The 50837-nt window shown below is 57.7% G+C and carries 52 protein-coding genes and 5 tRNA genes (1 of these 57 only partly in view); 32 read left to right on the plus strand and 25 right to left on the minus strand.

From position 1 onward, the window contains the following. Positions 1-678: the 5' portion of a knotted carbamoyltransferase YgeW gene (gene ygeW / locus ACB035_RS16455; protein WP_371167734.1), read on the minus strand. Its footprint begins 510 nt before the window's first position; only the first 678 of its 1188 coding nucleotides appear in the window; the start codon lies at positions 676-678; the stop codon falls past the left edge of the window. Between the two features lie 612 nt (positions 679-1290). On the opposite strand from ygeW, the gene ACB035_RS16460 reads away from it, so the two are divergent. Then, positions 1291-1884 (plus strand): hypothetical protein, encoded by a 594-nt coding sequence (locus tag ACB035_RS16460; protein WP_216978841.1) that lies wholly within the window; start codon positions 1291-1293, stop codon positions 1882-1884. A gap of 41 nt (positions 1885-1925) precedes the next feature. Here the strand turns inward: ACB035_RS16460 and ACB035_RS16465 are convergent, their stop codons facing one another. Beyond that, entirely contained in the window at positions 1926-2930 is a 1005-nt protein-coding gene (locus tag ACB035_RS16465) for a Wadjet anti-phage system protein JetD domain-containing protein (protein WP_371167735.1), read from the minus strand. A gap of 211 nt (positions 2931-3141) precedes the next feature. Between ACB035_RS16465 and ACB035_RS16470 the strand changes: the two genes are divergently transcribed. Both ACB035_RS16470 and ACB035_RS16475 read left to right on the plus strand, forming a co-directional pair. After that, complete coding sequence (locus ACB035_RS16470) at positions 3142-4383, plus strand: lipase family alpha/beta hydrolase (RefSeq protein ID WP_371167736.1); 1242 nt, start codon at positions 3142-3144, stop codon at positions 4381-4383. 484 nt (positions 4384-4867) lie between these two features. Continuing rightward, positions 4868-5071, plus strand: a complete 204-nt coding sequence (locus tag ACB035_RS16475; RefSeq protein ID WP_005352285.1) for a hypothetical protein — start codon at positions 4868-4870, stop codon at positions 5069-5071. Between the two features lie 77 nt (positions 5072-5148). Here the strand turns inward: ACB035_RS16475 and ACB035_RS16480 are convergent, their stop codons facing one another. The 9 genes from ACB035_RS16480 to cmoM form a co-directional block, all read right to left on the minus strand. Continuing rightward, positions 5149-5979: a hypothetical protein gene (locus ACB035_RS16480; protein ID WP_236341666.1), complete on the minus strand. Its 831-nt coding sequence runs from the start codon at positions 5977-5979 to the stop codon at positions 5149-5151. 49 nt (positions 5980-6028) lie between these two features. After that, positions 6029-6532: a peptide deformylase gene (def, locus tag ACB035_RS16485; protein ID WP_201938155.1), complete on the minus strand. Its 504-nt coding sequence runs from the start codon at positions 6530-6532 to the stop codon at positions 6029-6031. Positions 6533-6561: 29 nt separating this feature from the next. Beyond that, positions 6562-7014, minus strand: a complete 453-nt coding sequence (locus ACB035_RS16490) for a GNAT family N-acetyltransferase (protein ID WP_279462637.1) — start codon at positions 7012-7014, stop codon at positions 6562-6564. Between the two features lie 306 nt (positions 7015-7320). Then, positions 7321-7632: a putative quinol monooxygenase gene (locus tag ACB035_RS16495; RefSeq protein WP_129503961.1), complete on the minus strand. Its 312-nt coding sequence runs from the start codon at positions 7630-7632 to the stop codon at positions 7321-7323. Positions 7633-7771: 139 nt separating this feature from the next. Next, positions 7772-8158 carry a septal ring lytic transglycosylase RlpA family protein gene (locus ACB035_RS16500; protein ID WP_042055940.1) on the minus strand — a complete coding sequence of 129 codons (387 nt, stop codon included), beginning with the start codon at positions 8156-8158 and terminating at the stop codon, positions 7772-7774. Positions 8159-8407: 249 nt separating this feature from the next. Continuing rightward, entirely contained in the window at positions 8408-12835 is a 4428-nt protein-coding gene (gene mukB, locus ACB035_RS16505; protein WP_371167737.1) for a chromosome partition protein MukB, read from the minus strand. 3 nt (positions 12836-12838) lie between these two features. Then, entirely contained in the window at positions 12839-13558 is a 720-nt protein-coding gene (gene mukE, locus ACB035_RS16510) for a chromosome partition protein MukE (RefSeq protein ID WP_005345759.1), read from the minus strand. After that, entirely contained in the window at positions 13539-14873 is a 1335-nt protein-coding gene (gene mukF, locus ACB035_RS16515; RefSeq protein WP_005345760.1) for a chromosome partition protein MukF, read from the minus strand. The genes mukE and mukF overlap by 20 nt, the downstream gene beginning before the upstream one ends. A 100-nt stretch (positions 14874-14973) precedes the next feature. After that, positions 14974-15750: a tRNA uridine 5-oxyacetic acid(34) methyltransferase CmoM gene (cmoM, locus tag ACB035_RS16520; RefSeq protein ID WP_031227571.1), complete on the minus strand. Its 777-nt coding sequence runs from the start codon at positions 15748-15750 to the stop codon at positions 14974-14976. A gap of 101 nt (positions 15751-15851) precedes the next feature. Between cmoM and elyC the strand changes: the two genes are divergently transcribed. The 3 genes from elyC to pfkA all read left to right on the plus strand — a co-directional run bounded on the left by elyC (position 15852) and on the right by pfkA (position 18634). Then, positions 15852-16622, plus strand: a complete 771-nt coding sequence (gene elyC, locus ACB035_RS16525; RefSeq protein ID WP_236298039.1) for an envelope biogenesis factor ElyC — start codon at positions 15852-15854, stop codon at positions 16620-16622. A 135-nt stretch (positions 16623-16757) separates the two neighbouring features. Further along, positions 16758-17513, plus strand: coding sequence for a triose-phosphate isomerase (tpiA, locus tag ACB035_RS16530; RefSeq protein WP_040069280.1), 756 nt, complete (start codon positions 16758-16760; stop codon positions 17511-17513). A 149-nt stretch (positions 17514-17662) separates the two neighbouring features. Then, the gene (gene pfkA / locus ACB035_RS16535) at positions 17663-18634 is read left to right on the plus strand and encodes a 6-phosphofructokinase (RefSeq protein WP_005336840.1); all 972 of its coding nucleotides are present in this window, start codon (positions 17663-17665) and stop codon (positions 18632-18634) included. A 1607-nt stretch (positions 18635-20241) separates the two neighbouring features. On the opposite strand, the gene ACB035_RS16540 is transcribed toward pfkA, so the two are convergent. Further along, on the minus strand, positions 20242-21483 hold the full coding sequence (locus tag ACB035_RS16540; RefSeq protein WP_005352303.1) for a dicarboxylate/amino acid:cation symporter: 1242 nt from the start codon (positions 21481-21483) through the stop codon (positions 20242-20244). A 270-nt stretch (positions 21484-21753) separates the two neighbouring features. Between ACB035_RS16540 and ACB035_RS16545 the strand changes: the two genes are divergently transcribed. The 3 genes from ACB035_RS16545 to ACB035_RS16555 all read left to right on the plus strand — a co-directional run bounded on the left by ACB035_RS16545 (position 21754) and on the right by ACB035_RS16555 (position 25221). Further along, positions 21754-22038 (plus strand): pyrimidine/purine nucleoside phosphorylase, encoded by a 285-nt coding sequence (locus ACB035_RS16545; RefSeq protein ID WP_005360944.1) that lies wholly within the window; start codon positions 21754-21756, stop codon positions 22036-22038. A gap of 151 nt (positions 22039-22189) precedes the next feature. Beyond that, positions 22190-23575, plus strand: a complete 1386-nt coding sequence (locus ACB035_RS16550; protein ID WP_371167738.1) for an L-serine ammonia-lyase — start codon at positions 22190-22192, stop codon at positions 23573-23575. Between the two features lie 275 nt (positions 23576-23850). Further along, a complete protein-coding gene (locus tag ACB035_RS16555) occupies positions 23851-25221 on the plus strand; it encodes an L-serine ammonia-lyase (RefSeq protein WP_005336844.1) in 1371 nt (456 codons plus the stop codon). Positions 25222-26074: 853 nt separating this feature from the next. Here the strand turns inward: ACB035_RS16555 and ACB035_RS16560 are convergent. Beyond that, positions 26075-26353 (minus strand): YcgL domain-containing protein, encoded by a 279-nt coding sequence (locus ACB035_RS16560; RefSeq protein WP_236297749.1) that lies wholly within the window; start codon positions 26351-26353, stop codon positions 26075-26077. Between the two features lie 107 nt (positions 26354-26460). Here ACB035_RS16560 and minC point away from each other — a divergent pair, with 107 nt between their 5' ends. From minC to mtgA, 5 genes are all read left to right on the plus strand, one after another. Beyond that, positions 26461-27180, plus strand: coding sequence for a septum site-determining protein MinC (gene minC / locus ACB035_RS16565; RefSeq protein ID WP_013723728.1), 720 nt, complete (start codon positions 26461-26463; stop codon positions 27178-27180). A gap of 18 nt (positions 27181-27198) precedes the next feature. After that, positions 27199-28011 (plus strand): septum site-determining protein MinD, encoded by an 813-nt coding sequence (gene minD, locus ACB035_RS16570; protein WP_005336847.1) that lies wholly within the window; start codon positions 27199-27201, stop codon positions 28009-28011. Positions 28012-28013: 2 nt separating this feature from the next. Beyond that, the gene (gene minE / locus ACB035_RS16575) at positions 28014-28280 is read left to right on the plus strand and encodes a cell division topological specificity factor MinE (protein WP_005336848.1); all 267 of its coding nucleotides are present in this window, start codon (positions 28014-28016) and stop codon (positions 28278-28280) included. Between the two features lie 196 nt (positions 28281-28476). Continuing rightward, the gene (locus ACB035_RS16580) at positions 28477-28803 is read left to right on the plus strand and encodes an HI1450 family dsDNA-mimic protein (RefSeq protein WP_005352317.1); all 327 of its coding nucleotides are present in this window, start codon (positions 28477-28479) and stop codon (positions 28801-28803) included. Then, positions 28788-29579 (plus strand): monofunctional biosynthetic peptidoglycan transglycosylase, encoded by a 792-nt coding sequence (gene mtgA, locus ACB035_RS16585; protein WP_371167739.1) that lies wholly within the window; start codon positions 28788-28790, stop codon positions 29577-29579. The genes ACB035_RS16580 and mtgA overlap by 16 nt, the downstream gene beginning before the upstream one ends. A 3-nt stretch (positions 29580-29582) precedes the next feature. On the opposite strand, the gene ACB035_RS16590 is transcribed toward mtgA, so the two are convergent. Then, entirely contained in the window at positions 29583-29711 is a 129-nt protein-coding gene (locus ACB035_RS16590; RefSeq protein WP_371167740.1) for a hypothetical protein, read from the minus strand. 147 nt (positions 29712-29858) lie between these two features. On the opposite strand from ACB035_RS16590, the gene ACB035_RS16595 reads away from it, so the two are divergent. After that, complete coding sequence (locus ACB035_RS16595; protein WP_005336851.1) at positions 29859-30182, plus strand: HI1450 family dsDNA-mimic protein; 324 nt, start codon at positions 29859-29861, stop codon at positions 30180-30182. Positions 30183-30237: 55 nt separating this feature from the next. On the opposite strand, the gene ACB035_RS16600 is transcribed toward ACB035_RS16595, so the two are convergent. Then, on the minus strand, positions 30238-30549 hold the full coding sequence (locus ACB035_RS16600; RefSeq protein WP_371167741.1) for a DUF1289 domain-containing protein: 312 nt from the start codon (positions 30547-30549) through the stop codon (positions 30238-30240). A 1-nt stretch (position 30550) separates the two neighbouring features. Continuing rightward, positions 30551-31411, minus strand: coding sequence for a S1 RNA-binding domain-containing protein (locus tag ACB035_RS16605; protein ID WP_005336853.1), 861 nt, complete (start codon positions 31409-31411; stop codon positions 30551-30553). 231 nt (positions 31412-31642) lie between these two features. Between ACB035_RS16605 and ACB035_RS16610 the strand changes: the two genes are divergently transcribed. The 4 genes from ACB035_RS16610 to ACB035_RS16625 all read left to right on the plus strand — a co-directional run bounded on the left by ACB035_RS16610 (position 31643) and on the right by ACB035_RS16625 (position 34026). Further along, positions 31643-32857 carry a UPF0149 family protein gene (locus tag ACB035_RS16610; RefSeq protein WP_270904860.1) on the plus strand — a complete coding sequence of 405 codons (1215 nt, stop codon included), beginning with the start codon at positions 31643-31645 and terminating at the stop codon, positions 32855-32857. Between the two features lie 170 nt (positions 32858-33027). Beyond that, positions 33028-33492 (plus strand): MarR family winged helix-turn-helix transcriptional regulator, encoded by a 465-nt coding sequence (locus tag ACB035_RS16615; RefSeq protein ID WP_005336856.1) that lies wholly within the window; start codon positions 33028-33030, stop codon positions 33490-33492. 2 nt (positions 33493-33494) lie between these two features. Further along, positions 33495-33683: a DUF4250 domain-containing protein gene (locus tag ACB035_RS16620; RefSeq protein ID WP_019445848.1), complete on the plus strand. Its 189-nt coding sequence runs from the start codon at positions 33495-33497 to the stop codon at positions 33681-33683. Positions 33684-33846: 163 nt separating this feature from the next. Continuing rightward, a complete protein-coding gene (locus tag ACB035_RS16625) occupies positions 33847-34026 on the plus strand; it encodes a hypothetical protein (RefSeq protein ID WP_005336860.1) in 180 nt (59 codons plus the stop codon). A 168-nt stretch (positions 34027-34194) separates the two neighbouring features. On the opposite strand, the gene ACB035_RS16630 is transcribed toward ACB035_RS16625, so the two are convergent. After that, positions 34195-34782, minus strand: a complete 588-nt coding sequence (locus ACB035_RS16630) for an FMN-dependent NADH-azoreductase (RefSeq protein WP_005352326.1) — start codon at positions 34780-34782, stop codon at positions 34195-34197. A 274-nt stretch (positions 34783-35056) separates the two neighbouring features. Here ACB035_RS16630 and ACB035_RS16635 point away from each other — a divergent pair, with 274 nt between their 5' ends. The 4 genes from ACB035_RS16635 (at position 35057) to ACB035_RS16650 (ending at position 38426) form a co-directional block, all read left to right on the plus strand. Further along, positions 35057-35899, plus strand: a complete 843-nt coding sequence (locus tag ACB035_RS16635) for a DMT family transporter (protein ID WP_371167752.1) — start codon at positions 35057-35059, stop codon at positions 35897-35899. Positions 35900-35984: 85 nt separating this feature from the next. Continuing rightward, the gene (gene purT / locus ACB035_RS16640; RefSeq protein ID WP_371167742.1) at positions 35985-37163 is read left to right on the plus strand and encodes a formate-dependent phosphoribosylglycinamide formyltransferase; all 1179 of its coding nucleotides are present in this window, start codon (positions 35985-35987) and stop codon (positions 37161-37163) included. 126 nt (positions 37164-37289) lie between these two features. Then, positions 37290-37949, plus strand: a complete 660-nt coding sequence (hxpB, locus tag ACB035_RS16645) for a hexitol phosphatase HxpB (RefSeq protein ID WP_371167743.1) — start codon at positions 37290-37292, stop codon at positions 37947-37949. Positions 37950-38222: 273 nt separating this feature from the next. Continuing rightward, positions 38223-38426 carry a CPXCG motif-containing cysteine-rich protein gene (locus ACB035_RS16650; protein ID WP_005336871.1) on the plus strand — a complete coding sequence of 68 codons (204 nt, stop codon included), beginning with the start codon at positions 38223-38225 and terminating at the stop codon, positions 38424-38426. Positions 38427-38600: 174 nt separating this feature from the next. Here ACB035_RS16650 and ACB035_RS16655 read toward each other — a convergent pair whose 3' ends face one another. Beyond that, entirely contained in the window at positions 38601-39218 is a 618-nt protein-coding gene (locus ACB035_RS16655; protein WP_371167744.1) for a riboflavin synthase subunit alpha, read from the minus strand. Between the two features lie 132 nt (positions 39219-39350). Between ACB035_RS16655 and ACB035_RS16660 the strand changes: the two genes are divergently transcribed. From ACB035_RS16660 to ACB035_RS16690, 7 genes are all read left to right on the plus strand, one after another. Then, on the plus strand, positions 39351-39557 hold the full coding sequence (locus ACB035_RS16660) for a YaeP family protein (RefSeq protein ID WP_005345813.1): 207 nt from the start codon (positions 39351-39353) through the stop codon (positions 39555-39557). A gap of 148 nt (positions 39558-39705) precedes the next feature. After that, the gene (locus ACB035_RS16665) at positions 39706-41085 is read left to right on the plus strand and encodes an MATE family efflux transporter (RefSeq protein ID WP_371167745.1); all 1380 of its coding nucleotides are present in this window, start codon (positions 39706-39708) and stop codon (positions 41083-41085) included. Between the two features lie 159 nt (positions 41086-41244). Then, positions 41245-41321: transfer RNA gene (locus tag ACB035_RS16670), tRNA-Val, on the plus strand. Between the two features lie 13 nt (positions 41322-41334). After that, a tRNA-Val gene (locus ACB035_RS16675) sits at positions 41335-41411 on the plus strand. A gap of 18 nt (positions 41412-41429) precedes the next feature. Further along, a tRNA-Val gene (locus ACB035_RS16680) sits at positions 41430-41506 on the plus strand. 34 nt (positions 41507-41540) lie between these two features. Further along, positions 41541-41617 (plus strand) — tRNA-Val (locus tag ACB035_RS16685). 38 nt (positions 41618-41655) lie between these two features. Next, positions 41656-41732 (plus strand) — tRNA-Val (locus ACB035_RS16690). Positions 41733-41895: 163 nt separating this feature from the next. Here the strand turns inward: ACB035_RS16690 and ACB035_RS16695 are convergent. From ACB035_RS16695 to fadR, 7 genes are all read right to left on the minus strand, one after another. Further along, positions 41896-43731: a sigma 54-interacting transcriptional regulator gene (locus tag ACB035_RS16695; protein ID WP_371167746.1), complete on the minus strand. Its 1836-nt coding sequence runs from the start codon at positions 43729-43731 to the stop codon at positions 41896-41898. 226 nt (positions 43732-43957) lie between these two features. After that, positions 43958-44398 (minus strand): hypothetical protein, encoded by a 441-nt coding sequence (locus ACB035_RS16700; RefSeq protein WP_371167747.1) that lies wholly within the window; start codon positions 44396-44398, stop codon positions 43958-43960. Positions 44399-44657: 259 nt separating this feature from the next. Continuing rightward, a complete protein-coding gene (locus ACB035_RS16705) occupies positions 44658-45122 on the minus strand; it encodes a hypothetical protein (protein ID WP_371167748.1) in 465 nt (154 codons plus the stop codon). Positions 45123-45388: 266 nt separating this feature from the next. Next, a complete protein-coding gene (locus ACB035_RS16710; RefSeq protein WP_201946795.1) occupies positions 45389-46273 on the minus strand; it encodes an AEC family transporter in 885 nt (294 codons plus the stop codon). 12 nt (positions 46274-46285) lie between these two features. Next, a complete protein-coding gene (locus tag ACB035_RS16715; RefSeq protein WP_005336887.1) occupies positions 46286-46843 on the minus strand; it encodes a YaeQ family protein in 558 nt (185 codons plus the stop codon). A gap of 188 nt (positions 46844-47031) precedes the next feature. Next, on the minus strand, positions 47032-47172 hold the full coding sequence (locus ACB035_RS16720; RefSeq protein WP_005345965.1) for a TIGR02808 family protein: 141 nt from the start codon (positions 47170-47172) through the stop codon (positions 47032-47034). A 265-nt stretch (positions 47173-47437) separates the two neighbouring features. Continuing rightward, entirely contained in the window at positions 47438-48151 is a 714-nt protein-coding gene (fadR, locus tag ACB035_RS16725; protein ID WP_026034983.1) for a fatty acid metabolism transcriptional regulator FadR, read from the minus strand. A gap of 333 nt (positions 48152-48484) precedes the next feature. On the opposite strand from fadR, the gene nhaB reads away from it, so the two are divergent. Next, a complete protein-coding gene (nhaB, locus tag ACB035_RS16730) occupies positions 48485-50065 on the plus strand; it encodes a sodium/proton antiporter NhaB (RefSeq protein ID WP_371167749.1) in 1581 nt (526 codons plus the stop codon). A 98-nt stretch (positions 50066-50163) separates the two neighbouring features. Further along, the gene (gene dsbB / locus ACB035_RS16735; RefSeq protein ID WP_139429851.1) at positions 50164-50685 is read left to right on the plus strand and encodes a disulfide bond formation protein DsbB; all 522 of its coding nucleotides are present in this window, start codon (positions 50164-50166) and stop codon (positions 50683-50685) included. The last annotated feature ends 152 nt before the right edge of the window (positions 50686-50837 follow it).

A 50837-nucleotide genomic window follows, 5' to 3' on the forward strand; every position in this document is an offset into this window, starting at 1 on the left:
CGGATGGGCCAGGGTCACATCCATACCGAAGCGTGTCATCAGACCTATGATGCCCTGCGGCACGGAGAGCGGCTTGCCGTAGCTCGGGGAGTAGGCCCAGGTCATGGCAATCTTCTTGCCCTTGAGGCTCTCCAGGCTGCCAAAGTGCTCCTGCAACCAGGCGAGATCAGCCATGGACTGGGTCGGGTGATCAATGTCGCACTGCAGGTTGACCAGCGCCGGACGCTGGGGCAGCACCCCCTTCTCGAACCCTTCATCCAGTGCCGCGCCCACTTCACGCATATAGGCGTTACCGGCACCGAGGAACATGTCGTCACGGATGCCGATGGCATCGGCGCAGAAGGAAATCATGTTGGCCGTTTCACGGACGGTCTCGCCGTGGGCGATCTGGGATTTACCCTCATCCAGATCCTGCTGGGCCAGACCGAGCAGGTTCAGCGCAGAGGCGTAAGAGAAGCGGGTTCGGGTGGAGTTATCGCGGAAAACCGAGATACCGAGCCCGCTGTTAAACACTTTGGTGCAGATATTTTCGGCGCGCAGGGTCTTGAGGGATTCGGCCAGTTTCAATACCAGCTCCAGCTCCTGAGGCGTTTGCTCCCAGGTCAGCAGAAAATCTTTTTCATGCAGGTTGGATTTGAGTGCTCTGATCTCTTTGATTAATTCGTTAACTGCTTTCATCGTTCGCCCCAATCATTGGATGAGATATGGATAGCTCCCCTTTCACTCACGATGTCACCAGCATCCCGGTTGTGGGTGAGCGCGTCGGTTAGCGTCGATATGAGGCAATCAATAACCGTGCCAAACCAATAAAATGCAGGCAGATATTAATAAATGGCGAAAGTGTGTGATGCCACCCACAAAATCAGCGGCTATTTAAGCGGTTTATTCAATAAAAAGCTGAGCGGATCAGCCAAGCCATAAAATAGCCGAGTGATAATAATCAAAGGCGATATCTCGGCATCGGTGAGAATTATCATCAAAGGCCCGTTTCAGGGGCTGAAATGATATCAGCTGGGCTGTCGTTATCATTATGATAATGCCGTGCAGCGACTTGCTCTTTTGTTACCACATCTTCTGCAGAAATGTCACTGCCATCTCGCATCCCTTGCACTCTCCACCCGTATCGCCTCTCGCCTTATCTTCCGGCCACATTGCTGGGCGCGGTTGGCCCAAGGTGCTAACGTGAATACGCCAGCTGCGCATCTGTATCGGATGCTCAGAAGAGGCCGACGTTCACGACCGCAACTGCGCGGATGAACCTGCATGACTTACATCTTTGAGGGATTATCTATGTCCAAGAATGCTGCTCTGCTCATCACCCTGACCCTGCTCGGGATCGCCCCTGCCCACGCCATCAGCGCCAAATATGCCGAGCAGCTGGAGCGCTCCGGCTGCACCCAGGTCACCGAGGCGCAGGGCTGTGACATTCACAAAACCAAAGCGGAAAATGCCAAGGCGGGATTTAGCGCGGCCGCCCCAGCCGCGGAGGGCGGTCTGAATCTCAGCTATGAGCAGAAGCTGGAGCGCTCGGGCTGCACTCAGGTGAGCGAGCTCAATGGCTGCGATATCAACAAAACCAAGGCTGAGAACGCAGCTGCCGGTGTTGGCAATGCTCCGGCCGCGGCAACCAGCGCCAGCCCCTATGCGGGCAACTGGATCGCCACCTTCCCCCAAACCGGCGCCACCGTGGCTAATATCCGCATCGATGGCAAGGATCAGGTGTGGGTCAACGACAAGAAGGTCAATGCCAAGAAATCCGATGGTGCGCTGGTGTTCAAGGATGGCATGGTCATCTACACCATTCAGGGGGATCGCCGCATCAAGGGTGAAGATGGCTGGGTCGATAATGATGCCGGCACCAAGGGGCCCATCAACGCCAAGTAAACAGCTGACCACAAAATGACGGGGAGCGCGGGCTCCCCGTTTCACACCTGATTGCCCATCGCTTCCAATGACCAGCTCCACCAGCGAGGCGCCAGAATCAATACCTCCTGCTCCAGCCAAGTCCCGTCTGTGATCAGTTTATCGAGCCAGGGAACGCCTGCCAACGCGCCATGACTATCGACCTGATCAGCCTGCTTAGTCACACCCCAGGGCACCTTGCCACTGTCCGTCGCAAAGGTGCGTACCGGACGGGCATAGTGATCCAGATAAGGTTGCAGCTCACAGGGAAGCCAGAGCATGGCCGGTCGATTTAGCTCGCGCGCCAGCTCGATGGCAATATCGATACCCCGTTGATCGAGATCGCCAAAATGGGCCCACTGCACGCCCGCAGGCAGCAGCGGGATCAGCTGTTTGGCCAGGGTGGTATTGCGACCGGGGGCAAAAAGCAGCAGTTGCCCGGGTTGCAGCGGGTAGTCGACAAAGGCCCCCTTGTTCTCCACCGTAATGACCCGCTCCCCTTGCCAACCGATGGCAGCCAGCGTGCCCAGAGTCCGCTCCGGCAACGCCAACTCTCCCAACAACGCCATCATTGCAGTCATATCGTGCTGCTGACCCTGCAGATCGACCAGTGAGAGCGGTTCGAGGGTACGGATGCGGATCACCTCATCCTGCGTGAGCGACAATTCCGCAAGCAGTGGCGCGGCAAGGGATGCTGACCGCGGATGCTTGCTGTCCCCATGCCAGAGGGCATAAAAGCAGGCCTGATTGAGCCGTGCAGGCAAACTCACTCCCATTCGTTGCAGCTGCTCCCCCTTGTCCGGTTCGGGGGGCGCAGCCCGTGCCAGTTGTCCGGTCAGATAAGTCCGCCCCGCGTCGGTCAACGCATAATGAGCACCTCGGCCAACCGGCTTGATCCCGGCCACTGCCTGCAACAGATGCTTCAACTCGCGGCCATGCCGACTCTCAAGGGAGCAGCCCTTTCCGTTCTGGCTATCGAGCAACCGTGCACACAAATCCTGTACCCGCATCTCATCAAACAGCGACATCCTCACCTCTCCATGTGGCTTCATATGACGAAGTAGAGGTGATTTTCCCTGTCATTACCGTGACCGGCTTCGCAAGCGGTTCTTATCAGCCCCGCCATGCATGGCCCGTACTGGTAAACCCGCTACAAAGGGCGCAAGCTGGTTTGATATAGAGATACGCTGCGCTCTTCGCGGCACGACAACGCGATACCCGCTTTCACAAGGGCTTGCCATGACCGACGCCACAGACCCCTCGCCATCCTCTTCTTGGCATCTTTCGGATATCCGCGAGCTGGCGCACCTGCTGACTCTGGTGCTGCCCGCCGCGGTAGAGATCACCGAAGCGGTACATCAGGCGGTACTGAGCGGTATGGGGCTCAAGGGACGGGATGAGGGAAAAACAGCCGGGATCACCGGGCTGGTCTACAAGGGGGTACATGGCGCCGCCAACAACCTAAGCAGCGGCATCAACCAACTGCTCAGCCGCCTGCCAGCCACTCCGCCGCCCCACCAGATCCCCGAGACCCCGAAACGTGCGGCCCTGATCGCCACACTCAACGGCGTGTTGGGGGACAAGCTGGTCGAACACCACAATGCCCTCGCCACCCCCATGACACTGCGCTATCAGGGCAAGCCCCTCGATTGGCAGGCGATGCCAAAGGATCTACCCCGCGAGGGACGGGTGCTGCTGATGATCCATGGCCTCTGCATGAACGATCTGCAGTGGCAGACCGAGCATCAAGGCAAACCGGTCAATCACGGAGAGCAACTTGCCGCCGCGCTTGGCTATCTGCCTCTTTATTTGCGCTACAACTCGGGCCTGCCCATCGCACAAAACGGGCAGCAACTTGCCCTGTTGCTGGAGCAGTTGCTCGCCCACTGGCCGGGAGAACTCAAAGAGATAACGATAATGGGCTACAGCATGGGTGGACTGGTTGCCCGCAGCGCCTGCCACCATGCCAGCGTGGCCGGGCTCACCTGGCCTGCGCACCTTGCCAACCTGATATTTCTCGGCACACCACACCACGGCGCGCCGCTCGAACATGCCGGTCACTGGCTGGAACAGTTGCTGCCCGCTACCGCCTACAGCGAACCCTTCGTCAGGCTGGCACGGCTGCGCAGTGCAGGCATCAAGGATCTGCGCCACGGCAAGGTGATCGATGAAGTGGCCCAACCCGACCCCGCCGCGCCCTTGCGCGATCCCCGCGTCCCACTCCCCTTGCCCTGTGGCGTCAACTGCTATGCCATTGCCGCGACCACTGCCGCCAAGCGCAGCCTGCTGGCTGATCGGCTGATTGGCGATGGACTGGTGCCGCTACGCAGCGCCCTCGGCCAGCACAACGAAGCGCGCCATCAGCTGGCTTTTCTTCCTGCCCATACCCTGATTGTCTATCGCACCAGCCATATGGCCCTGCTGGCCAACCTGCGGGTTGGCCAGCAACTGCTGCGCTGGCTCAGCCCCTTGCAGTTATAGCGAACTGGCTATTAAAGCAACAGAGTGCTGGTTCACAAAGGAGCCCTGTGGCACTCTGGGGCGTCAAAGGGAAGACCCACAACACTGACACCTCATGTGTCCCCACTGCAAAGGAGCGCCACCGATGGCCAAAGCAAGCAAGAAAGAGATCAAGAAGAAAATCGCCGCTCGTCTTGAGAAAATTGCCAAGCATGAAGGCAAGATCAAGAAGCTGAAGAAGGCCCTGAAGTAGGACCCATCGCATAAGAGAAACCGCCAACTGGCGGTTTTTTCATCCTCCTTTTCGCCCCTTTCCCATCGCTTTTGATACCAATTGCCTTGATGTAAAGGCCTCAAGCGCACCTCAGCAAAACAACCCAGCTGAAACCACGCACGTTCTCATCACCGCTATTTGGTCTAACAGCGCCAATCGGGCGCCGCGCCCCCCCTTGCCAGCAACTACCTTCAACGGAGTGTTTGATATGAGCCAGCAGTGGAGCGCCATATGTACTCTTACACCCTCACCTTCAAGGAAGATGTCGATCGCCTGACCGCCCCCGAGCAGGAGATCACCTTGCAAAGCCCCGCTCAGGCGGGGGATTTTATTATCCTTTCCGACGGCAGCCGCCATCAGGTGATGTTTGTCACCCACCGCGCCCACTACAGCAGCCTCTATCTCGATAAAGGGGTCAGGGTGCCGCAAAGCTAGCGAATCATCTGTCAGTTAGAGAAAACAAAAGAGCGGCTCCTGGCCGCTCTTTGATCTCTCTTTATGTGGATTTGCTGTCACAGCACCTTGATCACCGGTTGATGCACTATCTCGACGTCGTCTTTATAGACCACCAGCTCACCCGGTGGCACGCCTCGCTCACCCAGCACAGTGACGACGCACTCGTAGCGATAGGGGCCACTCGTGAAGAGATAGGTATGATTGCCCCCTGTCCCCTCCACCCTGACGGTGCCATTTTTCAGCACCAGATCCGGCTTGTCGGCGAGCGTCTTGCCCTTGGCCCAGGAGGCGTAGCGATAGTGGCCATCGTCCAACTCGTCGATGCGGATGGTAAATTTCTCGGTCTGCCACATCAGCTCGGGGCGCTTGTACTCCCGCAGACCGGGATAAAGGTCGCTTTTCTGCCTGGCGATAAGCTCGGCTTTCAATTTGGCGGCCTGCGCCGTCTGATGATTGATACCGATGACCTTGCCATCAAAATCCATCCAGACCTCGCCACTGCCCAGCATGATGCCGCGCCAGCCCATGGTCTGCCAATCCTGCCCGACCCGGGATGTAGCAATACTTTTTAATATGGCGTCATCAAATACCTCATCAAAACGGGTCAGCATCTCCGCCGGGGTTTTGATGGCAGGAATGGGATACTCCTGCTTGAAGGGGTATTTCATTTGATTGGCAAGGGCCTGATGATCCCGGGCTTCTGCCGCATCGACCAACTGCTGCACAAAGGGGCGATATTCGGCCGGCAGCTGCTCTTCATCGGCTGATACGGGGAGTGCGGCCCACAATGTTCCCAGCAACAGCAGGGCCTTCAGCCCATAACGTCCCCGCACCTCATTGCTATTGCGGCCAAACAGTGCCCTGACATTCCATCTTGCTACTTTCATTCTGCCTGCTCTTCACATAACTAAAACGGCCAGCCACTATCTGCAAACATTAGCTGGCGGACTTCAGAGATTTTTTAACGCGTTTGAGTGCCATCTGCCGCTTGAGCGGTGACAGGTAATCAATGAACAAGTTGCCATCCAGATGATCAATTTCATGCTGCATGACAATGGCCAAAAAATCGCTGCTCTCGATGGTGATCGGATTACCTTTTCGATCCAGTGCAGATACCACCACCGAGCTGTAACGCTCGACATCCGCGTAATAATCCGGTACGGAGAGACAACCCTCTTGTCCAAGCACCTTTTCAGTACCGCTTATCACTTGTGGATTAATCAAAACCAGCGGCTGATCCCTGCTCTCGGACAAGTCGATAATAACGATCGCCTCTTTACGCCCGACTTGAGTCGCGGCCAAACCAATCCCGTTTTCCGTCGCATACAGGGTCTCCAGCATGTCATCGATCAGCCCCTGTACGGCAGCGATATCCTCAACTCGCTCGGCCTTTATCCTCAACCTGGGATCAGGAGCCGTCAAAATATTCAAAATCGCCATCACAACTCTCCATTAACCACTTTTTTCAATCAGAGGTCACAGCCCAACGGCCGGGACATGGAGACAAACGCCTGATCCTCTTCGACCACGTTGTAACCAAGGCGCTCATAAAACCGTATCGCCCCATGGTTGTCTGTGAAGCTGGACAAGGTGATCCGGCATTTCCCATCACGCTCAGCCTCCTGATGCAGCCGTTCCATCACGGCAGCGCCAAGCTGCCGCCCTTGATACTGAGGGAAAATAATCAGCAGATGAACATGCTGGGCATCCTCATATGGCTTGCTACATAACAGACCAATGCGTTCTCCCCCATGCAGGAGCCACGAAAACCATTGCGGCAGATAGGAGCTGGCTAGCCGTTCGCGTTGAAATTGGTCATCCCAGCCAAAGAGCGACTCAACATAGGGAAAAATCCCCTGTTTCACGGCAGTAAAGACCTGCTCAAATTCACTCTGCGGTACATCTACAAGCTCAATACCCATTCTCGTCCTCCCTGCCCACCTCATATCGACGCGCTGATGGTCAGCACCATCGTTTGGTATGCCTTCCTGCGATAGCAGGTTATACCACTACCACTGAACTTGAGCCCAAATTAAATTCTCATTTGGATATCTTATCCGTTAACAGGAAGATGAAAGCATCTTGGATATAAACAGGAGAGAGTAATTAAAAATCAGAGGATTAGTAGATGCAGGCTGGCAAAAGACTGGCGTGATAACTTGCTTGAAACGCATCTTATCTCGCACTTGAGATATGAATAAAAAATCGGGCCCCCTGACCCGAATGGATTAAGAGTAGCTGACCTCATCTAGGAAAATAAGCTGCAGTGGCTCTGCAAGCAGAGACTCAGCCTGCGCGGCAAAGGCCTGAAAATAGTCAGTCTGACAATGGCTATCCAACGCGGCTTGGCTGACGAATGCCTCACGCATGTAAAAGGTGCCTGGCTCATCTCGCAATTCAAACAGCACATAGTCCAAGTTACCCGGTTCGTGCCGAGTAGGCTCAATAAGCTTGATCAACTCCCGGCGCAGCTGCTCCCTCATACCGGCTCTAGCTTTAAGCACTGCGATGGACACCAGTTTCTCTTCATTCATCTTCATCTGCTCCGTTATCAGATCAATCGTTCAAGTATTTCGATTGGGTGTACCTCTTGGATACGGAGCAGTGTAAGAGTAGCGACTTGCAGGATATAGCCATGCAGAACGGATACTCTGTTCACGCCACTGAACAAGTGGACTGCTAGAGCACCTCTATTTTTACTTTGATAATCCCATCGCGAATATTGCCGATGGTGCTAAAGGCAGATTTGGAGAGATCGATAATACGCCCGCTTTTAAAGGCGCCGCGGTCATTGACCTTGACCACTACGCTCTTGCCGTTGGCGAGGTTGGTGACCCGTACCATGGAGCCAAAGGGCAATTCCATATGGGCGGCGCTATTGAGGTTGTTGCGATATAACTCGCCGCTGGCGGTCTTTTTGCCATGATAGCGGTCGGCATAATAGCTGGCATAGCCGGTTTCGCTATAGCCGCGCCAGCTGCCGCCGTGACTCTCGTCATAACGGCTGCTACAGGCCGCCAGCAGCAGGCAAAGAGATAACAGCAGCCCTTTCTGGATATGTTGCACCTTTCCCCTCTCCTCTCTTCTTTCCACTCTGCGCTATTTTTGCATCTTCGATGCGGCCGGTGACGCTGGCGACACGGGCGGAGACCTCACCTTGCCATAGCTCCAAGGCACTCATCATGTTACTCGCCTTGTTGTCAGGCAGCAGCGACGGTGCGGCTACTTTGCCATATCTTCCATGTAAAAAGGGAGGCAAATGCCTCCCTTTCAACTAGTTACCGGTCATCCCGTGTCGGATGGGCCAGAGACTTCTCAGGCAATCAGCTTGTCATCGGCAAAGCCGAAGCCACGCAGGCCGACCACATGCACGTGCTCGTGCTTGCCCTGTACCTTGCGGATGAGCTTGTAGGTGGTGCCCTTCTCGGGGCTGATGTTCTCGGGCGCCGCGATAAGCAGCTGCATATCCTGCCGCTCGCACAGCTCGAACAGGGTGGCGATGGATTTGCCATCCAGACGGGCCGCTTCGTCAAGGAACAGCAAGCGGCACGGGGCGATATCCTTGCCGCGCAGACGGCGAGACTCCTCCTCCCAGCTGATCAGCACCATCAGCAGGATGGCCTGACCGGTACCGATCGCCTCACCGGTAGAGAGCGCACCGCTCTCGGCACGCAGCCAGCCATCGGCCCCGCGCTGCACCTCGATCTCCAGCTCCAGATAGTTGCGATAGTCGAGCAGCACGTCGCCCATCACCTGATAGCTGCGATCCCCCTGCTCGATCTGCGGGTTCAGGCGCTGGAACAGCTTGGCCATCGCCTCGGAGAAGCTGAGCTCCTTGTCGGCGAACAGATCGTTGTGCATGGCGGTTTGATCGGCCAGCGCCGTCAGCAGACGGGTGTGGGCCTCGCGGATATTGACGTTGAGGCGCACCCCGCGCACCAGACCGAAGGCGATGTTCTGCAAGCCCTGGTTGAGCACCCGGATGCGGTTCTGCTCGCGACGGATGATGTTGGTGATCTTGGCCGCCACCTCGTGGGAGGAGAGCGACAGATGGGTTTCCCGCTGCTTGAGCTCGTCGGCGAGACGGGCTAGCTCGATCTCCATCTCCTCGATCGCTTCCACCGGATCATCGGAGCGGATGATGTCGTTGCGGATGCGATCCTTGAGGTAACGGTAGACCTGCACGTAGAAGGCGACCTTCTGCTCGGTGCTGCGGTTGCCCTCGGAGAGACGCAGCGCATCGCGCAGGGCCTCGTCGTGGGCCACCGCCACCCGCAGAGCGCCGAGGGCCTTGTCCGACATGGAGCGCAGCTCGTCGCTGTCAAGATACGCCAGCTCGCGCTTATTTAAACGCTTCTCGACGTCGGTCTCCCGCGCCAACCGCACCACCCGCGACCAGCTCGCCTTGTGACCCACCAGAGATTTACGGGCGCTGTAGTAATCCTTGCCTTCCAGCTTGAGACGACCACCGAGGGATTCGATCTCGCGCTTGGTCACCTGCAACTGGGCCTCGGCGCTGGTGCGACGGGAACGGGTGCGGATCAGCAGCTCTTCGATCTCTTTCTTGTGGGCGCGCGCCTTCTCTTCCATATCGTCAGAGAGGGTCAGCCCCATGGCCGCCAGCTCCTGCTCGAACTCGGTCAGGGTCTGGCGCTTGGCCTCGACGCTGGAATTCAGCGCAGTGCGCAGTTGTAGCGCCTCGGTGTGACGCTGGGCAATCTGCTTGTGCTGCTCGCCAGCGGTGCGGGCCGCAAGCTCGGCCGCTTTCAGCTTCTCTTTGAGTCGCTCGCTCATCTCGGAGGCCTTGCCCAGCAGGTCTTGCGCATCCTGATAGGCAAAGTGAGGCAGACGGGCCACCAGCTGATCGAGGGCGTAGCAACGGCGCTTCTGCTCGGCCAGCAGGTCGCTTACCTCATCGAAGGCCGCCTGCAGCGCGGCCAGATCCTGCGGATCCTGACGCAGCACCTGCACCATGGTTTCCAGCTTCTCCAGCGACTTGCCGTGTTTGGCGATAAAGGCTTCGGCCTGTTTCAGCGCTTCCACATCGGCGTGAGCCGCCTCGAGACGGGCCGCCAGGTCTGTCTCGGCAAACAGGTGGGCAAAGGGCAGCATCCCCTGCACCAGCTGGATATGGCGGGTCAGCTGGGCGGCGGCCGCTTTGGCATCACTCAGCTGCTTGTCGCACTCACCGATGGCCCCTTGCAGCGCGCGCAGTTCTGCCTGCTTGGCCTGCACTTCGGCTTCGGGGTCGGGGCGGAAAGCGATATCCAGATGCTGACCGATAAAGTCGCGGAAGTGACCGTAGAGACGGTGGTACTTCTGCTGCTCAAACGCAGCCTTGGCGTAACCCTCGATCAGCCCTTCGCGTTCAAGGTCGAGCTGCTCGATCCGTTTTTCCCGCGCCGCGCGACCAAACAGCGGCAGCTCGGGATAGCGGGAGAAGCGCACCTGACGCTTGCTGGTGCGCACCAGCACGGCGTCCCCCAGCTCGTCCGCTTCCACCAGATCCTCGTCAAAGGAGTCGGGGTTGCCCTGAATCAGGTAGATATCTTCCGGGCAATCTTCCAGCTTTTTCAGCCGCTCGATGGCACCTTCGAGGTCGAGCACCACCAGGGCGCTGCGAGCAGGGCCGTAGAGCGCGGAGTAGTAAGGGGCATCATCGATGGAGATGTCGTCGTAGACATCGGAGAGCAGTACGCCCCCCACTTGCTCGGCGATGCGGGCAAGGCGGGGATCCGCCTCGCCAGCCCCCAGCTGCAGGTTGCGAATTTGCAGCTCCAGCGCCTGTTTCTGGGCCGCGATGCGATTGCTCTCCTGCTCGAACTCGCGCTCCTTGTCGAGCACTGTCTGCATACCGGCCGAAAGCTCTTCGGCGGTGGCGAGCGGCAAACCGCTCTGCTCGCGCAGTTGCTCGAGTTTTTCAAAGGATTTCAGCCAGCGCGGCGCCAGCTTGGTGAGCTCCGCAATGTCACGGCCCAGCTGGGTGCCCTGATGCTCGAGGCTGGCGCGGCGCTGGTTCACCTCCGCCTGCTGCTCGGAGAGTTCCTCCTGACGGGTGCGCTGGGCTTCGAGGAAGATCTCCAGCTCATCGCTGCTGGCAATCAGCTGGCCGGAGGCCTGCTGCAGCTCGTCACGCAGCTTGAAGAGACTCTTCTGGCTTTCGCTCTCTTTCTCTAGGCGAGCCAGCGCGGCGCGCAGCCCCTGCCCCTGGGCGATGCGAGCCTTGTCTTCGATGTGACGCTTGAGCAGCGCTTGGGCGGTAGGCCAGGCGGCCTCGCGTACTGTTTCCGGAGCGATGCTGAGCAACAGCGCCAGCGCCGCTTCGTGCTCGGCCACCGCCGCCTTGGCCAGCGCCAATTGCTGTTCGGCCCCCAGCACCCGGCTGGTGAGGCTCTGCTCGGCGGCGCGGAACTGGTGCAGAGTGTCGCTCGCCTGTTCGGCGGTCAGCCCCGGCAGCTCGCACTGCTCGCGGGCAGCATCGAGAGCCTGCACCGCCTGACGGTACTGGATGGCGCGGGTCTGCTGGATATCGAGCGCCTGCTGGTAGTCGGCCAGCTGGGTCTTGAGACTGTCTACCTCGGCCTGTGCCAGCTCCTTGCGCTCTTCCACCTCCAGCAGTTGGCCGTGGATCTCCTCCACTACCGCCTGCTGCTGTTCGAATTTGTCAGAGAGATCCGCCAGATCGGCACGGTACATCTCGATCTTCTTCTGCAAACTGACGGCCGCCATCACCTTGGCCAGATGCTCGGAGGCAGACTCCAGCTCGTCGGTCAGCAGTTTCTCGCGGTTGGTGAGCTGCTCCACCTCGTCGGCCAGATAGATGGCGCGCTGCTTCTCTTCGGCCAGAATGCGGCGCTTGTCGGCCAGCTCCTGGCGCGCTTTGAGGGCCAACTCGGAGAGGCGGCTCTTCTCGGCGGCGTTGCGCACATAGTCAGCCGCCACATAGTGGGTGGTTTCGGTGATCAGGTTCTTGAACAGATCCCGCTGACCTTGCGTCTCCTTGATGGCCTCCAGCGTGCGGCGGTTTTCATAGATGGCCGCCTCCATGTCTGCAAACGCCTTGCGCACCCCGGAGTTCTCCGGCAGCAGGTATTCACGCAAAGAACGGCTGATGGACGAGGAGATGCCGCCGTAGAGGGAGGCTTCGATCAGGCGATAGAACTTGCCGCGATCTTTTTGATCACGCAGCTTCTTCGGGGTGATGCCGAACTCGAACATGAAGTTGTGATAGTCGGTCACCGTATTGAATTTGGCGACTTTCAGCGCCCCCAGCTCGGCGGCTGCCCCTTTCAGATCGGTAAAGGCGCGTACCCGACCCTTGCCGCCATCGAGCTTCTCCAGCAGCAGATCGGTCGGTGCCAGATTCTCCGGCACATCCACCAGCGCAAACGGGGTAATGTTGACCTTGTTGTCACGGTTGGCCACCTGCTCGAGGTGCACGCCGACCCAGATCCGCTGTTCGCGGCTGTTCATCACTTCCAGCAGGGAATAGCAGTGGCCGCGCTGCAGTTTGCCGTAGAGCCCCTTGTCACGGGAGGCGCTGCTCGATCCCGCTTCCGTGGTGTTGCGGAAATGCAGCAGTGACTGGTCGGGGATGAGCGCCGCGATAAAGGCCGCCATGGTGGTGGACTTGCCCGCGCCGTTGCCGCCGGAAAGGGTGGTAACCAGCTGGTCGAGATCGAAGGTCCGGGCAAAGAAGCCGTTCCAGTTGACCATGGTCAGGGATTTGAACTTGCCTCGCACCGGTTATACCTCCAGATCCAGTTGTTCTTCATCGAGATCCGCCTCGATGTCATCAAAGAGCGAGTCGCTGCTCGGCATTTCGTCGTCGTGGAAGATGGCTTCACCCTCCTGGATCATCCGCAGCTGAACGGCGCGCGGATCTTCATCGGAGCGCACGTCAGCGGCGAAACGGAACACCGATTCGTTGACCCGGAATTTATCCCCGTTGCCAAGAGCGGTGATCATGCCAAGGCGGCGCAGACGGCGCATGGAGGTGCGGATCTTTTCGAGCAACTTCTTCTTGTCGAGATCGGTACCGCCGGAGCGGCTGTTGACCATCCGCAGCAGCTGCTTCTCGTCGGCGAGGCTCAACACCTCTTCCTGCAGCTCGGCCATGGCGAATACCCCTTCCGAAGCCAGACGATCCGGGCTCAGGTAGAGGTAGCAGAGCACCTTGCCCACCAGCATATCGAGCTCGGAGAGCACAGTGGTGCCGATGTCGGAGCTCGGGCGCGGACGCAGGTAGAAGAAGCCTTCCGGCGCCTTGATCAGCTCCACCTGATAGCGGCCGTAGAAGATCTCCAGCTCGCTGTGATATTCGACCAGCGCCGAATGCTGCTCGAACTCGTCGGCACTGATGTGGCGACCGGAGCGCAAGGCGGTGTCGATGCGCGGAAACAAGGGGTTGGCAATCGCCTCTGCGAGCCGCAGCGGCAAGGGAAACTCAGTATTGATCAATGACATAGGCCTGAACCTTGGATCCAGCTTGGTTAATGGGTTTCCATGCGGGTTGGCGATGCAGTTCGCGCTCACCGCTGGCATGGCCCAGGCGCACGGCCTGGTCGATCAGAAGACGCGCCACATCGAAGTGGGCATGAGCCGGGTAATCCAGCAGGTATTCCCGCAGCACATCGGCCAAGTCCAGCTGCTGGCCCTGCTCGGGGTAGCGGGCCAGATAGCGCTCGATACGTTCGGCCAGCTCCTGGTTGATATCCACCATCTCGACGTACTCCATCTCGAGGGGCACCTCACCGGTCACCTCCTCGTCGTGGATGGCGATGGTTTCGTCGCGCAGCTCCAGCAGACGGGGCTCTTCGGCCACCCGCAGCTGCCAGTTGTGCTGCTCGAAGTTTCGGATAGACTCGCGCAGCCGTTGGCTGAAGGCGCGGTTCTTGTCCATATCGATGGCGTTGCGGATAAATTTGTGGACATGTCTGTCGTAGCGGGACCAGAGCTCGATGCACTGCTGACCCCAGCTGGTGATGACGTCAAGACGACCTTGCAAGGCGTGAGTTAGCTCCTCGACGTGGAACAGATCGTCACGCCCCTGCGCCGCTTCCTGAATGTTGAGCAGCCCCGCCTGCAGGCGGTGGCCGGCAGCATCCAGGGTATCCTGCAGCTCGCGCAGGGTCTGGCCGGTCTCGTGCAACAGCTTTTCGCAGCTGTGAATGGCATCGACCCAGTTCTGGGTCAACAGGGCCGCAATCTCGCTCTTGACCTGATTCTGCTGCTCATCCATGGCGCGCTGGGTGAGATCGATGCGCCCCAGCGTCTCTTCCAGCGAGAAGGTGAGGCGCGGCAGCACCTCGGCATCCCACTGCTCGCGGGTGTTGGTTTCAAGCGCCGCCTTGCGGGCGGTGTCGAGCTCGGCAGCCAGGTGTTCGAGCAGAATGGAGAGCTTGATGGAGTCAACCTGACGCTGATCCATAAAGAAGTCGACGATGCTCACACCCAGGCGCGACAGGCGGTAGAGACTCTCCCCCGCCACCATGTCAGTGTTGAAGCGCGACAGCAGCTGCTGGCGAATAAGATCGTTGATGGCGTTGTTGGCGCGACCGGTAAGGGTCTCGTCCATCTGGCCGAAGGCGCTGCTGACATAGCCAAAGGCGTCGTGCAGCGCCGCTTCCGACAGGTCCGACTCATCTTCGGACAGGGTCTTGATTGCAATCAGAAAGGCCAGCCGGTCGGTCGGCAGGCTCAACGCCAACCCCTCCTGCCTGACCCACCCTACTAGCTCCGGCAAAGAACGCTCTGGCAGGGTACGGGATGTACTCATCATGATGTTGTCATCTCGTTGTTGTATTGGGCGCAAAATCGTGCGCGCGGCTACATCCGGTAGCATCGAAAACATGGTTCACATCGACGTGAACTGCGAGCAATCAGCTGGCCGGCTTCTGGGCCATCACATGGATATAGCGACCGAGGGCGACAAAAGGCTCCTGACGGCAATATTGCTGCTCCATGGCCAGCAGATCGTCGAACTTCTCCACCTGATCCTGCTTGTGACGCATATAGTCGTGGATCACCCGCACTCCGGTCTTGCCGATGATGCGCAGCCCCCCGCGACCAATCCAGTCATAGACCTGCTCCGGCAATTGGGGATTGGTGGGCGTAAGCGCAGTCTGGCGCTTCTTGCGAAGACCAAGGCGCACATAGTCAAAATTGCCCACCACCAGGCTCTGGAACAGCAAACCATGACGGTTGTAGAAAAGCAGCGACAGTATGCCCCCGGCATTGACGAAAGGGAACAGACCCAGCAAGGTCTGGCGCGGCTCGGCGAGCCACTCCAGCACCGCATGGCAGAGCACCAGATCAAAGGTGCCGGTCACGTGTTGCTTCAGATCCTGAATGGGGCAATGGATGAGACGGATTTTGTCTTCCAGCCCCTTCTCGGCGATCTGGCTGCGGGCCAGTTCCAGCATTTCTGCTGACAGATCGCATAGCTCCACCTGATGGCCCATGGCCGCCAGCTTCTGGGCGAAATAGCCAAAACCGCCCCCCGCATCGAGGATGCGCAGCGGACGGTTGCCAAGGCGGGCCAGGCAGGCTTCGATGTCGCTCCAGACAATGGTGGTGCGGATGCGCCCCTTGGTGGAGTCGTAAATGTTGCGGGCGAACTTGTCGGCGCGCCCGTCAAAACTCTGATCGTGCTTCAAGGAGAAACTCAACATTAGCGCCACAGGGTTGTGGCCATCCCAAAAAAGAGAGGTATTCTGTCACATCCCGAATTTGCTGAAAACTCAAGGAAGTGTCTGTCGTGTTTGTGCTCAAAAAGTGGCTGGGTCAGCTGTTGATGCCGCTCCCCTTCTCACTCTCCCTGCTGCTGGTCGCCCTGCTGCTACTCTGGTTCACCCGTTTTCAGAAAACTGGCAAACTGCTGGCCACTCTCTCGCTGCTCATTGTGGCGCTGATGGGGATGCGGCCGGTGAGCTATGAACTGGCCCGCGGGCTGGAACAAACCTTCCCGCCATTCGAGGTGAGCAAGCATCCCAACATCGAGGCCATCGTGGTGCTCGGCAACGGCCATGTCAGCGACCCGGCGGTGCCGATGCGCAGTTGGCAGAACAATATCGCCCTGGCACGGACTCTAGAGGGGGTTCGCCTTGCCCAGGCCTATCCGGACGCCGAGCTGGTTTTCTCCGGCTATGTATCGGGGGATCCCCTCTCCAATGCCGAGGTCAATGCCCGGATGGCCGAGAGCCTCGGCATACCCCGTTCGCGGATGACGTTGTTTGAAAACAACAAAGACACTCATGATGAGGCGGTCAGTATCAGCCGCCATCTGAAAGGAAAAGAGGTGGCGCTGGTCAGTTCGGCCACTCATTTGCCACGTGCCATGGCCCTCTATCAGGGTCAGGGACTCAAGGCCGTGCCAGCCCCCACCGACTACACCGCCAAGCAGAGCCAGGTACCCCAGCCCCTCTACAGTTATTTACCCAAAGGGCGTTATTTGATGTATTCCGAAGCTGCCATCCACGAATGGATTGGGGTATGGTGGGCTCGCTTGCGGGGGCAGGTTAACGAATGAGCGATCAAGCGTTTCATTCCTGATTTGGATCAGGAAAGCGAAAAAAAATTACGTCATTTGCCGCCGGGTCAGCTATCTTGGGCTCGGTTCAATTCATATAATGTCGCGCAATCAAATGCCTAGGAGATATACAAGATGAGACAGCACCTGGTAATGGGTAACTGGAAACTGAACGGCACCAAAGCTTCTGTAGAAGCTCTGATCAAAGGACTGACCCCGGCTGCTGCCGCTCATCCTTCTGTACAAGTCGCCGTCTGCCCGCCGGTTATCTTTTTGGGTCTGGTTGAGCAACTGACCGCTGGCAGCAAGATTGCCTACGGTGCCCAGAACGCTGACGTTCACGAGTCTGGCGCCTTCACCGGCGAAAACGCCCCCTCCATGCTGAAAGCCTTTGGTTGCACCTACTCTCTGGTCGGCCACAGCGAGCGTCGTACCCTGCACGCCGAGAGTGACGACGTGGTTGCTGCCAAGTACGAAGCGATCCAGAAAGGCGGCCTGGTGCCGGTTCTGTGCATCGGTGAAACTCTGGAGCAGTTCGAAGCCGGCGTGACCAAGAACGTGGTTGAGACCCAGCTGAAAGCTGTTATCGACCGTTGCGGCATTGCCTCCTTCAACAACGCCGTTATCGCTTACGAGCCGGTATGGGCCATCGGTACTGGCAAGACTGCCACTCCGGAGATCGCTCAGTCCGTTCACGCTCACATCCGTCAGTACCTGGCCGGTTTTGATGCCGCCGTTGCTGCCAAAGTACAGATCCTGTACGGCGGTTCCGTCACTGGCGCCACTGCAGCCGACCTGTTCGGTCAGCCGGACATCGACGGTGGCCTGGTCGGTGGTGCGTCCCTGAAAGTGGACGACTTCTCCCAGATCATCGCTGGCGCTGCCAAGTAATCGCTGATTACGGCAAAGAGAGGGGCTCGCCCCCTCTCTTGTATCGCTTTTCCTATGGTGGCCCCCGCATCCCATATGAAAGCCGATATAGTAAAAGTGGCTTGTCTATTTAAACATTCGTATTTGACAACTCAGATCCAGAGGCACTCATGACCAAACAAATCAAACGTATTGGTGTTTTGACCAGTGGTGGCGACGCACCCGGTATGAACGCAGCCATTCGCGCCGTGGTTCGCGCCGGTTTGCATCATGGCCTGGAAGTTTACGGTATTTATGATGGCTACCTCGGTCTGCACCAGGATCGCATCGTCAAGCTGGAGCGTCACAGCGTCTCCGACGTGGTGAACCGTGGTGGTACTTTCCTCGGCTCCGCCCGTTTCCCTGCTTTCAAAGACCCCGCAGTGCGCGCCGAAGCGATCGAAAACCTGAAAAAACACGGTATCGATGCGCTGGTCGTCATCGGTGGTGACGGCTCCTACATGGGTGCCAAGAAGCTGACCGAAGAGGGTTTCCCCTGCATCGGCCTGCCGGGCACCATCGACAACGACATCGCCGGTACCGACTTCACCATCGGCTTTGATACCGCCCTGAACGTGGTGGTTGACGCCATCGACCGCCTGCGCGACACCTGCAGCTCCCACCACCGTATCTCCGTGGTCGAGATCATGGGCCGCCACTGTGGCGATCTGGCCATGTCTGCCGCCGTTGCCGGTGGTGCCGAATATGTGATCGTGCCGGAAGTAGCCTTCGACAAAGAGAAGCTGCTCAAGCAGATCAAGGAAGGCGAAGCCAAAGGCAAGAAGCACGCCATCATCACCATCTGCGAGCACGTTACCGACGTGAACGCACTGGCTAAAGACATCGAAGCCCTGACCGGTCGTGAAACCCGCGCCACCATCCTGGGCCATATCCAGCGTGGCGGTGCCCCGACTGCCCGTGACCGCATCATGTCCAGCCGTATGGGTGCTTACGCCGTTGAGCAGCTGCTGGCTGGTCACGGTGGTCGCTGCGTCGGTATCCAGCGCAACGAGCTGGTACACCACGACATCATCGACTGCATCGAGAACATGAAGCGTCCGTTCGATCAGGAGCTTTACAACCTCTCCACCACCCTGTTCTAAGCCAAGCGGCTTTTTACCGGCTGTTGATGACAAAAACCCTCCATCGGAGGGTTTTTTTATATCTTACACAAACGGGTGCATCGGCACGCTGTGTGCCCCTCACCATACGGGTTGCCTGATTACCAACCCTTGCACCATCTGACTGATCACCAGCCTTCCCCTCCTCACAGCAACCTACTTCATCCTACGAACAGAGTTCCGATATTGCCGTGGATGTTTTATCACTGCGAACCGGATTGCGTTGACCTGCGCTCTGTCGACCCTGAAACGGGCTTGTCCGGCCTCCTCGTCATACGCCGCTTTTTATATCTCAATCTTGTAGAAGGGACGCAGATATCTTACCCAACCATGCTCCGGCGCAGCTCTCGTATTGCAATCACATGACTCACGCAGGTGCATCGCCCACGCAAATCGCTGCTCGCGCCCAGCCCAGCCCAGCCCAGCCAGAGAGTATGCCTCTGCTCTATTGCGCACCTCACTCTTGCTGTGGCCATGTCTATTCCGAGGCCGACGGGAAAATTGGCGGTGATAAAACAGCCAGCTGCTACTCTGTACCCCCCCGATGCACGGTTCTCCTCCCTATGAACCCAGTGTATTGCTGTAAAAATGCGGAGACTCTGGACTGATAAAGTGATGGTGTGACAGGGGTTGGCAACCAGACTCTCTCCATAGACTTCTTTTGGATGGGCTATCTACGTCAGGAGTCGTCAAGTCATTGCCTTGCGCACTTTTTATGGCCTCAATGACACTATTACGAGGGTGAAAACTTATAAAACGCCACTTGAGCTCCATACAAAACCCACCACCAAGCCAACCAGCAACTCACTAACCAATTGAATTCAAATGAAATAATCATAAAAATAGAATCTTGAATGCCTGCCATGCCAGAGCAGGTGATAAAATCAGCTCAATATGACAAAAATAGCCATCTCAACCAACCACACATATAAAGCAGCTATTTTATCAATTTACACCTTGTTTTACCCCCTTGTTATGGTATCTTGACTACATCAACCAACAACTTAGGGAGAGAAAAATGAAAGAGTTTGTCGTTACTGCCGTTTTCACGGTGTTTTTCACCCTGGTTGCTGTCTCTCTGCCCTCACTGTCACAGTTCTGAGCCGGATAGAGAGGCATCAATCCGGACCGACCCTCTTTGCCATGTCTGTTTAATCGCCACCAACTGGCGCTTTTCAGTGACAATGCCGAGATGGTCAACATAGATATGATTTCATCACGTTGACGCTGTTTCTTTCGCCAAAAGGGTGTAACCAGGATGGTTTAACCATATGGCCTGATGGAGTAGAACCAGCAGCAGATCATATCCGAGGGGAGCAAGGCTCCCCTTTTTGTTACCCGCCGTTTGACAATCTCCTACCCCGGCATCTACAACAGGCCGGTTGACGCCATACGGCCCATGCCCACAACTGATGCTTTCCCCTCCTGTACTCTCCATTCAACACAGCTAAATCCGTCAGCAATCTCTTTGCACACCTTTGCTCTGATACTTGTCTGGCAGATATAAAAAAGCCCCCGCCATCATGGCAGGGGCTCGCGTTACGCAGTGTCAGCTTAGGGCTGTTACATCTCAGCCCAGTTCAAAGCAGTTATGCCTTGTTCCAACGCTGTGGGTCATATTCCGGGCTGAAGCGGTCAACAATGACAGCACAGGCCGCATCGCCGGTGATATTGAGGGAGGTGCGGATCATGTCGAACAGACGATCCAGCGCGAACAGCAGCGGCAACCCTTCAATGGGGATCCCGGCCGCCAGCAGCACGGCAACCACCAGGAAGCTTGGGCCCGGCACACCGGCCTGACCAATCGCCCCCAGAGTGGAGGTCACAATGATGGCTGCCCAGGCACCGACGCTCAGATCGATGTTGTAAACCTGCGCGAAGAAGATGGCGACCAGACCGTAATAGATGGCGTTGCCGCTCATGTTGATGGTGGCACCCAGCGGCAACACGAAGGAAGCGGTCGCGTTGGTCACTTTCAGATCATGCTCGCAGGTCTCCATATTGACCGGCAGGGTCGCCATGGAAGAGGCGGTGGAGAAGGCCACGATCTGCGGCTTCTTCATGGCAGAGAGGTACTTCATCACCGGCGTGTTGGAGAACATCATCACCAGCAGCGGATAGACCACAAAGCCGAAGATAAGGATGGCAGCCACATAGACCACGAACAGCTTGAGTACCAGGGTCAGCACATCGAAGCCATAGGTACCGATGGCTTCCGCCATCAGACCGAACACCCCGAGTGGTGCGATGATCATCACCTTGTTGATCATCCAGACGAAGGCATCCACCAGAGTATTGAGCCCATCGACCAGTGGCTTGGCCCGCTCGCGCGGCTGTTTGGCCAGCGCAATACCGAGGAACATGCAGAACACCAGGATCTGCAGGATGTTAGCCTCGTTGAGGGAGTTGAAGACGTTGGTGGGGATCATGCCAAGCAGGGTGGCGACTGCATCCGGCAGCGCCCCTTTATCGGCGTAGTCACCGCCAAACATGGAGGCGACGGAAGCGAAATCGACCCCGACACCCGGTTTGAAGATCTGCCCCATCACCAGCGCCAGCAACACGGCCAACGCGGAGGTCACGAGGAAGAAGGCCAGCGTCGCTGCACCGATCTTGCCCGCCGCCGGGCTGGCGCCCAGATTGGCGGCGCCGGAGAGGATGGCAACCGCCACCAGCGGGATCACCAGCATCTTGATCAGCTGGATAAACAGGGTACCGAGCGGTGCAAACACGGTGGCTTGTTCACCCATGAACGCGCCGACCACTGCGCCCAGTACCATGGCGACCACAACCTGGAAGCCGATGTTTTTAATGAGTCCTTTAGTTAACACAATATGTTCCTTTATGTAGCAAAATTCACACTTTTCCCAGTGCAATTAACCAAACAGGGGAATGAGCGGCTGCCCATTCCCCTGTTTGCGCGTGTTATCTCACATTTAATTGCTGTTTTAAATCAGCAAATCATTAACCTTGGCTATTAATAAGTTTGCGAAAAAGTGAAGATTCAAAGCGGTCTCGGCGATTTTTACCTCATCCCCCATGACAACTGGCAAAAGATTGTGCTAGTTTGGCTGCACAAACGTACACACAGGGATGTAAAGATGCTGAAAGTTAACGAGTATTTCGACGGAAATGTAAAATCCATCGGTTTCGAACAAAAAGGCGAGAAATCAACCGTCGGGGTGATGAACACCGGTGACTACCTGTTCAACACTGCCGCCCCCGAACGAATGACAGTGATCAAGGGCGCCCTCACCATCCAGCTGGCTGATGAAGATGAGTGGCACACCTACAGCCAGGGTGAATCCTTCCTGGTGGCCGGTCACTCCTCCTTCAAACTGGAAGTGAAAACCCCCACAGCTTATCTGTGCGAATTTCTCGACTGATCAGGCCGGTTGAAGGGGATCAGCCCCTTCAACCTTATTGGCCCCCCAGCCCCATTATCTGTGTCCATATCACAGCACCGCACATCCCCGCTTCCTATCCATGGCAAAAATCCTAGAATAAACAGACATAAACCATCACCGGATTGATGTCATGATCAGCGTGTTTGACCTGTTTTCCATCGGAATTGGCCCCTCCTCTTCCCATACCGTCGGCCCCATGCGTGCCTCTTATGCCTTCGTCCAGCAGCTCAAGCTTCAAGGGCATCTGCCACAAGTCATGCGGGTCGAAGTGGAGTGTTACGGCTCGCTGGGCCAGACCGGCAAAGGGCACGGTACCGGCAAGGCAATCATTCTGGGGTTATCGGGCTTTGAACCGGAATCGGTCGATATCGATGCGATTCCCGCCATTCTGGCTCGAGTGGAAAAGGAACAGAACCTGCAGCTGGCAGGCGAACAACCAAGCCATTTTCCCCGCACCGGTGCCATCATCTTCAACCGCCGAAAAACCCTGCCGGCCCACACCAATGGCATGACTCTGCGGGCCTTTGATAAAGAGGAAAACCTGCGCTTCAGCCAGACCTACTACTCCATCGGGGGCGGCTTCATCATTGAAGAGAGCCACTTTGCCACCTCCAAAGAAGAGGCCGCCAAGTCCGATGCCGAACATCCAGTCCCCTACCCGTTCGACAGCGGCGCCCAGCTACTGGCCCACTGTCAGGAGAGCGGCCTCTCCATCTCGGGGCTGATCCTCGCCAATGAGCGGGTATTTCGCAGCGATGAACAGATAAAAGCGGGGCTGCGCAAGATCTGGCAGGCGATGCAGGGCTGCGTCGAGCGAGGCTGCAAAAGCGAAGGGGTGCTGCCGGGCGGCCTCAAGGTTCGGCGCCGCGCCCCGGGGCTGTTCCGCCAGTTAAGCTGCGAGACCAACTTCAACAAGGATCCGCTGATGGTGATGGAGTGGGTCGATCTCTTTGCGCTGGCGGTCAATGAAGAGAACGCCGCCGGTGGCAGGGTGGTCACCGCCCCCACCAATGGCGCTGCGGGCATCATCCCCGCCGTGCTGCACTACTACGATCGCTTCGTGCACAAGGTGGATGACGAGATGCTGATCCGCTACTTCCTCACCGCGGCTGCCATCGGCATCTTATATAAGAAGAACGCCTCCCTATCCGGGGCCGAAGTGGGTTGTCAGGGAGAAGTGGGAGTCGCCTGTTCCATGGCGGCTGGCGCGCTGACCGAACTGCTGGGGGGTAGTCCGGCCATGGTGGAGAACGCCGCCGAAATAGGCATGGAGCACAATCTCGGCCTCACCTGCGATCCCATCGGCGGACTGGTGCAGGTGCCCTGCATCGAGCGCAACGCCATGGGGGCGGTCAAGGCGATCAATGCCGCCCGCCTCGCCCTTCGCGGCACCGGCGAGCACAAGGTGTCACTGGACAAGGTGATCAAGACCATGTGGGAGACCGGCAACGACATGAAGACCAAATACAAGGAGACGGCCCGTGGCGGCCTCGCCGTTAACATTACCGAATGTTAAAAAACGGCAAATGACTCCATTTGGTTCCGAAATGCCCGGCATCGCCGGGTATTTTTATGGGCAAACGCTTAACAAAATGGATAAGCACAAAAATAAATTTTATACTCGCGCCTCAGATTCAACAAAAATAGATCTATTTCAACTTTTTTTAGGTCTGGAGCCGTTACACTACGGTTATCTGGTTCTGTGACCTGCGCTGACAAGCGCGTTCCATGGATCTCCCAAATTTCTGTGAGTGGGCATGCCGCCCCCTTCTACCCTGAGGTAATAGTGACATGATCAGCGTTTTTGATATCTTCAAAATCGGTGTAGGCCCCTCTTCTTCCCACACTGTTGGCCCGATGAAAGCGGCCAAACAGTTTGTTGACGAGCTGCGCGCGGGCGGCAAGATCCGCGATGTAACCCGGATCAATGTCGATGTTTACGGCTCCCTCTCCTGGACTGGCAAAGGCCACCATACCGACACCGCCATCATCATGGGCCTGGCTGGCAACTTGCCGGAAAATGTCGATATCGATGCCATCCCCGAGTTTATCTCCCGTGTTGAGCAGACCGAGCGCCTGCCGATCGGCCTGCACTGCCACACCGTCAGCTTCCCGCGTGACGCCATGGTATTCCACGACGAAGCCCTGCCGCTGCACGAAAACGGCATGAAGCTGACTGCCCTGATCGAAGATGAAGTGGTTTACAGCAAGACCTACTACTCCATCGGTGGTGGCTTCATCGTTGACGAAGAGAACTTCGGCAAGGCTGACAGCGGCGACATGTCCGTACGCTATCCGTTCAAAAGCGCCGCTGAGCTGGTTGCCCATTGCAGCCAGACCGGTCTCTCCATCTCTGCCCTGATGATGGAAAACGAGAAGTGCTTCAACACTCCGGAAGAGATCTACAAGAAGTTCGGCAAGATCTGGAACACCATGCGCGAAGGTATCGAGCGCGGCTGCCGTACCGAAGGCGTTCTCTCCGGCCCGCTGCGTGTACCCCGTCGTGCCGCACCGCTCTACCGTCAGCTCAACACCAACGAGAACCTCTCGAGCGACCCGATGAACATCGTTGACTGGGTCAACATGTTCGCTCTGGCCGTGAGTGAAGAGAACGCAGCCGGTGGCCGCGTGGTCACTGCCCCGACCAACGGCGCTGCCGGTATCATCCCGGCCGTACTGGCTTACTACGACAAGTTCATCCAGCCGGTTGGCCGTGACGAGTACACCCGTTTCTATCTGGCTGCCGGTGCCGTCGGCATCCTCTACAAAATGAACGCCTCCATCTCCGGCGCCGAAGTGGGCTGTCAGGGTGAAGTGGGTGTCTCCTGCTCCATGGCCGCTGCCGGTCTTACCGAGCTGATGGGCGGTAGCCCGGAGCACGTCTGCGAAGCTGCCGAAATCGGCATGGAGCACAACCTGGGGCTGACCTGTGACCCGGTTGCCGGTCAGGTACAGGTGCCTTGCATCGAGCGTAACGCCATCGCAGCCATGAAAGCGGTCAACGCCTCCCGTATGGCCCTGCGTCGTACCTCCAAGCCGCGCGTCTCTCTGGATAAGGTGATCGAGACCATGTACATCACCGGCAAGGACATGGACTCCAAGTATCGTGAAACCTCCCGTGGCGGTCTGGCCATCAAGGTGATGCAGGTTGCCTGCGAATAAATAAGGGTTACGACCCTCATCTGAACAAAGGCGGGATATCCCGCCTTTTTTATTGCCCGAATGGGATGCCGGGCACTTATACCGGCATACCGACCATTTCACTGTAGGGCGTCGCTGATATACCCTGCTACGCCACCGCAATGCAGATTGCCTTGTCTGCATACCTCTCTAATTACATACCTTGATTAACTCTTCTCAATGCATTGAGAGGGACATTACGCCCCTACATGAAACCTGTACCTGCTATCTTGCCCCGGTCACGATTCCACAACTAATCGATATCGAGATGGCCCCTCATCTCAATATCCCCCTTTGGTCATACCCTTGTTTGGCAAGACGCGGTTACCGCTCACCCTGCGGATTATCACGCCGCCACATTGATTTCCACCTATGCGGCACTTTCGTGATCAGGGCAAACAATCAAGAACACAAACAGGGGATTAGCTCATCATTTTGGCCACAGCGCATCGCGCAAACTGGTTTTAGTACAGTTATCACCGCCCTCTTTTCGCCCCATTTGATGGATAACTCATCGCGCAGTGGAGACAAAAAAAGCGCCCAAAGAAGGGGCTGAAAATAATCGATGAATGGGCCAATAGCCGTTGAAATGGAGGATATGAGTGCGCGCTACTCGCTATTTTTGTGAGCGCCAGCAAAGGTTGAGGATATGGTGTTGGGAGTAGATTGACTTTCTATTTAAACAGCGAAAAGTGAATATCACCAAAGGGAGGGTTTAATTTGGCCAGATCCTGTCACGGGATTATCGCAGGCCACCTCTCCGGGGCCGGAATGCGTCATGCAGAGTCACAAAGAATTAGCCCCGCTGGGCTGAACACACAACGGGGCTGGATATTCAGGATGGTTTTTTCAGGCTGGCCTTGTGCTGCTCCAGCAAATTCTCGGGGGGCGGCGGCACCTGCAGGTAGAACCCCTGGTTGGTCAGCGCGGCCATCACCTTGCCGACATCAGCCAGCCCCAAGGGCTTGGCCGGATCCAGCTTGGTCATCAGCACCAGCTCGGGACGCCCGAATGCGTTCAGCAATGGCTCGGGAACGCGGGAGAAATCCTCTCTTTTTTCAACAAAAAGGTAGGTCTCGGCTTTTTTGCGACTTTTATAGACTGCACACAACATGGAAATTGATATAATCCGACGAGTTTATTGCCTCTGATGGGGGCAAACTATAACATCAGGAATTGAATAACAATAACGGATTAGCATCTCTGCCTCGGGGAAGATTCATGGTTGAGCGCGATAACGAATTGAAAGGGACCACCTTCACTATTTCTGTGTTGCATATCAGCGATGGCGAGCCTGAGCGGATACGTCAGTTGTTGGCCGAAAAAGTGGCCCAGGCACCCTACTTTTTTAATTGTGCGCCGCTGGTGATCAATGTTTCCCGACTGGAACATATTCCCGATTTCGAACAGCTCAAGGAGCTGGTGGAGTCCGAAGAGTTTGTGCTGGTCGGCATCACAGGGGCGCGCAGTGAAGAGATGAAGACAGCTGCCAAGGCGGTGGGACTGGCCGTGATGGCCTCGGGCAAGAGTCGCAAGAGTGAACCGGAACCCGAGCCTGCCCCCGCGCCAGCCGCCCCTGAGGTGGTTCCCGAGCCCGAACCCGCCCCCTTGATCCCGAGCAAGGTACATGTGGGACCGGTTCGTTCCGGCCAGCAGATTTACGCCGCCGGCACCTCGCTGGTGGTGCTGGGGTCCGTCAGTCCGGGAGCCGAAGTGCTCGCCGATGACAGCATTCATATTTATGGCACCCTGCGTGGCAGAGCCATTGCCGGTGCCCGGGGCAACACCCAGGCCCGGATCTATTGCCAGCAATTACAGGCCGAGCTGCTCTCCATCGCGGGCACATTCCAGCTGAGCGATGCATTGCCGGCAGGCCTGATCCAGCAACCGGTACACGTCCGGCTGGACAACGAACAACTCCGAATAGACCGTATCAAATAGAGTTACAAGGAAGCGAGAATGGCGCGAATCATAGTCGTTACATCGGGTAAAGGTGGCGTTGGCAAGACCACAACCAGTGCGGCCCTGAGCACCGGCTTAGCCCAGCGTGGTCACAAGACAGTGGTCATTGACTTTGACATCGGTCTGAGAAATCTGGATCTCATCATGGGCTGCGAGCGGCGCGTGGTGTATGACTTCGTCAACGTCATCAACGGGGAAGCAAACCTCAATCAGGCGCTGATCAAAGACAAACGCTCGGAAAATCTGTTTATCCTGCCCGCCTCCCAGACCCGGGACAAAGATGCCCTCACCCGTGAGGGGGTCGAGAAGATCCTGGATCAACTGGCGGAGATGAAGTTCGATTACATCGTCTGCGACTCCCCGGCGGGGATTGAGGCGGGCGCACTGATGGCACTCTATTTTGCCGATGAAGCGATCGTCACCACCAACCCGGAAGTCTCTTCCGTGCGTGACTCCGACCGCATCCTTGGTATCCTGGCCTCCAAGTCCCGCCGCGCCGAGCGTGGCGAAGACCCCATCAAGGAGCACCTGCTGCTGACCCGCTACTGCCCGACCCGCGTCAACCGCGGCGACATGCTGAGCGTGCAGGATGTGCAGGAGATCCTGGCCATCCCGCTGCTCGGGGTGATCCCGGAGTCCCAGGCGGTGCTGCGCGCCTCCAACTCCGGCGAACCGGTCATTCTGGACAAGGAGTCCGATGCCGGTCAGGCCTACGAAGATGCGGTGTCCCGCCTGCTGGGCGATGCCAAGGAATTTCGTTTTCTGGAAGAAGAGAAGAAGGGCTTCTTTAGCCGACTGTTCGGGAGTTAAACATGTCATTATTGGATTATTTTCGTTCCAACAAGAAACAGAACACCGCACAACTGGCCAAAGAGCGGTTGCAGATCATTGTTGCTCACGAGCGTTCATCCAGAGGGGGGCCGGATTACCTGCCCCAGCTCAAGCAGGACATCCTCGATGTGATCCGCAAATACGTCAACATTGATCCGGAGAAGATAACCGTCCAACTGGATCAGAAGAGTGATGAGCTGTCGGTACTGGAGCTCAACATCACCTTCGCCGATGACAAGAAGGGATGAGCTGACGCCCTATGCGTGACCCCTTCCCCCAATGAAGACCGGATCCTGTCACTGGATCCGGTTTTTTATTGGCACAAAAACAGGCCACAGCGGCTCGCCTCATCTCGCCAAGGGGTCTGCCGACCGCTAGAATAGCGCCGCCCCGCAGGCAGTGATCTGCGCGGCACCTTTTTCTCTTTTCTGGAACAGACCGCTTATGTCTATGAATGACGAAATGCACAGCGTCGAGGAACTGCTCGATACCGCCCTCGAACTCTTTATGGAGCTGGCCTCTGACAACCTGCCGGAGCAGGAGATCGCCCGCTTCAATCAGGAGTTCAACGATCGCGGCCTGCTGGCCGAAACCGATCCGGCCGATGACTGGGAAGCGGACGTGGGTTTTGCGGTGAGCGACACCGACTATGCCGAGATCTGGGTCGGCCTTGGCAACGAAGAACAAGAGTATGAGCACCTGTTTGCCCGCATGCTGCTCTCCCGCCGTGTTGACGAGAAGTTCTGCCACATCGAATGGCTGCCCCAATAATTCCGGATCCCGATGATCCCAGCCACTATCAGTGGGAGTCTGGCCCTGACGCCGTGGCCCCCGTGCGCCCATCTGCATCGTTTGGGCGCCGGGTGTTGAGGTGGGCAGGCAAGATCGCGCTGGCCGGGCTGCTCTGCTCGGTCGGCTCGGTCGCCTTGCTGCGTTTTATCGATCCGCCGATGTGGAGCTGGCGTATCGAGCGGGCTCTGTTTCCGCCCGCCAAGATCACCCAAGTGCGCCATCAATGGGTAGATCTGGAGTCCATCTCCAAGGAGCTGCAGCTGGCGGTGATCGCCGCCGAGGATCAGCGCTTTGCCGAGCACAACGGCTTTGACATGGATGCCATCAACGCGGCCCTCAAGCACAACCAGCACAGCGAACGGGTGCGCGGCGCCAGCACCCTCAGCCAGCAGACCGCCAAGAACCTCTTTATGTGGAGTGATCGCAGCTTCCTGCGCAAGGGGCTGGAGGCCTGGTTTACCCTGCTGATGGAGCTGGGCTGGGACAAGGCCCGCATTCTCGAGGTCTATCTCAATATCGTGGAGTTCGGCCCCGGCATCTATGGCGCCGAAGCCGCTGCCCGTACCTACTTTGGCAAACCGGCCAGCCGCTTGACCCGCTACGAGTCATCCCTGCTGGCCGCCGCCCTGCCCAATCCGTGGCGTTATCGGGTCAAGCCCCCTTCACCCTATGTGCAGAAGCGCTCGGTCTGGATCCGCCGCCAAATGGGTCAACTGGGCCAGATCACCCTCAATCGGGTGCATCAGGCCGACTGATCCTCAGGGCTCATCGGGCTTCTCCGGTGGGCCCAGATGACCGCCCACCGTCTCGCGGTGAAGCGGCAGATAGTGCCACCACCAGGCCTCGCGCCGTCGCTTGATCTGTTGCCGCCGTTCCCGCTGCTTCATCCCCTTACTCCCTGCCAGATGATCCGCGCCTTAACCATACTCCCCCAACGGCAACTTGGACAGGTCAGGCACGCCCGGCGCACTGGTCTGGCCGCCACAGCCAATAATTGTTACAGTAGCGAACCTCGATGTATCTGGAGTGATTTCATGGAACAGCGTACCCCGGATCAGCTGGTCGAATGGGCCTATGATCAGTTTCTTGAGCAGGCCGCCGATATGCTGGCCCCCGAACAAATAGTCGACATCACCCTGGAGTTTGAGCAGCGTGGCGCCGTGGAGGCGACTCTGCCCAATGCCGACTGGTCGACCGAGCTGGGTGAGCCGGTCGATATGGAGCGCTGGGTCGAAGTGTGGGTCGGTTTGCTGGATCATCAGGATGAGTTTGAGGTGATCTTCGCCACCTTCCTGCTGCCCCGTCTGTTGACCGAAGATCAAGTGCATGTGCGCTGGCATCGCCAGCAGCAGGCATAAAAAAGGCGCCATCGGCGCCTTTCTTGTTTCTGTGCACTCTTATTGCTGTTCTCTGCTAATCCTGCGCCGCGATGGCCTTGGCCAGACAGCGGCGGCACCAGCAAGCGCTGGCCTCCTGCATCGGCAATACCCGCAACTGGCTGCACCAGCACTGGGCGATGGTCTGACCGGCAGAGACGGCGCAATAGGCCGGTTCGCCACAACCCGGACAGCGGTGGGTGCTTTTCGAGCCATCCAGCTCGGCCATCACCGCCAGCTGGGCCTTGCTATCCATCGCCGACCAGTGGCCGATCTCGCTCAGGGTGCGGCCACAACCAAGGCAAAGCCCGTCTTTCGCCTTGCAGAGGCCAACACAGGGGCTCGGCATCTTATTCGCTATCCACTGCCGAGTCGGTCTCTGTGGCCACCAGAGTGATGGCGTTATCTTCGATGACAATCTTGCCCTGCTTGTAGAGGCCGCCGATCGCCTTCTTGAAGGTGCCCTTGCTCATGCTGAACAGCTTGTAGATGAGCTCGGGTTCGCTCTTGTCACCCACCGCCAGACTGCCGCCCTGCTTTTTCATCCGGCTCAGAATGCGTTCACCGGCGTCATCAACCCGCGCCAGACCCGGCTTTTGCAGGGTCAGATCGAGCTTGCCATCCTCGCGCACCTGCTTGACCCAGGCGGTTTGCGGCCGACCGGTCATCACCCGGCCAAACACCTCGTTCTTGAACAGCATGCCGGGATACTGACCGTTGACGATCACCTTGATACCAAGGGGCGAGTGCTCACCCGGCAGCGCGGTCACTTCGTCACCAACCTTGAAGTTGCTGCCGGCCGGAGTCAGGAAACGCTCGATGCGGCTGGTGCCGACCATGCGCCCTTCGTTATCCAGTTGCAGACGCACCAGATAAACGTGGCCCACCTGCATCGGCTTGTTCTGCTCGCGGCTGGGCACGAACAAGTCTTTTTTCATGCCCCAGTCGAGGAAGGCACCAATCTTGTTGGCATTGACCACTTTCAGACCGGCAAATTCGTCCACCATGGCAAATGGCTTGTCGGTGGTGATCACCGGCTCGCAATCGGCATCCAGATAAAGGAAGACCTGCACGCTATCCCCCTCTTTCACCCCTTCCGGCAGTTGACGCTTGGGCAGCAGCAGTTCACCGTACTCATCGGCCGCAAGCCAGGCGCCACGGTCTTCGAGTTCAACAACGGTGAGGGTGTTCATCTTGCCAATCTGTATCATGGTGCTCTCTTTTTTCATTACCCGGATGGGCCAACTGAACATGGCCCCTATGGGCGCGCATGTTACCTCAAGAGCGGTGATCCGGCCTAGTCCCCAAGCCACCACGAGCCGCCCTTTCGCCCCTATCTTATCCGCCAATGGTGATTAAATCGCCAAACAGGCGGCCATTTGCTGCAAATAACCCCACTTTTAGGTAGACTTCGCGGCTGTTCAAATCCAGAGGAACTGTCGATGAACCCATCCACTCGTACCCGCCATCTTAATCAATGGATCCAGAGCCACAGCGATCAGGACATGACCTACCCGGCCCTGCACGGTTTTCTCTGTGCTCGTCTGGTGGGGCCAGAGACCCCTGACTGGCAACGCCCGCTGGCTGGTCTGCTGGAACAGGATGCCGAGTTGGATGAAAAAAGCGCAGAAGCCCTCAACCACCTGATCGCCGAGCTGGAATCCCAAGCCGACGACGCCCAGCTGGCCCTGCCCAGCCAGTGCCGCCTGCCCAGCGATAACCCCGAGCAGGTGTTCGAACAGAGCCACCCCCTCGGTCAATGGTGTTATGGCTTCAGCATGGGTTTTGCCACCTGGCCCAAGCCGAAGGATTTGAACGACCCGACCACCCAGTACCGCTTCAGTCTGGCCGCCGAGCTGAGCCTGTTTCGCGACAAGCAGATGGCCCAGATGCTCTATAGCGCCGCCGCCAGCGAACTCCCCTTTGTCGAGTTCTGCAAACGACAGCGCCAGAATATGAAAACCGCCCTCAACCAGTTGCTCAACCTCGACCAGTATCAGGCCGCCCCCAGCGCTGATGTGGCCCTCAATAGCGAGCAGGCCCAACAGTGGCAGACCTGGTTCGAGCTGGCCGACAGCTGCCGCGATCATCAGGCCCGCCTCGGCTGGTTCGAGAAGATCATCGCCGATGCCACTCCGCTCTTTGATGAAGCCTTCTGGCAGCAAATCGCCGGCCACGGCTGGAGTGCCCCCGAGCTGCGTCCTCTGCTGGCCGCAAGAGCCGGCCGTGCCGACTGCCTGCTGCGCCTTGGCAAGCTGGACGAGGCCAAAGCGGAGTATCTGGCGCTGCTGACAATCTGCATGGCCGATGAGCTGGGTTGCCGCTACAACCTCTCCACCCTCTATGCACTGCAAGGGGATTGGCAGGCGTTGGCCGCCCTGCTGGTGCGCTTCGATGAAGCCTCCAGCTGGTTGCTCTACAACAAGGCGCTGATGGTCTTTGCTACCGAGGGAGCCGAGGCAGCCAAGCCCCATCTGCTGGTCGCCATCGAGGCCAACCCGCACATTCCGGCCTGCCTGCTGGGTCAGCGCAAGCTGCCCAAACAGGAGCCACAAAGCTGGCAAGCGGGCAGCCGCGACGAGGCCGCGCTCTACGCTATCCACACTCGCGAGGCCTGGCTCAAGCAGAACGCCCTCATCTGGTTGCGTAAAGGCTGAACAGCGTTGGCTTAAAATCCCGTCGGTCAGACCCGGTTTTTCCTTGAGGGCGTGCGCCACCGCACATTTCATCGCAACCGGGTCAGACAAATCAGCTTGAGTTTCGTATCATCAATGTCAAAGTATCAAAAGAAACTGCATCTGATGCAGCCGTCACAGCAGGGTGTAATATGTCAAAAATCATAGCGTTACTCGCTCACTACCCGCCCTATCAGTTGGTACATGCCGCCGAGATGCTACGGGATACCTTCGAACAGTTTTATGAACAGCGTTACCAGCTGACCGTGCCGCAATGGCGCCTGATGATGGTGCTCGGCCCCAACTACCCCATCAGCCAGAAAGAGCTGGTCGAGGCGAGCGGCATGGACAAGGTGCGCATCTCCCGCGAGATCCGCCGTCTGGTTGAAAAAGGGATCATCTTCACCGAGAGCAGCGAGCAGGATAAACGCATCAGCCTGGTCTCCCTCACCAATGCCGGGCTCGCCCTCTTCCTGCAGCTCAAGAGTGAAGCTGGCAGCTGGCAACATACCCTGACCGACTATCTGCCTAGCGAATCCCGCGAGGCGATCCGCCAGCATCTGCACAGCGTCAGCGCCGCCATCGAGCAGCTGCAATCACTGGATCGGGAGAAATAATCATGGATTTGAAAAAGTTCGCCACCATGGACATCAACATGCTGCTGAGCGTCGTCAATATGCAGCTGCGTGATCGCTATGACGATCTGGATGATCTCTGCAAGGCGCAGGAGATCGATCAGGCTGCACTGGAAGCGCGGCTCGCCAGCGGCGATTTTCACTATCAGCCAGCGCAAAAGCAGTTCAGATAAAGAGAGCTAGCGGGATCGGGATCACAGCGCCAGTGATGGCACTGGCTCTGCGGTAAAAACCTGATATGGTCTGAAGAGCCCCAACAGGGTGATGCACGGATACATCACCCTGTCACAAGAGGGCATTAAAATCGTTTCAGGTGAGCAAACCAAGGATGACCCCATGATATTGATGACCCGACAGAGCCTGTTGATCACGCTCTGTACCCTGTTGATGATCAGCCTCTTCACGCCCCACTTGCCACAAAGTACCGAACAGTGGCTGACCACCCTCTTGCTTGGCCTGCTGGTCGCGGTGGCATTGCTGCTGGTGCGTGGTTGTCGCCGCTTTATGATGGAGTAGTGACTCCACCAGAGCGTCCATACCGACCGCTTGCCGCGATGCTCTCTGCAGCAGCAACGTCTGTCGCAATCATATCTAGCCAAAAAACAAACGCAGCCTGATGGCTGCGTTCTTGTATCTGGCGGGGCAACCCTTTGAAGAGATAACCCCTGACGAGATAGAGAGCCCTTAGATAGCCAGAGCCTCAAGCTGCGCTTTGGCCGCTTCCATCCCCTTGCTCTGGGCATCCGGACCCATCCCCATCCCTTCGGCGTAGATGAAATCCACCTCTTTGATACCGATGAAACCGAGCACGGTACGCATGTAGGGGGTCACCAGATCGGTGGCGCTGCCGACGTGCATGCCGCCGCGGGGGCTGATCACCAGCGCACGGGTATTTTCAACCATACCGACCGGACCGGTCTCGGTGTAGCGGAAGGTGACACCAGCACGAGCTACCAGATCGATCCAGTTTTTCAGCTGGGTCGGGATGTTGAAGTTGTACATGGGGGCCGCAATCACCACCAGATCGCTCGCTTTGAGTTCGGCGATCAGCTCGTCAGACTGGGCGATCACCGCCAGTTGACGTTCATTGAGGTTGTCACCACCGCGCAGGCCGGAGGCCAGCTCGCCATCCAGCACCGGCAGGTTGAGGGCTGCCAGATCACGCACGGTGACGGCATCATCCTGATGGTCAGCCAGGAAGCCGTCGATCAGGGCGTTGGATTGGGAATATTGACCCAGGATGCTGGATTTGAGTACGAGGATATTGGCCATGGTGAAACTCCATTTGGTTGTCGGTTGAACAGCGTTGCTGTCGATGGAGGTCACTCTAAACATTGTGCTTATTTGCTGATAGCGAAAATAGATGCTCAACTTGTTCAAATTTTTTGATGCAAGGCCACTTCCTCGCCAGCCAACCCTGCGGCCGCGCTTCAACCCTTGGCAGAACAAACGATTGCCGTTATGATCCGCCGCACTTTTTTCCAGCGACCCGGATCCCATGATACCCTCGCGCAGGCATTATCCTTTGGCCGGTGCAGTCTGGATGATGGTGGCAGGACTCTGCTTCGCCGCCGTCAACAGCCTGAGCCAGTATGTCAGCTTCAAGCTTGGTCTCCCATCGACCCAGGTCGCTTTTCATCAATACCTGATCGCCCTGATCTGCCTGCTGCCCTGGCTGGTTCGCCATGGCTTGCGCCAATCCCTGATCACCAATCAGTTCCGGTTACACCTGTTGCGGGTATTGCTGGCAGTGATCGGTATCCAACTCTGGCTCTGGGCACTGGCGTACCCCGTCCCCATCTGGCAGGGGATCGCCCTGCTGATGACTTCGCCACTGTTTGCCACCTTGGGCTCTGCTCTGCTGCTCAAGGAGCAGGTGAGCCGGGCCCGTATTCTGGCCACTCTGGCGGGCTTTGCCGGCGCCATGCTGCTCCTCGCCCCCTGGGCTGACGATTTCAGCTGGGCCTCCCTGCTGCCGGTGGCGGCGGCGCTGTTCTGGGCGGGCTACTCCCTGCTGGTACGCTATCAGGCGGCCAACGAATCATCCCACACTATCGTGGTCTACCTGCTTATCTTCAGTACCCCGTTCAACGCCATGCTGGCGCTGCCAGAGTGGCAGTGGCCCACCGAGCCACAATGGCTGCTGCTGGCGGCAGCGGGCATTCTGTCAGCACTCGCGCACATGTCCATCGCTCGCGCCTACAGCGTGGCGGAGGCCTCCTTCGTGCAGCCTTTCGATTTTGCCAAGCTGCCGATGAACGTGCTGGCAGGCTGGCTGGTATTTGGCTGGGCGCCCCCCGGCCGTCTGTGGCTTGGCGCCGCCATCATCATTGGCGCCATTACCTTGCTGACCCATCTGGAGCAGCGCGCTCACAAACCCTTTTCCTGAGGTACGCCATGCGTGCCTCTTTTTTTGTCCGCTATTTGTGTAATAGCGATCATCAACAATGACCATCGACATCAGGAGAGATCGTATGTTTGGAACCGCAACCCGCCCCGGCGCCACCCGTGCCCTGCTGCTGGGCTCCGGCGAACTTGGCAAGGAGGTCGCCATCGAGTTGCAACGGTTCGGGATCGAAGTAATCGCCGCCGACCGCTACCCCAATGCCCCCGCCATGCAGGTGGCCCACGCAGCCCACGTGCTGGACATGCTCGATGGCAACGCCCTGCGTGCCCTGGTTGCCGAGGTCAAACCCGACCTCATCATCCCCGAGATTGAAGCGATTGCCACCGATACCCTTGCTGCCCTTGAGCAGGAGGGGGTCAAGGTAGTGCCCAACGCCCGCGCTACCCAGCTCACCATGAACCGGGAAGGGATCCGCCGCCTCGCCGCCGAGACACTGGGTCTGCCCACCTCCCCCTACCGCTTTGCCCAGAGCAAGGAGGAGTTTGTCGCCGCCGTCGAGGCTATCGGCCTGCCCTGCGTGGTGAAACCTGTGATGAGTTCGTCCGGCAAGGGGCAGAGTGTACTGCGCGATCTCGCCAAGCTGGATGAGAGCTGGACCTACGCCCAGGAGGGTGGCCGCGCCGGTCGTGGCAAGGTGATCGTCGAGGGCTTCGTTCCCTTTGAGTACGAGATCACCCTGCTCACGGTACGCGCCGTCGATGGCATTCACTTCTGCGAGCCGATCGGCCACCGTCAGGAAGATGGCGACTACCGCGAATCCTGGCAGCCGCAGGTGATGAGCGAGCTGGCGCTGGCCCGCTCCAAAGAGGTGGCGGCCAAGGTAGTCGAAGCCCTCGGTGGTTACGGCCTGTTCGGAGTCGAGCTCTTTATAAAAGGCGATCAAGTGTGGTTCAGCGAAGTCTCGCCGCGCCCCCACGATACCGGCATGGTAACCCTGATCTCTCAGGATCTCTCCGAGTTCGCCCTGCACGTGCGCGCCATTCTGGGGCTGCCGGTTGGCACCATCACCCAGTACGGGCCGAGCGCCTCTGCCGTGGTACTGCGCGAAGGGCATAGCCAGAATATCTGCTATCAGGGGATTGGTGAGGCGTTGGCGCTGGTGCCGGGTGCCCAACTGCGGCTGTTTGGCAAACCGGAGATCGCCGGTCGCCGCCGTCTTGGCGTGGCGCTGGCCCGCGCAGAGGATTGCCAGGATGCGGTGGAAAAAGCCAAAGCCGTGGCCGCCAAGGTCGAAGTACTGTTCTAAGGGCTTTTTTGCCACAGCAAAACAAACGTTTGCCGATGTGATCGGGCGCAAGGGGCATGGCAATGCCCCTTTTGCATTTCCCCGTCCGGCTTATAATCCCCTCTTCAAATTTGTCAGGAGTACAAGATGTTAGCTGCCGTGATCTTCGATATGGATGGTGTTCTGATCGACTCGGAACCCTTTTGGCAACGGGCCCAAATCGCCGTTTTCTCCGAACTGGGTCACCCCCACACCGTCGAGGATTGTGAGTCGACCATCGGCGTGCGCATCGATCAGCTGGTCGCCCACTGGTATCGCCTGCGCCCGTGGAGCGGCCCGACTCAGGAAGAGGTTGTGCAGCGCATTCTGGATCAGGTCAACGCCCTGATCCTCTCCGAAGGTCAGGCCAAAGCCGGTGTGATGGAGGCGCTCGACCTTATCGAGGCCCGCGGCCTGAAAGTGGGTCTGGCCACCTCCTCCCCCTTTGCGATGGTAGAAGCTGTGCTCGGCAAACTCGGCATTCGCGATCGCTTTATGGCGGTTCACTCTGCGGAAATCGAGCGTTTCGGCAAACCGCACCCGGATGTCTATATCCACGCCGCCGAGAAACTGGGGGTAGAGCCGGTTCATTGTCTGGCCATCGAGGACAGCTTCACCGGCCTGCTGGCGGCCAAGGCGGCCTCCATGACTGCGCTGATCGTGCCGGATCCCGCTTTAGTGGGTGATCCACGCTTGGCCATCGCCAACTACCAGCTCGGCTCGCTGGCCGAGCTGAATGCCGACATGTTGGCCAGCTGGGTCAAATAGCGCCTATCGGCGCCTTGTTGCGCTCGTATTCTCATACCCGCAGGGGGCTCCAGCCCCCTGTGATTGCCAGACAAAACCGTTGGTAATTCCCCTCTTTTCACCCGTCATTCATAACCAGATTGTTCCTATCGCACACGACCAGTCCAACCGGTTGCACCTTGCCATCGCTCAGGCTTGATCTCTGTCATAAACGTGCGTTTGCTCGCGGTTAACCCCCTGCAGCCCGACTAGAATCAGGGTAGATAGGCGGCCTCAGGGCCCGAGGAGGTTATCATGATCGAGTACACCAGCAAGCGCATCGTCTGCCCTCACTGTGGCCACCATACCCGGGTCGAGCTGGATGCCAGCCAGGGTGATCAGGAGTTTTACGAAGATTGCATGGCCTGTTGCAATCCGATCCACCTGCGGCTTCACCGCGACGAAGCCCGCGACTGTTTGCAGTTGTTTGTGGATGCAGACGACGAGCAACTGTTTTGATTACGAGTCACAAAAGGCCGAGCAACTGTTTTGCATGCAAGTCGCAAAGAGCTGAGCAGATGTTGTGATTGCGAGCCATAAAAAGTTGAGTGGATATTTTCACCATGTAAATAACAAGGGCCTGCACACTGCAGGCCCTTGCTTATGAGGGGATTGACACCGAGCCGTTTCCTTTCAGTTACCCCCGCGCGCCGCCAGTACCCGCTCCACGGTATCGACGATGGCCTGGGTCTGGGGATCGATCTCGATATTGGTCTGCCAGCCAGCCTTGACCCAACCCAGGTTGGTGCGGGCCAGGGTCTCGGGGATCAGGTGGACGCAGAACTCCCGCTCGCGCACCTCACCTATGGTCAGACTGATGCCGTCGATGCCGATATACCCCTTGGTCAGCACATATTTCATCAGCTCGGGGGCGAGGCGATACCACACCTGACGGTTGTTGGGGGTGTCGATCACCGAGGTCACTTCCGCCATCCCTATGATATGGCCGGACATGGCGTGACCGCCGATCTCGTCGCCAAAGCGGGCAGCCCGCTCCACATTGACCTTGTCCCCCACCTGCAACAGGCCGAGGTTGGTGAGACGCAGGGTCTCCTGCATCAGATCGAAACTGACCAGATCCCCCTCAACCCGGGTGACGGTCAGGCAACAGCCATTGTGGGCGACCGAAGCGCCGAGGGCCAGCCCTTCCCCCCACGCCGGGCTTGGCATGCGGATCACATGGGTACGGAAGTTGGGTTGCTCCTCGATGGCCACCAGTTCGGCGGTCCCCTGCACTATGCCAGTGAACATCTCTCGTCTCCTGCTAAGGCAAAAAGGGCAGGTTAACCTCGGGCAGAGGGTGAGACAAGGGTACAGGCTGACAAGCTTGCGTCCGATCGCTATAGTGACGCCGTTCACATCCGGGTAAACAAGGAAAAAGAAATGCAGGTATATCAATGTTGTGAAGCGATCCGTATCGCCTATAACCAGATTGGCTCCGGCGAGCAGGGCTATGTGCCAAACGCCATTGCCGCCACCATCCGAGCCCTCAACGCGGTCGCCGCCGATGAGCGGGTACCCGCCGAACTGCGCGAACAGGCTGCCTATGCCGCTGCCAACCTGCTGATCAGCGATCACGAAGACGCTTGATCCTGCCCCCGGGGCGGCAACTATTTCGTCCTGGCTGAATTTCAGGCTAGAATGCCTCCCCCACCCTTTGCACTTTCGTCCGAAAGTGCAAAGGCTCTTCCCGATTTCCGCTCTTTTTTACTCTTATCTGATCCACTCGGAGGTGTCAGTGCAACGTTATTGGTCCGAGGCGAAGCAGCTCGTCCGTTTAGCCAGCCCCATACTGGTCGCCCAGGTCGCCCAGGTCGCCATGAACTTCGTCGATACCGTGATGGCGGGTCAGGTGAGTGCGGTCGATCTGGCCGCCGTGTCGGTGGCGTCCAGCTTCTGGCTACCGGTGATCCTGCTGGTGCAAGGGATCATCATGGCGCTCACCCCCATCGTCTCCCAGCTCAATGGTGCCCGTAAACGCGAAGCCATTCGCCCGGCCGTTCATCAGGGCTTCTGGCTGGCACTGATCGTCACCCCGCTGGCGATGATTACGCTTTATTACAGCCCGCTGGCGTTACAGTTCATGGATGTGGAGCCGGTGATGGCCGCCAAGACTACTGGTTATCTGCACGCCATCCTGTGGGGTCTGCCCGCCTTCGTGATGTTCCAGGTGCTGCGCAACTTCAGTGAGGGGCTCTCCCACACTATGCCCACCATGGTGATCGGCTTTGTCGGGCTGGCGGTCAATATTCCCGCCAACTACATCTTCATTCACGGCCACTTCGGCATGCCGAAACTGGGCGGGGTGGGTTGTGGCGTGGCCACGGCAATCGTGCTGTGGGCCATGCTGCTGGCGATGATCCTCTATGTGAAGCTCTCCCGTCACTTCACCGAGATCCGCCTCTTCTCCCAGCTGGCTCGCCCCAACGGCAGCCGGATCTGGCGCTTGTTCCGCTTAGGGTTCCCCATCGCCATGGCGATCTTCTGCGAGGTGACCCTGTTTACCGTGGTGGCACTGATGCTGGCCCCCTTCGGTGCCGAGACGGTGGCGAGTCACCAGATTGCGCTCAACTTCTCCAGCCTGGTCTTTATGCTGCCCCTCTCCATCGGGGTGGGTGTCACCATCCGGGTTGGCCACAGCATCGGTGAAGGGCAACCCCATCACGCCCGGGTGGCGGCTCGCACCGGCTTGATGCTGGGGATGGCCATCGCTGCTGCCACTGCCGCCATGACGGTGCTGCTGCGCGAGCAGATCGCCTCCATCTATACCGATGATCAGCAGGTGATCGTCCTGGCGGCCATCTTGCTGTTCTTCGCCGCCATCTATCAGATCTCCGACTCGGTGCAGGTGGTCGCCGCCGCCGCACTACGCGGTTACAAGGATACCCAGGCGATCTTCTACGTCACCATCGTCGCCTACTGGGGGCTGGGGCTGCCCACCGGCATGATCCTGGGTCTGACCGACTGGCTGGTACCGCGGATGGGGCCGCAGGGTTTCTGGATCGGCTTTATCGTCGGCCTCACCAGTGCGGCCCTGATGCTGGGGGCGAGATTGCGCTACATCTACGGCCGTTTTGCCACTCCGGAGGCCTGTACTACCCTGTCACGGGCCCAGTAACAAGGCTTGGCAAGCGACAACTCGCCTGCAAAATCAACAGGCTGCGCAAGAACTGGGCAAACAGTCTCCTTTGTGCATATGGCCTGTTGACAGCCTTGGGGGGCATGGGTAGTATGCCGACCACGTCAGCAGCGCTGGCGTAGTGAAGTGATAGAAAGTGGGTTTATAGCTCAGTTGGTTAGAGCACTACCTTGACATGGTAGGGGTCGTTGGTTCGAATCCAATTAAACCCACCACTTTTTCTGTGATGCGTCCTTAGCTCAGCTGGTTAGAGCACCACCTTGACATGGTGGGGGTCGGTGGTTCGAATCCACTAGGACGCACCATTACAGAACACTGATTATGCGTCCTTAGCTCAGCTGGTTAGAGCATCACCTTGACATGGTGGGGGTCGGTGGTTCGAATCCACTAGGACGCACCATTCAGTTTCAAAACTTTGCAGATATTCCAGATGTGGGTTTATAGCTCAGTTGGTTAGAGCACTACCTTGACATGGTAGGGGTCGTTGGTTCGAATCCAATTAAACCCACCACTTCTGCATAAAGAAATAAAAGCCGCATTGCGCACCCTGCGTCCTTAGCTCAGCTGGTTAGAGCATCACCTTGACATGGTGGGGGTCGGTGGTTCGAATCCACTAGGACGCACCAGATTAAAAAAGCCCGCTCGTCGAGCGGGCTTTTTGCATTCTGTCCGCCCCCCCTTCCCCGCCAATCCGTTCAGCACTGTTCGGCAATGGCGCAAAGCCTTGTTCCCATAAAAAACCCGTGCCATCCGATAAACGACACGGGCCGGATAGATGCCGCCAGCGCCTCAGCTCTGCACGGCAATCTCGTACTTCTTTATCTTGCGATAGAGGGTGGCAATCCCAATCCCCAGCGCCTGTGCGGCCAGTTTTTTGTTGCCGAGCCGCTGCAGGGTCTCTTCTATCATCTGTTTTTCCATGCTCTCAAGGCCGCTCTCACCCGGAACGGGTTCAGGCAGCTTCTCCGGCGTGGCGGCGAGCGGCGCTGTGGCAGGCACATTGAACGACGCATCCAGATTGGTCACCGGGATCGACTGGGCGGTGACGCGTTGGGGCTCCTGATTGCGGATGATGTTGGGGGGCAGCAGACTGGCGTCAATCACTTCGCCCGCCTGGCTGACGTTGACCAGATATTCGATGAGGTTGCTGAGCTCGCGCACGTTGCCCGGCCAGCGATACCCCTTGAGCAACGCCATCACCTCGGGTGCCAGACCGGGATAGACGATGCCAATGCGGCTGGTGTGCAGGTTGAGAAAGTAGTGGGTCAGCAGCTCCACGTCCCCTTCCCGCTCCCGCAGTGGCGGCAGGTTGAGGGGGATGACGTTGAGGCGGTAGTAGAGATCTTCACGAAACTTCCCCTCGGCGATGTATTGATCGAGATGCTGGTGAGTGGCGGCGATGATGCGAATATCCACCGGCACCGGTCGGCTGGCCCCGATGGGGGTCACCTCCCGCAGCTCCAGCACCCGCAGCAGCTTGGCCTGCATGGTGAGCGGCATGTCGCCAATCTCGTCAAGGAACAGGGTGCCCTGATGGGCTGCCTGGATCAGGCCCTGCTTGCCACCGCTGGAAGCACCGGTAAAGGAGCCCTTCACATAGCCAAACAGCTCGCTCTCCAGCAGTTGTTCGGGAATGGCGGCACAGTTGATGGCAATAAAAGGCTTGTCCTGACGGGGACTCAGGCGATGGACAGCGCGGGCCACCACCTCTTTACCGGTGCCGCTCTCGCCGCAAATCAGCACGCTGGAGGGACTCTGGGCGATGCGATGCAGCAGTCGTTTGAGGGTGCGCATCGGCTTGCTCTCGCCGATCAGCTGATCGATCCGCACATCCGGATCCGGCTCCTGAACCAGACCGGAGTGGGACTGATGAAACGCCATCAGAAAAAGCTGCTGCCCCTGCACATGGTGCAGCTGGCCGATGATCAGCTCCTGACGTCCTTCAAAGGTGATGATGTGCTGAAGATGACCGCTCAGCCCCTGTTGGGAGAAGGTGAGCGGGCGGATCCCCACTTCGCGCCCCTGCAGTTGTGCCTGCTGGCAACCCAGATGATGGAGCGCCGCCTCGTTGGCGTAGAGCAGTTGGCTCTTCTCATCGAGCAGCAGGCAGCCCTGATCCATGTTGGTCATCAGATTGAGGAACACCTTGTTGACCCCGTCCGACAACCCGCGCGAATCGAGCAACTTGGCCACAAAGATGGTAGAGATGTGGCGCACATAGTCACACACATCTTGCAGATTGTTGTTGAGGCGCGCCTGCTGCTCGTCGCTGAAGGCTACCAGACTGATCACCCCGATACAGCGCTCGTCCACCATGATGGGCACCCCGAGGAAGGCGCGCTCACGACAGCTCTCCTTGCAGGTACAGCCGTCACACACGGGATCATCGCTGGTGTGGGTAACGATCTTCTCCCGCTGGTTATCAATCACATAGCGCAGCAGGCGGGAGTCGCCCTCCAGCTGACGTCCGAAGAACTTGCCATAGGGCCCGGTGCCAGCCACCCGAACCATATCGGCATCCACAATCTCGACCTCAAGCTGCAGCACACTCGCCAGCATCTTGGCAAAGCGCAAGATGGTCGGCTGGATCTGCATCAACAGACACTGGTTGCTCACGGATCTCATCCATCATTCCTTTTTGTTCTTGTTATCCTCCCCCTAAAGGGAGTCATGCTGGCCAGATACTAAGGGATATCAGGGGGAACTACTTCGGGGGGGATCACGAAAAGGGAAATGGCGTGTCGCTACAGCTCGCACTATGTGCAGGCTGGTCTGGGGGAAGAGAATTGGGTGTTATAAACGGCAAAAGGCTGCCTGGCATTCGGCAACCTGTTGCCGCCAATAGCAATTTTTAACTGGGTGAGCCTGAGTCTGGATTGGATTGGCGCTCTTCGTCTCCACGTGCCTGACGCCGCTCGATTGCTTCCTTGATGAGCTCCTCCTTCTGCTTGTCGAGATCCGCCAATAACTGCTGCTTCTTTTCATCTGACAGCTCGCTGTTATGCTCAACCTCTTTTTTCTGCTGCTCCAGCTCATCAAGCTTTTCCCGGCTCAGCCCGATACGCTGCGCCACCAGATTATCCCAAGCAATCTGGGTCAGGCTTCGCTCCTGCTCCTTGCGAGCCAACACAGGACGTTCATAGGTCGCATTAAATGCATCCCGACTTGCATTCAAGGTCACCTTGTCGTCAGCAAGCTGGATACTTTTCTGCTGCGTTTCGGCATATTCACTCGTCCGGGCCACCCCCAGCGCTGGCTGCACTAATTGATATCGGGCTGCACCAATGATCATTATTCGCTCTCCACTCTCGTCTAAACGGCGAACAAAGCAATATTTGCGCCATGAATAAATTTACGAAAGAGCATAAAAACGGAAAATCACTCGCCTCCTCTGCGACTTCCGAGGCACAGATAAAATTCAATAAAAACATAAAGATGAAAACACATGCATCGAGATGAATCACTTGGGCCAGCCAAGCCTGCTGATCCGCAAAGTCCATCGACAGATCATGCTGAATGTGGGGAAAACAACCTCTGAAAAGACATTTGGTTCACGCGCCGCGTACCTGTTTCAAGACTTGGCACTCATGGTCGAAATCCGCTTTATCTTGTGGCTGAATGTAACTTTGCCAGCGGGCAAACAGCTCGGCCGTCGGATAACGATGCAGACGAATACCGGTGCGATAGAGTTTGGGAAAGAGTGGGTCTGGCTGGGATCTCACGACCAGACCGCGCAGCTTCTCGCCAGAGGGAATGGCAATCACCAGCTCATCCCCCTCTTTCAACCGTATGGCCCCCAGGATGCCGATGCCGCCGATGGCTATGTCGCGCACCACTACGTAGGGCACCGGGTTGAGCAACTCCAGAAACCAGTTGCGACGGCGACATTCTGCCTTGTAACCACCGCCACTGAGGATAAAACGGCGGTGTCTGCGCCAGTCATAACCGGTAGGCAATACCGGGTCATAGCGCGATTTTGCCTGCCCCACAGGCTCAGATTGCTCACTTGTGCTCATCCGGTTTCCCTTACTGGCATTGGTTAAACAGTGTCAGTCAGCTCTTTTTCATACTATAGCTGTCGCCGTTAGGCCCGGGGCTCAGGGGCCGGATACGGGGACGACAGATATATCGCGGAGGCAATGATGGACAGAGATGGCATGGAAAAGCTTGCTGATCCTGATAGGCTAACTTTCCCCTGCAAGGATGAGATGCGAACGACTGTGACTCGGTTCGATCAAGTAATTGACCAATGAGTCGCACCGCCGCAGCGATGCAATCTGACTTAGCCAGGCAGATGAAGTGCCAGCCAGACCGCCAGCGGGATCACCAGCACAGATAGGGCATTGCCGCCGAGCACGATACTGGCCACCTTGTCCGGCTGGCAGTGATACTGCTCGCAGAGCATGTAATTCAAGACCGCAGGGGGCAAGGAAACCGACAACATCAACAGCGGGATCCACTCCGTCTTGAGGGGCAACAGCCAGATCGCCAGCAGCAGCGACAATCCCCCCGCCAGCAGATAGAGCAGGTTGCACTTGAGCGCGAGGCCAAGGTGATCGAGCTCTCCCTCCATCAGGCGAATACCCAGCGCAAAGAGCATCAGGGGCACCGAGATCTGGCCGAGCAGCGAGGCCGTGGTCACCACATATTCCGGCAACGTGATATGCAGGTTGGCCACCAGCAAACCTGCCAGCGCGGCCCACAGTACCGGGCTGCGCAGCCACAGCCAGCGGGAGGTATTGGCCGAGAGGATAAACATGCCGACCGAAAAGTGCAGCAGATTGGAGAGCACAAAGAGGATCACGATGGCCCCCAGTTGCTGCTCGCCAAATGCCAGCACCATCAAGGGGATACCAAGATTGCCGGTATTTCGGAACATGGCGGGCAAGATCAGCGCTGCCCGCTCAATTCCTTTGAGTTTGAGCAGCGCGAGCAGCAGACCGGGTAACAGAATAACCAGCGCCCCCGCAGCAATCAGCGGCAGATGCTCCGCCAGCACCAGCGGATACTTGACCAGCGCGGAGAAGACCAGCGCCGGGGTAAACAGCTCGATATTGGCCCGATTGACGTAACCGAGCGCGGCCCCCGGTCGCAATCGCCCGTAGAGGGCGCCGAGCCCGACCACACCGAACACCGGAATGACGATATTGAGCAAGGCGCTGAACATGGGCGGCGTCCGTTACAGTTCGCGGGCCGGTTTGCCCATCAGCACCACCGGATCCAGCGTCACTTCCAGTGCGCCATTGCTTACCCAGAGCTGACCATCGGAGATAGTGCAGGTGAGCTGCATGGTGCGCTCGACCATGGCGGTGAGCGGCAGAGTCTGGCTGTCGGAGAGTTCGATGATGCTGAGGTTGTCATGCTGGCTCAGCTTGCCCTGGTTCTGCTTCCACCAGACGCTGGTGCCACGACCGCCGTAGAGGTAGAGCACCACCTGACGGGCGCGGTTGCAGGCTTTTTTGAGCCGTTTTTCATCGGGTTGGCCCAGCTCGATCCAGAGCTCTATTTCGTCCGAGTAGTTCTTGCACCAGAGCTCGGGTTCATCATCGGCGCTCAATCCCTTGGTGAATTCCAGTCGCTCGGCAGCGTGCCAGGCAAAGGCCGCCAGCCGGATCATCATCCGCTCATCGGTTTCGGAGGGGTGGCGCGCCAGCGTGAGGGAGAAGTCCTGATACAGATTGCGATCCATATCAGACAAACTGATCTGGGCCTTGAATACGGTTGCCTTGAGAGCCATAGAAAACCTTGAACACCTGATAAGAGAAGGGTGAGTGGGAAATACGGGCGCCAGTGTAATCAAAATCGGCGGCAGGTTCGACCATCCTGACCAAAGATTTCCCCTTCCCTGCCGGGATAAGTGCTTTAAAAGACACAAAAAACAAATGCCAGTCCGAAGACTGGCATTTGGCGGCATGGAGAAGCGACTCACTTCTCGGCGGACTGTACCCCGAACGCGTTCAGCAGCATGCAACAGGTCACTGCCACCGCCACGAATCCGCTCAGAAAGATAAAGGGCATGGCCCCGTATCCCAGTACTGTCCAGATGGTGTGTTCAAGAAGACTCATTGTTGTGTCCTTCATCCGGTGAAAGGTGTGTTCCTTCTGGCGGATATTGGCTCCGCTCTTGATGCCTCCATTTGACCTCAATCAGCGGTTGGGTCCTATGCCACCAAAGTGATAAATGCAGGGTTCATTTGCGCTGGATCAAGCTTTTTGGCCAAATATCCATGCAGTTCAAGCAATTACCACCGCCAATCAAGGATAGACACAAACACGGCAGAATAAAAAAACGCGCCGAATGGCGCGTTTCTTGGACAGCACAGGCAAGGGATCAGTTGTCGCACAGATCGCTTGGCATGTCCTGACGCAGACGGGTCCACAGCTTGCCGGACTCGATACCGTACTGACGCACCGTCATGAACACGGCTTCGTGGTTCTTGGTCTCGGCCAGATTGAGCAGGGTCTTGTAGTAGGCGTCTGCGGTCTCGCGGGCCTGCTTGTCGGAGAAGTAGTAGCTGCCAACCCGGCTGTACAACCCTTTGAAACCGTTCAGGATCAGGGCGTAGATCGGATTGCCGGAAGCAAATGCCAGCTGGTGGTGCAGGCGATAATCGAACTCGGCATAAGCCTGTGCGTTGTTCTCGACCCCATCGGCGCCACGCAGGATCTCGGCGGCCTGTTCCGGATTGTGACGGATCGCCCCGCGGATAAAGATGGTGCAGATATGGGTACGGGCGGAGAGCAGCTGAGCTATCAGATCAGGTACCTTGTCCTGATCCAGACGAGCCAACGTCTCCAGAATATTGAGGCCGGAGGTTTCCCAGAAATTGTTCACCTTGGTCGGCTTGCCATGCTGTATGGTCAACCAGCCATCACGGGCCAGTCGCTGCAGCACTTCGCGCAAGGTCGTCCGCGTCACCCCGATCAACTCGGATAACTCACGCTCGGCGGGCAGAATAGATCCGGGAGGAAAGCGATTGTTCCAGATGGACTCGATGATGTATTCCTCGGCAAACCCAGCTGGGCTCTGCGCTTTTATAACCATGAATTGACTCTGTTGTAATGCGTAAAAAGGCTGACGAATGATATCAAAGCGATGATGGCTGGCAAGCATAAGGTCAGTCCTCTGCTCACATATGGCAAATATAGTGTTGGGAATATGTATCTAATCGCCGCAGGGGAGCCGGCCAACCCCGACAAGGTGGTTATAAAACAGACAGATGGGCAGAGATCCATCGGCTATCATTTATAATCGTCACGCTTTTTGATTAAAATCACGAGGAATCAGACAGATAAAGGCCAACATCCGGAGGCACAGGTCGAATCATCCTTGACTGCATAGAAGCAGATCCTAACAACAAAGTTGAGACCCATTATCATGCCAATAAGCCTAGGGCAGGCATTTGCCAAGAACTTCTTGGGCAATGCACCACAGTGGTACAAAAACGCCATCTTGCTATTTCTGGTGATCAATCCGATCGCCTTCCACCTTGATCCTTTCATTGCGGGCTGGTTACTGGTCGTTGAATTTATCTTCACCCTGGCCATGGCCCTCAAGTGCTACCCCCTGCAACCGGGCGGTCTGCTCGCGATCGAAGCCGTGTTGATCGGCATGACCTCCGCCGATCAGGTCAAGCACGAGCTGGTCGCCAATATCGAAGTGCTGCTGCTGCTGGTGTTCATGGTGGCAGGCATCTATTTCATGAAGCAGTTGCTGCTCTATGTCTTCACCAAGCTGCTGATCGGCGTACGCTCCAAGATCCTGCTCTCCCTCTCTTTCTGTCTGGTCTCCGCCTTCCTGTCAGCTTTTCTCGATGCTCTGACGGTCATTGCCGTGGTGATCAGCGTTGCCACCGGTTTCTATGCCATCTATCACAAGGTCTCTTCCGGCAAAGGATTTGGACATGCACATGACCACACCCATGATCAGGAAGTAAAGGAAGACCACTATCAGGCTCTCGAGCAGTTCCGCGCCTTCCTGCGCAGCCTGATGATGCATGCCGCCATCGGTACCGCGCTGGGTGGTGTCTGCACCCTGGTGGGCGAGCCGCAAAACCTCATCATCGGCGAGCAGGCTGGCTGGCACTTTGGCGAGTTTGCCATTCGTATGTCCCCCGTCTCGCTCCCCGTCTTTATCTGCGGTTTGCTTACCTGTGTACTGGTCGAGAAGATGGGATGGTTCGGTTATGGTGCCAAATTGCCGGAGTCGGTGCGCGCCATCATGGAGGAGTACAACCTGCATGAGAATGCCAAACGCACCCAGCAGGACAAGGCCAAGCTGATGGTACAGGCTCTGATCGCCATCTGGTTGATCGTCGGCCTGGCTCTGCATCTTGCAGCGGTAGGATTGATTGGCCTCTCGGTCATCGTGCTGGCAACCTCGTTCACCGGTATTACCGAAGAGCATGCTCTGGGCAAGGCCTTTGAAGAGGCGCTGCCCTTTACCGCCCTGCTGGCTGTGTTTTTCAGCGTGGTCGCCGTCATCATCGATCAGCAGTTGTTCAAGCCGGTGATCCAGTGGGTTCTTTCGGCGGAACAAGAGCAACAATTGGCGCTTTTCTATGTAGCCAACGGTCTACTCTCCATGGTCAGTGACAACGTCTTTGTCGGCACCGTCTACATCAATGAGGTGAAGACGGCTCTGCTCAATGGTGCCATCGACCGCGCCCAGTTCGATCTGCTGGCGGTAGCCATCAACACAGGTACCAACCTGCCATCGGTCGCCACCCCCAATGGTCAGGCCGCCTTCCTGTTTATGCTCACCTCGGCATTGGCGCCGCTGCTGCGCCTCTCCTATGGCCGCATGGTCTGGATGGCGCTACCCTACACATTGGTGCTGGGGCTGGTCGGCTTTTTCTCTGTCGAATTACTGCTTGGCCCTGCCACCGAATGGTTCTATCAGCACGGATGGCTGGTGATGGAGAGTGCGCAGCCAGCGGTACAGCCAGCGCTGCATTAATCCATTGAGATGGTTTCCGAGGGCCCTTTCTGGGCCCTTTTCTTTTCGGTTCCGCTCTGCTCTAATTCAGCCACTGTTTTTTCTGAGAGATCAATTAGATGATCGAGTTTCTCCGCCGTATCGCCGCCCATCGGCTGGCCTGGGGTCTGTTGGCAGCATCAGCCCTGTTCCTCGAGTTGTGCGCCCTCTTCTTCCAGCATGTGCTGGGCCTCTCCCCGTGCGTGATGTGTGTTTACGAACGGTTGGCGACCCTGGGTGTGCTGGCCGCCGGCCTGCTCGGCATGGTGGCGCCGGATAAGTGGTATGTTCGCTGGAGTGCCATGTTGCTGTGGGGCTACAGTGCCTTCCGCGGCTTCCAGCTGGCCCTCAAGCATGTGGACTATCAGGTTAACCCCTCCCCGTTCAACGTCTGCAGCCCGTTTGCCGACTTCCCGAGCTGGGCTCCGCTCGATCAGTGGCTCCCCTGGCTCTTTATGCCGGAAGGGGATTGTGCCCAGATCACCTGGCAGTTCCTCGGTTACTCCATGCCCCAGTGGCTGGTCGTCATCTTCGCCGCTTACCTGCTGGTCTTCACCGTGGTGGCCATCGGCAATCTGGTGAAAGGGCGCTGCTGCAACTGAGTGTCATGGCCGTGTGGAGATAAAAAGGGGGAGCCATGATGGCTAATGCCAGTCAGTTAAGCCTGACTGGCATTGTTTTTATTGGCTTTTTGCACTGCATACTTTTGTGGTCTTGGCTTCACACTGCGGGGATAACTCCGCTCCCTTCGCTC

The sequence above is a fragment of the Aeromonas sp. S12(2024) genome (genome assembly GCF_041402305.1).
GTDB lineage: Bacteria > Pseudomonadota > Gammaproteobacteria > Enterobacterales > Aeromonadaceae > Aeromonas > Aeromonas veronii.

Bases quoted from the DNA above. Each gene is read 5' to 3' on its own strand.
- minD (WP_005336847.1), top strand. From the start codon at position 27,199: ATGGCGCGAATCATAGTCGTTACATCGGGTAAAGGTGGCGTTGGCAAG.
- ACB035_RS16475 (WP_005352285.1), top strand. From the start codon at position 4,868: ATGTACTCTTACACCCTCACCTTCAAGGAAGATGTCGATCGCCTGACC.
- ACB035_RS16590 (WP_371167740.1), bottom strand. From the start codon at position 29,711: ATGAAGCAGCGGGAACGGCGGCAACAGATCAAGCGACGGCGCGAGGCC.
- ACB035_RS16695 (WP_371167746.1), bottom strand. From the start codon at position 43,731: ATGAGATCCGTGAGCAACCAGTGTCTGTTGATGCAGATCCAGCCGACC.
- ACB035_RS16655 (WP_371167744.1), bottom strand. From the start codon at position 39,218: ATGTTCACTGGCATAGTGCAGGGGACCGCCGAACTGGTGGCCATCGAG.
- ACB035_RS16595 (WP_005336851.1), top strand. From the start codon at position 29,859: ATGGAACAGCGTACCCCGGATCAGCTGGTCGAATGGGCCTATGATCAG.
- ACB035_RS16495 (WP_129503961.1), bottom strand. From the start codon at position 7,632: ATGAAGATGAATGAAGAGAAACTGGTGTCCATCGCAGTGCTTAAAGCT.
- ACB035_RS16620 (WP_019445848.1), top strand. From the start codon at position 33,495: ATGGATTTGAAAAAGTTCGCCACCATGGACATCAACATGCTGCTGAGC.
- ACB035_RS16715 (WP_005336887.1), bottom strand. From the start codon at position 46,843: ATGGCTCTCAAGGCAACCGTATTCAAGGCCCAGATCAGTTTGTCTGAT.
- mukF (WP_005345760.1), bottom strand. From the start codon at position 14,873: ATGATGAGTACATCCCGTACCCTGCCAGAGCGTTCTTTGCCGGAGCTA.
- ACB035_RS16720 (WP_005345965.1), bottom strand. From the start codon at position 47,172: ATGAGTCTTCTTGAACACACCATCTGGACAGTACTGGGATACGGGGCC.
- ACB035_RS16580 (WP_005352317.1), top strand. From the start codon at position 28,477: ATGTCTATGAATGACGAAATGCACAGCGTCGAGGAACTGCTCGATACC.
- ACB035_RS16600 (WP_371167741.1), bottom strand. From the start codon at position 30,549: ATGCCGAGCCCCTGTGTTGGCCTCTGCAAGGCGAAAGACGGGCTTTGC.
- pfkA (WP_005336840.1), top strand. From the start codon at position 17,663: ATGACCAAACAAATCAAACGTATTGGTGTTTTGACCAGTGGTGGCGAC.
- minC (WP_013723728.1), top strand. From the start codon at position 26,461: ATGGTTGAGCGCGATAACGAATTGAAAGGGACCACCTTCACTATTTCT.
- ACB035_RS16480 (WP_236341666.1), bottom strand. From the start codon at position 5,979: ATGAAAGTAGCAAGATGGAATGTCAGGGCACTGTTTGGCCGCAATAGC.
- ACB035_RS16490 (WP_279462637.1), bottom strand. From the start codon at position 7,014: ATGGGTATTGAGCTTGTAGATGTACCGCAGAGTGAATTTGAGCAGGTC.
- purT (WP_371167742.1), top strand. From the start codon at position 35,985: ATGTTTGGAACCGCAACCCGCCCCGGCGCCACCCGTGCCCTGCTGCTG.
- ACB035_RS16470 (WP_371167736.1), top strand. From the start codon at position 3,142: ATGACCGACGCCACAGACCCCTCGCCATCCTCTTCTTGGCATCTTTCG.
- ACB035_RS16630 (WP_005352326.1), bottom strand. From the start codon at position 34,782: ATGGCCAATATCCTCGTACTCAAATCCAGCATCCTGGGTCAATATTCC.
- fadR (WP_026034983.1), bottom strand. From the start codon at position 48,151: ATGGTTATAAAAGCGCAGAGCCCAGCTGGGTTTGCCGAGGAATACATC.
- ACB035_RS16610 (WP_270904860.1), top strand. From the start codon at position 31,643: ATGAACCCATCCACTCGTACCCGCCATCTTAATCAATGGATCCAGAGC.
- ACB035_RS16650 (WP_005336871.1), top strand. From the start codon at position 38,223: ATGATCGAGTACACCAGCAAGCGCATCGTCTGCCCTCACTGTGGCCAC.
- ACB035_RS16545 (WP_005360944.1), top strand. From the start codon at position 21,754: ATGCTGAAAGTTAACGAGTATTTCGACGGAAATGTAAAATCCATCGGT.
- dsbB (WP_139429851.1), top strand. From the start codon at position 50,164: ATGATCGAGTTTCTCCGCCGTATCGCCGCCCATCGGCTGGCCTGGGGT.
- ACB035_RS16705 (WP_371167748.1), bottom strand. From the start codon at position 45,122: ATGAGCACAAGTGAGCAATCTGAGCCTGTGGGGCAGGCAAAATCGCGC.
- ACB035_RS16465 (WP_371167735.1), bottom strand. From the start codon at position 2,930: ATGTCGCTGTTTGATGAGATGCGGGTACAGGATTTGTGTGCACGGTTG.
- ACB035_RS16605 (WP_005336853.1), bottom strand. From the start codon at position 31,411: ATGATACAGATTGGCAAGATGAACACCCTCACCGTTGTTGAACTCGAA.
- ACB035_RS16710 (WP_201946795.1), bottom strand. From the start codon at position 46,273: ATGTTCAGCGCCTTGCTCAATATCGTCATTCCGGTGTTCGGTGTGGTC.
- ACB035_RS16700 (WP_371167747.1), bottom strand. From the start codon at position 44,398: ATGATCATTGGTGCAGCCCGATATCAATTAGTGCAGCCAGCGCTGGGG.
- ACB035_RS16635 (WP_371167752.1), top strand. From the start codon at position 35,057: ATGGTGGCAGGACTCTGCTTCGCCGCCGTCAACAGCCTGAGCCAGTAT.
- ACB035_RS16560 (WP_236297749.1), bottom strand. From the start codon at position 26,353: ATGTTGTGTGCAGTCTATAAAAGTCGCAAAAAAGCCGAGACCTACCTT.
- def (WP_201938155.1), bottom strand. From the start codon at position 6,532: ATGGCGATTTTGAATATTTTGACGGCTCCTGATCCCAGGTTGAGGATA.
- ACB035_RS16615 (WP_005336856.1), top strand. From the start codon at position 33,028: ATGTCAAAAATCATAGCGTTACTCGCTCACTACCCGCCCTATCAGTTG.
- minE (WP_005336848.1), top strand. From the start codon at position 28,014: ATGTCATTATTGGATTATTTTCGTTCCAACAAGAAACAGAACACCGCA.
- ACB035_RS16555 (WP_005336844.1), top strand. From the start codon at position 23,851: ATGATCAGCGTTTTTGATATCTTCAAAATCGGTGTAGGCCCCTCTTCT.
- mtgA (WP_371167739.1), top strand. From the start codon at position 28,788: ATGGCTGCCCCAATAATTCCGGATCCCGATGATCCCAGCCACTATCAG.
- ACB035_RS16550 (WP_371167738.1), top strand. From the start codon at position 22,190: ATGATCAGCGTGTTTGACCTGTTTTCCATCGGAATTGGCCCCTCCTCT.
- mukE (WP_005345759.1), bottom strand. From the start codon at position 13,558: ATGTCATTGATCAATACTGAGTTTCCCTTGCCGCTGCGGCTCGCAGAG.
- ACB035_RS16660 (WP_005345813.1), top strand. From the start codon at position 39,351: ATGCAGGTATATCAATGTTGTGAAGCGATCCGTATCGCCTATAACCAG.
- hxpB (WP_371167743.1), top strand. From the start codon at position 37,290: ATGTTAGCTGCCGTGATCTTCGATATGGATGGTGTTCTGATCGACTCG.
- nhaB (WP_371167749.1), top strand. From the start codon at position 48,485: ATGCCAATAAGCCTAGGGCAGGCATTTGCCAAGAACTTCTTGGGCAAT.
- ACB035_RS16460 (WP_216978841.1), top strand. From the start codon at position 1,291: ATGTCCAAGAATGCTGCTCTGCTCATCACCCTGACCCTGCTCGGGATC.
- tpiA (WP_040069280.1), top strand. From the start codon at position 16,758: ATGAGACAGCACCTGGTAATGGGTAACTGGAAACTGAACGGCACCAAA.
- ACB035_RS16625 (WP_005336860.1), top strand. From the start codon at position 33,847: ATGATATTGATGACCCGACAGAGCCTGTTGATCACGCTCTGTACCCTG.